The organism is Streptomyces sp. NPDC007856 (assembly GCF_042868225.1).
Lineage (GTDB): Bacteria > Actinomycetota > Actinomycetes > Streptomycetales > Streptomycetaceae > Streptomyces.
Window position 1 is genome coordinate 474,925 of record NZ_JBIAEC010000003.1, and the last position, 42,931, is coordinate 517,855.

Genomic DNA, 42,931 nt, shown 5'->3' on the forward strand with positions numbered 1-42,931 from the left:
ATGGCGCGGGCGAGGGCGTCCTGGTGGCGGATCCACATGCGGTGGGCGTAGTCGCCGAGGGCCGGGGTGGTCTTCACCAGGTTGAGGAAGTCGGCGTAACGGGCGTCGGAGTCGGCCCGGATGCGCACGCGCTTGACGTGCTCGCACAGGGCCTGGGGGACGGTCGTGCCGGGGGCGCGATCGCGGACGGCGGTGACGAGGCCCGGTCGAGGTTCGGCTCCTCTTCCTTCATGTGCGGCATGCGCAGAATCAGGGTGTCGAAGGCACCCGCACCGTGATAGATGAGGGTGACCGTCGGGCTCTCGTCCCCGGTGTACCTTGCCCAGTCCACTCTGGGGTCTCGTCCGGCGGAGTCCGGGAACGTCGGGTGCTGCGGCGCCGGCGGAGGCTGGGGTGGATCGGGGGCGTAGGCCGGGTACGGCGGTATTCCTGTACTGGCCTCTCTGCCCTGCTGGGCCGTGGCTTGTTCCGCGACGCCGCTCGTCACCACAACGGTGACGCCGACGGTGATCAACAGCAGCCCGGGCACGGTCGCGGGCTTGATGCCCTGCCCCATGAACCACCACGCGGCGAGCGCCGCCACGGGGGTCTCCAGCAGGAGCAGGACGCTCATGGTCGTCGCCGATGTCCTGCCGAGGGCGAAGTTCAGTGAGCCGAGTCCCAGGATCTGGGGAAGGACGAGCAGCCCGAGCAGCGACAGTTGAGTGGATCTGTCGAAGCCCGTCAGCGGGATGTGGGCCAGTCGGCAGACGGCGAGGAGTTCCAGACCGCAGACCAGCGAGGTGAACGTCGAGTACAGCGGCGTGCTCACATCCGCGCGCGACCGTTCGCTGAGCGCGGTGTACCCGGCCTGGGCGACGGCCCCGGCGAGGGCGAGCAGGTCCCCCAGGAGTGCCGTACCGCCGGACCTGATGTCGAGACCGCCCGCCGCGGCCGCGCCCAGCGCGGCGAGCGCGAGACCCGCCCAGGTCCGGCGGGATGCCCGGACGCCCTGGCCCGCGGCGATGAGGGCCTGCCAGACGGGCTGGGTGGCGACGAGGGCCGTGGACATGGCGACCGAGGTCAGCCGGGTGCTCGTCATGAAGGCCGCGAAGTGCAGGGCGAGCGCCGTGGCCGCGAGGAAGCCGAAGACCAGGGGCCGCCACTGCTCCCGGCGCAGGATGCCGCGCTCGCCGCGCGCGACGCGTACGACCTCGCGACGGCGCAGTAACAGCAGGAGAGGCCCGAGTACGGCGAAGCCCAGGCAGTTGCGCCAGAAGGCCATGGCGAGCGGCGAGGCGGAGGCGGCGGCGGTGAGCGGGGCGGTGGCCGAGACGGAGACCACGGTGACTGCCATCGCCGCCATGGAGAGCGGATCGAGTCTGGACTTCACGCGTTCGTACCGCCGTCCGCGGTATGTCCGATATTGGTCACTGGGCACGCGGTTTCCGGGAAGTGGGGGCGGCGGCTCAGGGCTTCGCCGGCGGAAGTGAGACGGTTCGGCGCCGACGTGAGCCGAGGTTGCCGGGCGGCCCGACGGGGAGAGTCCTCACCGGCCGAACAGCTCTCGACTGTGGTGGCCAACGGGCCTGGTGGGCACGGCTGCCGCCACCACGCGGCGCCGGCAGCCGCTGAGTTTGTTCGGGGGCGTCGGCCGTCCGAAGTCCCTTAGACGCCATCTCATTTGGCGAGTCTCCGGTAGCAGATGAGGGTACAAGCGATGCTGGTGAAGGCCAGGAAGTGCTCGGCTTTGCGCTCATAGCGGCGGTGCAGTCGGCGGCATCCGGCGAGCCAGGACATCGTGCGTTCTATCGTCCAGCGGTGACGGCCTAGGCGGGTTGAGGACTCGATGCCCTTGCGGGCGATGCGGTGCCTGATGCCGCGTCCGCGTAACCATCGCCGCAGGTGGTCGTAGTCGTATCCCTTGTCGGCATGGAGCTTTCCCGGTCTGCGTCGTCGGGGTCCGCGCCGGGAGCGGATCGGCGGTATCCCCTTCACCAGCGGGATCAGCGCCTGGCTGTCGTGCAGGTTCGCCCCTGAGATTCCGACCGACAGGGGCAGACCGGTCCGTTCGGTGATCAGGTGGATCTTCGAACCGTACTTACCCCGGTCCACAGGATTCGGACCTGTCAGCTCCCCCTTTTCAGGGCCCGCATGTTCACCGAGTCGATCGCGCAGCGGGACCAGTCCAGCTCGCCGCGGGAGCCGAGCTCGTCGAGCACCAGGCGATGAAGCTTGGCCCACACCCTGGCCTTCGACCACTCGGTAAAGCGTCGGTGGGCCGTCGCCCCCGACGGCCCGAACGACGCGGACGGCAACTGCTGCCACGTGCAGCCCGACGTGGCCACGAACACGATCGCAGCCAGCACCTCCCGGTCACCGTGCCGGCGTCGGCCGCCGCCTTGAGGCCGCGTTGGAGCTTCCGGGATGACCCGCTGGAACAGCTCCCACAACTCATCCGGCACCAGCCGCTCAACGATCGAAACCACGACCGACAGACTACCGATCCAAATGAGATGGCGTCTTACTGGACCGTGGCCGTGAGGGTCACCTCGATGTTCCCCCGGGTGGCGTTGGAGTACGGGCACACTTCATGGGTGGCCTTCATCAACTGGTCGGCGGTGGACTGCTCCAGGCCCGGCAGGTGCGCGGTCAGCGACACGGCCAGGGTGAAACCGCCGGCCTCCCGCGCCAGCAGGCTCACCTTCGACTGCACGGTCGAGGCGGACAGTTCGACCCCTTGCCCGCGCGCGATCAGGCGCAGTCCGTTGTGGAAGCAGGCGGCGTATCCCGCGGCAAAAAGCTGCTCCGGGTTGGTCCTGTCGCCGCCGGGGCCGCCCATCTCCTTCGGGACCGCCAGGACTTCGTCCAGGACGCCGTCGAGGGATCGGACTTCGCCATTGCGGCCGTCGCCGGTCGATAGGGCCTCGGTGGTGTACAGCGCGGTCATGTTGTTCCCTTTCATGGGTGTTTCTTCGGACGCGGCCCGGCCGCTACGCCGGACATCGCTTCCGGGACGTGGTGGGCGGGGACGCCGTGTCCAAGTGAGTCGGGCCGAGCCGAAGCCGGCGCCGCGTGGACGGCGAAGCCGCCGTACCGGGTTCCGGGCCGGTGACGCCTGTCGGCCCCCGCCCGTGTTCCGTTCCGGGCCCGACCCTGCGTCCTGCTCGTGGCTCCCGAGTGTGCTGGCGCCGGCCGCTCGCAGCCTGCCCCTGCCAGGGGCAGGCTGCCTGGCGTCCCGGTGATCGATACTCGGCGCATGGACAAGAAGGCGCGGTTGGGGGAGTTCCTCAAGACCCGCCGGTCGCAGTTGCAGCCGGCGGACGTGGGGCTCCCGGATTTCGGAGAGCGCCGTCGCGTGCCGGGTCTGCGCCGCGACGAGTTGGCACAGCTCGCCGGGGTGGGCCTGTCCTACTACACGCGGCTGGAGCAGGGGCTCTCGCTCAACGCCTCACCGGAGGTGCTGGACGCGCTGGCCCGTGCCCTCGGCCTTGACGAGGTGGAGCGCGCCCACCTGCACGACCTGGCCCGCGCCTCACGCCGCACCGGCACCCGGCGCAGGCCCGCGCAGGAGCGGGCGGGTGACACGACCCAGCAGTTGCTCGACGCGTTCGGCGACGCACCCGCGGTTGTGCTCGGCCGCCGCAGCGACGTACTGGCCTGGAACCGCACGGGACACGCACTGTTCGCCGGGCATCTCGACCCGCACATCCCCGATCAGCCCGACCAGCGCCCGAACACGGCCCGGCTGGTCTTCCTGGACGCGCACACCCGGGACCTGTACGACGCCGACTGGCCGAAGAAGGCCAGGGACGTGGTGGGGAAGCTGCGGCTCGCCGTCGGGCAGCATCCGGACGATCCTCGGCTGGCCGCGCTGATCGGTGAACTGGCCATGAAGAGTGCGGAGTTCACCACGATGTGGTCCGAACACCGGGTCAGGAAGTGGGACCTGGCGACGTACCGCATGCACCATCCGCTGGTAGGCCGCATGCAGCTCAACCTCCAGACCCTCAACGTCCCGCAGGAGGAGGGCCAGCGCATCGTCGTGGCGACCGCAGACGCCGGCACCACGTCAGCGGCAGCGCTGTGCCTCCTTGCCCAGGCCGGTGTTCCAACCGCTGCTCCGACCGCGCGGCAGGCGGGACGCACCGCGACTCCGGGATCTCCACGGGACGGCGCGGACAGCCGGAGCTAGGCGCCTGTTGCGGAAGTGTCGACCGCGCCGCACAACGAGACCGGGCCGACAGAGGGAGCGGCCGGTGGCGATTCTGCCGTCTCATTGCAACCCGTTCGGTCACTGCGGCCCCATCGCACGGAGCACGTCGGTGCCTTCGGTGAGTGCGGCCGACACCGGCCCGTCCGGGGCGATCATCGCTTCACCAGGTTCAGGAGCAGTGTGGCGATGTCCTCAGGAGCCTCCTCGGCCATGAAGTGGCCCACCTGGGTGGTGAAGTGCTGAAGGTCCTGGCGATTGTGTCCGGCAGCCCTGGCCTTGTTGACGCTCATCTGGAGAGGGCCGTCGACAAAGCTCACCGCGTGGGTCGAGACCGGTGCCCTCGGGCTATCGCACGCCCTCGGCGCACGCGGAGACCGCTTTCGGCAAGCGGGCGAAGTCGGTCTTCAGCGGGCTGAGGCTCTCGACGAGGCTGGACAGCCTGATGGACCTTTGGGTCGGGCAGCGTTCATCCAAAATATGGGTGGGCAGGACATAGAAGCGAAGGTCCTGAGCGTTGTCCAAGCGCGCACCGCTTGGCGGACGCAGCTGCTGGAAACCCGGTCCTCCAGTGGCAGGCTCCACGGCCGTCCTTTGCGGACCACATCCGCGCCTTCGCGGCGCAGCGCGGCGATCAGCTTGCCGAACTGACGCGGGCTCAGCCCGGTGAACGGGGCTATCCAGGAAGGCTCCGACTCCGTGATCACACCAGCCACCCCAAAATCATCCCCTGTGCAGAGCGGCTCTGCGTGATGTCCCGCGGAATCCGATGGCGCGACGCAGCTCCGGCGTCAAGAATCGCCGGATGCATGAAGTGAAGCTGTCCGACGGGATCATCGCTCTGTCCCCGCTGCGCCTGGACGATGCGGAGGCGCACCTCGCGGGGGAGGATGAGCCGCTGGTGCGCTGGCTCAGCGGCGGTCCCGGCACACGCGAGGGCGTCGAAGACTACATACGGCACTGCCGGGAACAGTGGGACACGGCCGGCCCACTCCGCGCTTTCGGCATCCGGGTAGGCATCGACGAGGCGCTCGCAGGGACGATCGACCTGCGGTTCACAGCAGAGGGCTTGTCTCCCGGACAGGTGAATGTCGCCTACGGCCTCTACCCGTCCTGGAGGGGGCGCGGGCTGGCCACCCGCGCGGTCCTCCTGGTCTCCCGATACGCGGCAAGTGAGGGAGCGAAGGAGGCCGTGATCAGGGTAGAGCCGGAGAATGCCACGTCTTCCGCAGTCGCCCGCCGGGCGGGGTTCACCCCCGGCAAACACACACACGGCGAGGACGGGACACGGCTCGACTGGTACATCCGGGACCTGCGCATCGATACCCAATGACGACCCTCGTGCTCCCAAAGCAGCACGAGGGCGCTTGGCGAGGCATGACCAGCGATAACGGGACAGCCCTTAGACAACAAACAACCCCCGAGTCGATGACCAGGGGGTTCACAGTGGAGCGGGTGACGAGAATCGAACTCGCGCTCTCAGCTTGGGAAGCTGATGTTCTACCATTAAACTACACCCGCGTAAGTACGGACATGATCCCTGCGGATCTGGTGTCCGGACCTTGCTCACTGTACATCATCGCAGACCCCTGGTGCCTAGGCCCGGGGGTCTGTGTCTGCTTCAGGGGGTGGATCCGGCTGCGGGCGGGGCGAGTTGGGGCGTACCGTGGAGGCCTCGCGGAGGGGTCGGGGGAGGCCGGAGTGCCGCCTGGAGAGTCGTGTCTTTGATCCCGTAATGTGGCTTTTGCTGTCAGGGCGTTACGCCCGACGAGGCTCTTGGGGAAGGGACTTAAGGGACTTGATGGAACGCACCGTCGTCCGCTGCGCGGACGGGCACGTCTTCAGCACCGCTTCGTTCCCGATGCAGCAGGCCGAGCGGCTCGGCCCCGGCCGGCTCATGCGGTGTCCCGGGTGCGCACGGCTCCGCAGTGTGGTGCCGGTCGCCCTGGAGAAGCGCTGACAGAGGGACAAGATCCGGCACGGACAGTAGCGGTAACACGGACAAGCGGCCGTAACACAGATCGCAGCCGTAACACAGGCGCGCGGAGTCGTCACGATTGTCGCGGCTCCGCGCGCCTTGCGTATCCTCGCTACGTGCTTCTCTCAGACAAGGACATCCGGGCCGAGATCGACGCCGGGCGGGTACGGATCGATCCCTACGACGAATCCATGGTGCAGCCGTCGAGCGTCGATGTTCGGCTGGACCGTTACTTCCGGGTGTTCGAGAACCACCGGTACCCGCACATCGACCCCTCGGTCGAGCAGCCCGATCTGACCCGGCTGGTCGAGCCGGAGGGCGACGAGCCGTTCATCCTGCACCCCGGGGAGTTCGTGCTCGCCTCCACCTACGAGGTCATCAGCCTGCCCGACGACCTTGCCTCGCGGCTCGAGGGGAAGTCCTCGCTCGGACGGCTCGGGCTGGTCACGCACTCCACCGCCGGGTTCATCGACCCCGGGTTCAGCGGGCACGTCACCCTTGAGCTGTCCAATCTCGCCACCCTGCCGATCAAGCTCTGGCCGGGGATGAAGATCGGCCAGCTGTGCATGTTCCGGCTGAGCTCGCCCGCCGAGTTCCCGTACGGCAGCGAGCGCTACGGCTCCCGGTACCAGGGGCAGCGCGGCCCGACCGCCTCGCGGTCCTATGTCAATTTCCATCGGACCCAGGTGTGAGGGCCACAGCAACATGAGTGACGTGCGGGAGAACCTGACCTACGACGCGTTCGGCGGCGCCATCCGTGAGCTCGCCCAGACCATCGCCGACGACGGGTACGAGCCCGACATCGTGCTCAGCATCGCCCGGGGTGGCGTGTTCGTCGCCGGCGGGCTCGCCTACGCCCTCGACTGCAAGAACATCCACCTCGTGAACGTCGAGTTCTACACCGGGGTGGGGACCACCCTGGAAATGCCGGTCATGCTCGCGCCCGTCCCGAACGTCATCGACTTCTCCGACAAGAAGGTGCTGATCACCGACGACGTCGCCGACACCGGCAAGACGCTGAAGCTCGTACGCGACTTCTGCCTCGACACCGTCGCCGAGGTGCGCTCCGCGGTGATCTATGAGAAGTCCCACTCCCTGGTGAAGTGCGAGTACGTCTGGAAGCGGACGGACGACTGGATCAACTTCCCGTGGAGCGTCGAGCCGCCCGTCGTGCAGCGGGCCGGGCAGGTTCTTGACGCCTGAGGTGCGATCAACCCGTGTCGGTCGGGCGGATGTCGTTCAGGCTGTCGACGATCGTCACGGACGGCGGAGGCGAAGGCGTGGGTACCTGGATGAGGATCGGGACATAGACCACGTCGCCGTGCCGGTACTCGGCCTTCCATGAATACCGGTAGCAGACCGTCGCATTCGGGTTGCGCTGGGTCGCGTAACACCGAAGTTCCGACTTCATCGGTGCGGACTGTGGTTTCTGCGGTGGCAGGGCACCTGCTTCAGCCGTTGCCGCGCCCCATACGCCGAGCGCCGTACAGCAGGAGGCGGCGGCCGCGGCCACGAGGCCGACGCTTCGCAAGGCCGCCTTCCGCATTCTCATCACCCGCGCTCTCGTCACCCGCGCTCGGAATGGTGGAGTTTGCGGGCCGCTTCCTGGCGGGTGTGGACGCCGAGTTTGCTCAGTACCGCGCCCACGTGATGCCCGGCGGTCTTCGGGGTGATGTAGAGACGAGCGGCGATCTCGGCATCCGACAGGCCCTCGTCCAGCAGCTTGAGGACATCCATTTCCCGGATGGTCAGCTCGTACGGATTGGCCCGGGTGGCCGCCCGCGGGCCACGCCGGATCGGGCGGACGCCGAGGGTGCGCATCACCGCGCGGGTGCGCGCCACGGCCGGCCGGGCGCCGAGGGCCTCGAAGGCGGTCAAAGCCTGGTGCAGCGCGGGGGCGTCGCCGGACAGGCGGACCAGTGCGGCGTGGTGCGGGCAACCGAGCCTGTCCCACTCGGCGGCGGCGCCGGCCCAGTCACCGGCCAGCTCCAGCGCGTGGGGTCCGGCCGCGGCCACCTGTGGGGGTGTGCCTCCGACGCGGCGGATCCAGCAGGCCAGAGGACCGGACAGCCAGGGGTGGGTACGGTCCGCCAGCGCGTCCAGACCGCGGTGTGCCTCGGTCCGCACCAGCTCATGGTCACCGGCCAGCCAGGCCGCCTCGACCCGGGCCTCCCACCCCAGGCCCGTGTCCAGCAGGCAGTTCGAGTCGACGAGGCTCGCCGCCTGCTCCAGCAGGGGCCACACCGGGGCCTTGCCCTGGTGGGCGCGCACCAGGCCCAGGACGGTCAGGGCGAGGGCCCGGACGACCGGTGGTGAGCTGGGATGGGACAGGACGTTCTGGGCGGCATCGACGGCCTGGGGCCACAGGCCCCGGTTCAGGAGCCCCCAGCTGCCCCAGACCTTCGTGCACAGCAGGTACGACAGCAGGTCGCGATCGAGGCAATAGGCCTCCGCCCGTTTCACGGCCGCGGTGGTCTGGGCGGTGTCCCGCTGCAGCGCGGTGAACCAGCACATGTTGAACGCCAGGAAACCCGCGTCCTCCGGCAGATCCTGCGCCATCGCGCTGGACACCGCCCGTTCGCAGTCCTCCCAGCCGGACCCCTCGCTCAGCATGCGCGCCGCCGCGGCATGGAAGCGGGCCTGGACGACCACCCCGGCATCGCCGAAGCGCTCGCCCAGATCGATCGCCTTGTCGGCGTAGGCGGCGGCCACCGCCACCCCCTCGTGCTCGTAGCAGGCCAGCTGGCAGAGGTTCAGGTAGGCCCGGCCCAGCTCCCGGCTCGGCGCGAGTCCTTCCAGCACCCGGACCGCGTCCAGGCCGGTCCGTCTGGCCTCGGCGGTCCGCCCGCCCGGCCACAGCCAGCACGACAGCCAGCGCAGATCCTCGCCCTCGCGCAGCCGGTCGCCCTGGGCACGGCGCAGCTTCACCGCCCTGCGGCGAGAGGTGACCCCCTCGTCCAGCCGGCTGGACAGCAGGCAGGCCTGCGAATGGCCCTCCAGCAGGAAGGTGTGCTGGTCGGGCGTCAGGTGGTCGGCATACCGCAGGGCGCGGGCGTACTGGGCGGCCGCCTCCCGGTACGCGCCGAGCGCGGCGGCATGGGCGGCCGCGGCGGGCGCGTACTCCAGTACGGCGGTCGGATCCCCGGCACCTTCGGCGTGATCGGCCAGCAGGGCCAGATCGTCCGCGGCGACCGGGCGGGACCGCATCGCCGTCAGCACCTGCCGGTGCACCCGCAGACGGTAGGGGGCGGGGACGGACTCCAGTACCGCCAGCCGGGTCAGCTCATGGCGGAACTCGGTCACCTGCCCGTCGGTCCGTACGATTCCACAGGCCACGGCCTCGTCGAGCGCCTCCTCCGTGGCCGGCAGCATGCCGGCCAGCAGCGGCAGCGAGACCCGGCGCCCCAGGACGGCCAGCACATCGACGACCCCGCGTGCCGCGGCCGATAGGCCGGCCAGGCGGCCGGCGACGGCCTCGCGCACCGTGGCGGGGATGGACTCGGCGGGGGCGGCCAGGATCTCGGTGACGATGAAGGGGTTGCCGGCGGAGACGTGATACAGCTGCTCGGCGTCGACGGCGTGTCCGGTGGCCAGCCTGGCCACGGCCCGACGGCTCAACGGGGCCAGGTCGTGGCGGTGCACCCAGGGATAGCCGGCCAGAGTGCCGAGGAGAGCGGTCACGTGGTGGGTGCGGCCTATCTCGTCGTCGCGGTAGGTGACCACCACCAGCGCCGGAACGCTCGGCAGCCGCCGGGCCAGGTAACGCAGCAGGTCCATCGTGGCCTCGTCGGCCCAGTGGACGTCCTCCACGATCAGCAGGCTGGGGTAGGAGCTCAGGTCGGCGAGGAGGCAGTCGAAGACCTCGTCGGAACGGCAGGTGCCGGTAAGCGCCCCGGTCAGGGCGGTGCGCGCCGCCCGGCCCAAGTACGGGGCCAGGTCCATCAGCGGGCCCAGGGGGCGAGGGGTGGCCAGCGGGTCACAGGCGCCGGCCAGGACCCGGATATGGGGATCGGCCAGCTGGGCAAGACGGTTGACGACGCTGGTCTTGCCGATGCCGGCTTCGCCGCGCACAAGGGCCATACGCCCAGGGCCGCTCACGGCATCCCGCAGGTGACCGGTGAGGTCCTGGAGCACGGCCTCTCGCTCTAGCAGGTCCATCACCGGTCAGTTTCCCTCTGTGGCGGAAGCTGCGCAAAAGATCCAGACGATCAAGGCAGGCCGGCAGGTGGGGTGTTGCCGGAAATCTGGGGTGCGCGGCGGTTTGTGCCGGGGTGGAACTTGGGGTGTCCACCCGATGTGTCCCCCGGCTGCGGCAGAGCATGCTGACGAAAGAGGCCCGCGCGGTTTCCCGGTTCTCGCGGCTCAAACCGGCCTGAGAGGGCGAAGGAAACAGCAGGTCGCCGTCGTCTGTCAAGTCCCGAGATTTCGGGGAATGACGCGGGCGGAGTGCCGGGGCGTAATTGAGTCATCAGGTCGGACGGATGGCTCCCTCGGAGAACATCCTCCGCAATTGAATTGGGCTCTGATCGGCGCCCAATCCGCACTCATCGAAAAGGGATCACCATGCTGAAGAAGATCGCAAAGCGTACTGCGGTGCTGACCGCGTCGGCCGCGCTGGCCGCGGGAGGCGCCCTGGTACCCACCGCCGCCTTCGCCGCCCCGGCGCCTACGGCCGCTCACGCGATGGTGCCGAGCGACAACGGCGGGAACAACAACAATAACAACAACAACGGCGGCGGAGGCGGGAACAACAACAATAACAACAATAACAACGGCGGAGGCGCGAACAACAACAATAACAACAACAACGGCGGAGGCGGGAACAACAACAACAACAACAATAACAACAACAACGGCAAGAAGAAGGGCCACCGCCACAACAACAACAACAATAACAACAACAACGGCGGAGGCGCGAACAACAACAACAATAACAACAACAACGGCGGAGGCGCGAACAACAACAACAATAACAACAACAACAACGGCGGAGGCGCGAACAACAACAACAATAACAACAACAACAACGGCGGGGGCGCGAACAACAACAACAACAATAACAACAACAACGGCGGGGGCGCGAACAACAACAACAATAACAACAACAACGGCGGGGGCGCGAACAACAACAACAATAACAACAACGGCTGAACTTCACAGTCCGGCGGCCGCTGGTGCACAGGCACCCGGTCGCCGGACTGTTTTACGTGCGCGCCCGTTGCCCGGCCGGCCTGCCCCGCCGGACAACAGGCCGGTAAGTTGAAAAGCGACTTCACGCGATCGACTTTTCGTCGTCCCTGGTGACGAATCTCGGGCTTTAAGGGACGGGATGACAAGGGCAGGCACTCAATGATTTAGAAGAGCCCCCGGCTGTCGTGCCGGGAGCTCTTTTGCGATCAGAGGAGACTGGGACGAGGGACTAGAACGTGCCCAGCTTCACGATCGACAGCAGCGCGATCAGCTGGATCGCCGAGGCCCCCAGCGCCCTCGGCCACGGCAGGTCGTGGGAGCGGGAGACCATCAGGGTCAGCAGGGCGCCCGCGCCGATCCAGGTGGCCCAGCCGAGCAGCTGGACGAAGGTCGCGTCGCCGCCGGCGAACATCGCGACCAGCAGCCGCGGCGCGTCCGTGAGGGCCGTGATCAGCATGGACAGGCCGACCGTCGGCTGCCAGGCGCCGTCGCCGCCGAGCTGACGGGCCAGGGTGTGGGTGACCACGCCCAGGACGAACAGGCCGAGCACCATCACGACCGCCGTGATCAGCACGATCGGCACCGCGTTGGAGAGCGTGGCGCCGATCGCGTCCTTGCGGGCGCCGTCGAAGCCGAAGACGGCCAGCAGGCCGTAGAGGAACGTGGTGATGAGCGCCGGGGCCCACATCGTGTAGTCCCGCATGCGCAGGAAGGTCTGGCCGGGGGAGAGGACGATCCCCTTCAGCAGCTCCTTCCAGTGCAGCGGCGGGCCCAGCGGTGCGGCGGGCGCCGCGGCCGAGCCGGCCTGGTAGGTCGCACCCTGTGTGTAAGCGGCGGCCTCGTCGATCGAGAACGCCTGGGTGTGGCCCGGGCTGTCGGCCGCGTACGGGTCCCGACCGGGAGCGCCGCCGCCCGGGTAGCCGCCGTCGTCCCCGAAGTACTCCGGCCCGTCACCGGCCGGACCCGGGTATCCGTACGACTGGCCCTGCCGGCCGTACGACTGCTGCCTCGGCCGACCCCCCTGCTGCGGGTACGACCGCTGTCCCGGCTGCGGGTACGACCGCTGCGGCGCCTGCGGGTAGCCGTACGCGGGCCCCGCGGGCTGTCCGTACGACGGCCCCGGCTGACCGTGCTGCGGTCCGGGCCGGCCGTACGACGGTCCCTGCGGCGCCTGCTGTCCTTGAGGGGTGCGGTTGTCCCGGCCCCCGCGTCCGATCCTGAATCCAGCCACGTCATCGAACGTACCTGGTCTCAAAGAGTGACGTGCCGGGCCCGGGCGTCCGGGCCCGGCTTTGCGGCCGACCTGTGACATCCCCTAAGGGACCGTCAGGGGACGGTCCAGGGGATTTCCAGGGTTTCCTGTCCCCCACCGGCTCTCAGTGCAACGGCGCTTCGGTCGGCTGAACCGGGGTCGCACGTGTTCGACTGGCGGCGACACCCCGGGGTGGCGGCGGAGCGCGAGGGTGGTGGGTCAGGATGGTGGCATGAGCGTAGTGAAGATCAACGTGCTGACCGTCCCCGCCGAGCAGCGGGAGGTGCTGGAGAAGAGGTTCGCCTCCCGGGCCCACGCGGTGGAGAGTTCCGACGGTTTCGAGTGGTTCGAGCTGCTGCGTCCCGTCGAGGGCACCGACACCTACCTCGTCTACACGCGCTGGCGTGACGAGGAGTCCTTCCAGGCGTGGCTGGAGGGACCGATGAAGGCCGCGCACCAGGGCGGAGAGGGCGCCGAGCGCCCGAAGCCCGCGGCTTCCGGCTCCACCCTGTGGTCCTTCGAGGTGGTGCAGCAGGCGGGGCCCAAGGGGGCGTAGACGATGGGCGGATCTGTTCCAGATGGAGTCGAACCCCGGGTCCGTGACCTGCGCGTTCGGATCGGGCCGGTGGAACGGATCTGCCAATCCCGTCCTGTACGGATGGACGGGGGCGTATCGGTCAGCTTCGCTTGAGCCAGTCCTCGTAGCGGGTGGTCGCGAGGTGCGCGGTGTCGTCGCCGGTGAGGACGTCGGTCATGCCCGCGAACGGGCTCGCGGACTCGTCGGTGACCACTGAACGGCCGTCCGGCCTGGCTGCCAGGGTCAGCTCGCCCAGCCGGTCGAGCCGGTGCACCTCGGGGCCCGCGATGTTCCGGATGCCGTACGACGGTTCGCCCTGCGCCGCGTCGGCGACGTCGGCGGCGACGTCGGCGGAGGCCATCGGGCGCAGCCGGTTGGACGGCAGGTGGACCTGCTTGCCCTCCGTGCACATGTCCATCACCGGGGCGATGAACTCGAAGAACTGGGTGGCGCGCACGAGGCTGTAGGGCACTCCGCTGTCGCGCACGGCCCGCTCCTGGGCGGCCTTGGCCCGGTAGTAGCCGTAGTCGGGTACCTGGTCGACGCCCACGATGGAGAGCGTGACGTGGTGGCGGACCCCCGCCGCCTTCTCGGCCGCGAACAGGTGCTGCGCCGAGCGGGTGAAGAAGTCCAGGGCCGGCTCGGTGTCGAAGGAGGGGGAGCTCGACACGTCAACGACCACGTCGGCGCCCTTGAGCGCATCCGCCAGGCCCTCGCCGGTGTAGGCGTTGACTCCGGTGGAGGGAGTGGCGGGCACGGCCTCGTGACCGCTGTTGCGCAGCAGCGCGAGCACCTACGAGCCGATGAGCCCGGTACCGCCGACAACCACGATCCTCATCACTGTCTCCGGTCGCTGTATTGCTTCCGTACAGCAGCAGGACAGCGCAGCGGCCGGGTTTGTGACAGCCGGGCTCAGCCGCGGGGGTGGAACGACGGCGCCCCCTGCCTGTGCGGGGCAGGGGGCGCCGTACGACCGGGACGGCCGGTGTCACTTCACCGGCTCGGGCTCCGGCTCGTTCTCGCTCTCCGGCTCGCCGGCCGGGTCGACCGGGGTCTTCACCGAGTCGAGGAGCAGCTGGGCCACGTCCACGACCTGGATGGACTCCTTGGCCTTGCCCTCGTTCTTCTTGCCGTTGACCGAGTCCGTGAGCATGACCAGGCAGAACGGGCAGGCCGTCGACACGATGTCGGGGTTCAACGACAGCGCCTCGTCGACGCGCTCGTTGTTGATGCGCTTGCCGATGCGCTCTTCCATCCACATCCGGGCGCCGCCGGCGCCGCAGCAGAAGCCGCGCTCCTTGTGGCGGTGCATCTCCTCGTTGCGCAGGCCCGGGACCTTGCCGATGATCTCGCGCGGGGGCGTGTAGATCTTGTTGTGGCGGCCCAGGTAGCACGGGTCGTGGTAGGTGATGATGCCCTCGACCGGGGTGACCGGGACCAGCTTGCCCTCGTCCACCAGGTGCTGCAGCAGCTGGGTGTGGTGGATGACCTCGTAGTCGCCGCCGAGCTGCGGGTACTCGTTGCCGATCGTGTTGAGGCAGTGCGGGCAGGTGGCGACGATCTTCTTCGCGGACTTCGGCTTCTTGGACTCCGGCGTGACGTTGCCGTCCTCGTCGGTCTCCTCGCCGAAGGCCATGTTCAGCGCGGCCACGTTCTCCATGCCGAGCTCCTGGAACAGGGGCTCGTTGCCGAGGCGGCGGGCGGAGTCACCGGTGCACTTCTCGTCGCCGCCCATGATCGCGAACTTGACGCCCGCGATGTGCAGCAGCTCGGCGAAGGCCTTGGTGGTCTTCTTGGCGCGGTCCTCCAGGGCGCCGGCGCAGCCGACCCAGTACAGGTACTCGACCTCGGTGAGGTCCTCGATGTCCTTGCCGACGACCGGGACCTCGAAGTCGACCTCCTTGGTCCACTCCAGGCGCTGCTTCTTGGCCAGGCCCCAGGGGTTGCCCTTCTTCTCCAGGTTCTTGAGCATCGTGCCCGCCTCGGAGGGGAAGGCGCTCTCGATCATGACCTGGTAGCGGCGCATGTCGACGATGTGGTCGACGTGCTCGATGTCCACCGGGCACTGCTCGACGCAGGCGCCGCAGGTGGTGCAGGACCACAGCACGTCCGGGTCGATGACGCCGTTCTCCTCGGCGGTGCCGATCAGCGGGCGCTCGGCCTCCGCCAGCGCCGCCGCGGGCACCGAAGCGAGCTGCTCCTCGGAGGCCTTCTCCTCGCCCTCCATGGTCTTGCCGCCGCCGGCCAGCAGGTACGGCGCCTTGGCGTGCGCGTGGTCCCGCAGGGACATGATCAGCAGTTTCGGGGAGAGCGGCTTGCCGGTGTTCCAGGCGGGGCACTGCGACTGGCAGCGGCCGCACTCGGTGCAGGTGGAGAAGTCCAGCAGGCCCTTCCAGGAGAACTGCTCGACCTGGGAGACGCCGAAGACGTCGTCCTCGCCGGGGTCGGTGAAGTCGATCGGCTTGCCGCCGGAGGTCATCGGCAGCAGGGCGCCGAGGGAGGTCTCACCGGTGGCGTTGCGCTTGAAGAAGATGTTCGGGAACGCCAGGAAGCGGTGCCAGGCCACACCCATGTCGGTCTTCAGGGCGACCACGATCATCCAGATGAAGGAGGTCGCGATCTTCAGGCCGGCGAAGAAGTAGGTGAGGTTCTGGAGCGTGGAGACGTCCATGCCCTTCAGCCACGACACCACCGGGTACGAGATGAAGAAGGAGGCCTCGTAGCCGTCGACGTGGTGCTGGGCGCCTTCGAGGGCGTGCAGCATGAAGATGCACACGCCGACGATCAGGATGACGGCCTCGACGAAGTACGCCTGGCCGAAGTTGGAGCCCGCGAAGCGGGACTTGCGGCCCGGCGTGCGCGGGTGGCTCAGCTGGCGGATCGCGATCAGGACGAGGATGCCGACGACCGTCATGGTGCCGATGAACTCGACATAGACGTTGTACGGCGCCCACTCGCCGATGACCGGCAGGATCCAGTCCGCCTTGAACAGCTGCCCGATCGCGTTGACGATCGTCAGCAGCAGGGTGAAGAAGCCCACTGCCACGAACCAGTGCGCCACCCCGACGACGCCCCAGCGGTTCATCCGGGTGTGGCCGAGGAACTCCCTGACCACGGTCATGGTGCGCTGTGCGGGGTCGTTGGTCCGCGTTCCGGCAGGAACCGACTGGCCCAGCCGCATGAAGTTGTAGATCTGCAGGAGGGCGCGGCCGAACAGTGCCACGCCGACCACGATCAGGACCAGCGACACGATGATCGCGGCGAGTTGCATTGGGGCTCCTGAGGCGGCCTCGTGTTAACCGAGCTGACATTACTAAGCGGTAACTTATGTAGTCCGTCTGAGACTACCCCCATCTTCCTTCGGGATGCAGCCGCGTGCGGGGTGACGAGCATCATCCCAGGGTCATCAGATCGTGTTATTCATACCGATTTGCTACATTCGCCCCTACCTTAGAGCCGTGCTCTACGGGATCGCCGCCGCAACCGCCGCCCTGCTTCTCGCCGCCGTGCTCTCGGCGCTGCTCAGGGTGCCCGCGCTGCGGGCCGGCATCCTCGACCGGCGCCGGCAGCGGCGGCTGCCGCTGCTCGGCGGGCTCGCCGTGGTGGCCGTCACCTGTCTCGTCGCCTGGGTGGGGCAGCGGACCGCGATCGCGCCGCTCGGGGACGGGGTCGACCGGCTGCTGATCGCCGCCGCCGCGGTCGCCGCGCTGGGCCTGGCCGGTGACGTCTGGCGGATCCGCGCGCGCGTGCTCGTCGCCGGTACGGCCGTGGCGGCGGCCTACGTGGTGCCGTTCCAGGAGACGGGTGTGCCGGTCGGGCTGCTCGCCGTGGGCTGGATCGTCCTCGCCTCCTTCGCCTTCAAGGGGCTCGATCACGCGGACGGTCTCGCGGGGACCGTCGGGGTCGTCACCGCGTTCGGGGCGGGGGCCTGCGCGGCCGCCGAACTGATGGACGGGCTCGCCGCTCTGCTGAGCGTCCTGGCCGCCGCGCTCACCGGCTTCCTGATGCACAACTGGCATCCCGCGCGGATCGGGCTCGGCGCCTGCGGTTCGCTGTTCACCGGGTTCCTGCTGTCGTCGTCCCTCGTCTTCACGCGCGCGGGGTACGGATTCGAGCCGAGCGCGGGGGTGATGTTCTGCCTCGGCGCGCCCGCCCTCGCCGACGCCGTCCTCGTGGTCCTCTCCCGGCGGCTGGCCGGGCGTCCGCTGGTCAGGCGCGGCCCCGACCATCTCGTACACCGGCTGCGGCCGCTCGGTCTCACGCCGCAGGGCTCGGTCGTTCTGCTGGGGGCGGGCTCCTTCGCCTCGGTGCTCGTGGGAGTGCTCGTGCACACCGGGTGGACGGGGGACGGGGCCGTGGCATGGGTGGCCGGAGGGACGGTGCTGATCGTCGGCGTCCTCCTTCGTGTCCCTGTCCAGCAACCCCGGCGGATGCCATCGACGCAGGTCAGCGCCCGGTTGCGTGTAAGGAACGGATAAGACTTGAGTCCTCTCGACTCAGGTCTGTTGACCGGGCGGGGGCCGTCGTGCACACTTGAGTCCGTTCCACTCAAGTCAGCTGGAGGAATCAACCATGGCACGTGCGGTCGGCATCGACCTGGGCACGACTAACTCCGTCGTCAGCGTTCTGGAGGGCGGCGAGCCCACCGTCATCACCAACGCCGAGGGCGCCAGGACCACGCCGTCCGTCGTCGCCTTCGCCAAGAACGGCGAGGTGCTCGTCGGCGAGGTCGCCAAGCGCCAGGCGGTCACGAACGTGGACCGGACCATCCGCTCGGTGAAGCGCCACATGGGCACCGACTGGAAGATCCAGCTCGACGGCAAGGACTTCAACCCGCAGCAGATCTCCGCGTTCATCCTGCAGAAGCTGAAGCGGGACGCCGAGGCCTACCTGGGCGAGAAGGTGACCGACGCGGTCATCACCGTCCCGGCGTACTTCAACGACTCCGAGCGTCAGGCGACCAAGGAGGCCGGTGAGATCGCCGGTCTGAACGTCCTGCGCATCGTCAACGAGCCGACCGCCGCCGCGCTGGCCTACGGCCTCGACAAGGACGACCAGACGATCCTCGTCTTCGACCTCGGTGGCGGCACCTTCGACGTGTCCCTGCTGGAGATCGGCGACGGCGTCGTCGAGGTGAAGGCCACCAACGGTGACAACCACCTCGGTGGTGACGACTGGGACCAGCGCGTCGTCGACTACCTGGTCAAGCAGTTCCAGTCCGGTCACGGCGTGGACCTGTCCAAGGACAAGATGGCCCTGCAGCGCCTCCGTGAGGCCGCCGAGAAGGCCAAGATCGAGCTGTCCTCCTCCACCGAGACCTCGATCAACCTGCCGTACATCACCGCGTCCGCCGAGGGCCCGCTGCACCTGGACGAGAAGCTCACCCGCGCCCAGTTCCAGCAGCTGACGGCCGACCTGCTGGAGCGCTGCAAGACGCCGTTCCACAACGTCATCAAGGACGCCGGCATCTCCATCAACGAGATCGACCACGTCGTCCTCGTCGGTGGCTCCACCCGTATGCCCGCCGTCGCCGAGCTCGTCAAGGAGCTGACCGGCGGCAAGGAGGCCAACAAGGGTGTGAACCCGGACGAGGTCGTCGCCATCGGCGCCTCGCTCCAGGCCGGTGTCCTCAAGGGCGAGGTCAAGGACGTCCTGCTGCTCGACGTCACCCCGCTGTCCCTCGGCATCGAGACCAAGGGCGGCATCATGACCAAGCTGATCGAGCGCAACACCACGATCCCGACCAAGCGCTCCGAGATCTTCACCACGGCCGAGGACAACCAGCCGTCCGTGCAGATCCAGGTCTACCAGGGCGAGCGCGAGATCGCGGCGTACAACAAGAAGCTCGGCATGTTCGAGCTGACCGGTCTGCCGCCGGCGCCGCGTGGCGTCCCGCAGATCGAGGTCTCCTTCGACATCGACGCCAACGGCATCATGCACGTCACGGCGAAGGACCTCGGCACCGGCAAGGAGCAGAAGATGACCGTCACCGGCGGCTCCTCGCTGCCGAAGGACGAGGTCGACCGGATGCGCCAGGAGGCCGAGCAGTACGCGGAGGAGGACCACCGCCGCCGCGAGGCCGCCGAGACCCGCAACCAGGGCGAGCAGCTCGTCTACCAGACCGAGAAGTTCCTCAAGGACAACGAGGACAAGGTCCCCGGCGAGATCAAGACCGAGGTCGAGGCCGCGGTCGGCGAGCTGAAGGAAGCCCTCAAGGGCGAGGACACCGCCGAGATCCGCACCGCCACCGAGAAGGTCGCCGCCGTCTCGCAGAAGCTGGGCCAGGCCATGTACGCCGACGCCCAGGCCGCGGGCGGCCCCGAGGGCGCCGCTCAGGGCGGCAAGGCCGCTGACGACGACGTGGTGGACGCCGAGATCGTGGACGACGAGCGCAAGGACGGTGCCGCGTGACGGAGGAGACCCCGGGCTTCGAGGAGAAGCCCGACGTCCCCTCCGGCGCGACCCCCGACGACGCCGAGCCGAAGGCCGCTCCCAAGGAGGGGGCGGCCCCGGCCGGGGACGGAAACGAGACCGCGGGTCTGGTGGCCCAGCTGGACCAGGTGCGCACGGCGCTGCACGAGCGCACGCTGGACCTCCAGCGCCTCCAGGCCGAGTACCAGAACTACCGCCGCCGGGTCGAGCGGGACCGGATCACGGTCAAGGAGATCGCCATCGCGAACCTCCTGACCGAGCTCCTGCCCGTGCTCGACGACATCGGCCGCGCGCGGGAACACGGCGAACTGGTCGGCGGCTTCAAGTCGGTGGCCGAGTCGCTGGAGACCGTCGCGGCCAAGATGGGCCTGCAGCAGTTCGGCAAGGAGGGCGAGCCCTTCGACCCGACCATCCACGAGGCCCTGATGCACAGCTACGCGCCGGACGTCACCGAGACGACCTGCGTGGCGATCCTGCAGCCCGGGTATCGCATCGGCGAGCGCACCATCCGCCCCGCGCGGGTGGCCGTCGCCGAGCCGCAGCCCGGCGCACAGACCGTCAAGGCCGAGGGCGCCGAGGACAAGGCGTCCGAGGCGAAGCAGGCCGGCGCCGCTGATGGCAAGGAGAACGGTGGCCCGGACGAGGGCTGACGTGAGGACACTCAAGGGGAAGGAGGGACGTCGGGGATGAGCACCAAGGACTTCATCGAGAAGGACTACTACAAGGTCCTCGGCGTCCCCAAGGACGCCACCGAGGCCGAGATCAAGAAGGCGTACCGGAAGCTCGCCCGCGAGTTCCACCCGGACGCCAACAAGGGCAACGCCAAGGCGGAGGAGCGCTTCAAGGAGATCTCCGAGGCGAACGACGTCCTCGGCGACCCCAAGAAGCGCAAGGAGTACGACGAGGCTCGCGCCCTGTTCGGCAACGGCGGCTTCCGCCCCGGGCCGGGCGCCGGCGGCTCCTTCAACTTCGACCTGGGCGACCTCTTCGGAGGCGGCGGGACCACCACCCAGGGCGGCGGCTTCGGGGGCGGACTCGGTGACGTCTTCGGGGGACTGTTCAACCGCGGCGGCACGGGCACGACCCGTACCCAGCCGCGGCGCGGCCAGGACATCGACACCGAGGTCACGCTGAGCTTCACGGAGGCCATCGAGGGCGCCACGGTGCCCCTGCGCATGTCCTCCCAGGCACCCTGCAAGGCCTGTTCGGGCACCGGCGACAAGAACGGCACACCGCGCGTGTGCCCGACCTGTGTCGGCACCGGGCAGGTCGCCCGGGGCTCCGGCGGCGGCTTCTCGCTCACCGACCCCTGCCCCGACTGCAAGGGCCGTGGCCTGATCGCCGAGCACCCCTGCCTGGAGTGCAAGGGCAGCGGCCGCGCCAAGTCCTCGCGCACGATGCAGGTCCGCATCCCGGCCGGCGTCACCGACGGGCAGCGCATCCGGCTGCGCGGCAAGGGCGCGCCCGGCGAGCGCGGCGGACCGGCGGGCGACCTGTACGTGGTGGTGCACGTCGGCGCGCACCCGGTGTTCGGACGCAAGGACGACAACCTCACCGTCACCGTGCCGGTGACGTTCGCCGAGGCGGCCCTCGGCGGCGAGGTCCGGGTACCGACCCTCGGCGGCCCCGCGGTCACCCTGAAACTGCCGCCCGGCACGCCCAACGGCCGCACCATGCGCGCCCGGGGCAAGGGCGCGGTCCGCAAGGACGGCACTCGCGGCGACCTGTTGGTCACCGTCGAGGTGCGTGTTCCCAAGGACCTGTCGGGGAAGGCTCGTGACGCACTGGAGGCGTATCGCGAGGCGACCGCGGGCGAGGACCCGCGGGCGGAGCTGTTCGAGGCCGCGAAGGGAGACTGAGAGTGATGGACGGCCGTCGGCGTAATCCGTACGAACTGACCGAGGAGACCCCGGTCTACGTCATCTCGGTGGCGGCCCAGCTCTCCGGACTCCACCCGCAGACGCTGCGCCAGTACGACCGCCTGGGCCTGGTCTCCCCCGACCGCACCGCCGGCCGGGGCCGCCGCTACTCGGCCCGCGACATCGAACTGCTCCGCCAGGTACAGCAGTTGTCGCAGGACGAGGGCATCAACCTGGCCGGTATCAAGCGCATCATCGAACTGGAGAACCAGGTCGCCGCCCTGCAGTCCCGGGTCGTGGAGCTGGAGGCGGCCCTGGACGGCGCGGCGGCCGCGATGCAGCAGCGGGAGGCGGCCGTCCACGCCTCCTACCGCCGCGACCTGGTCCCGTACCAGGAGGTCCAGCAGACCAGCGCGCTGGTGGTGTGGCGGCCGAAGGGGCGGCAGCAGGACTGAGTGGAACACGGTGAAGGGGCCCGCGGTCTTTCCGCGGGCCCCTTCGGCGTGTCAGGAACCGCTCGGCGGGGTGATGGCGTAGTCGGTCTCGGCGAAGGCCTCGGTGCCGTCCGCCCGGACGAGGGAGATCATGTAGTAGACCGTCGTGCCGGCCGGGGCGTTCGTGTCGGTCCAGAACCAGCCGTCCCGGCTCTTGGCCACCGGGGTCTCGGTCAGCCGGACGAACCGGGCTTCGGCGCGGACCCAGCGGTAGACGTGGAAGCCGGTCACCGAGGAGGTGTCCTCGTACGGACACCACGGCTCCACCCTGATCCCGCTCGCGGTCCTCCAGGTCGTCGTTTGGCAGCCCGCCGTGGCGTCCGGGACAGAGGTGGGCCGCAGGTCGAGCGCGGTCACCGGGACCGAGGCGACGGGCACGCTCCAGTCCTTGACGTCCGGATCGTCCTGGTAGGTCAGGGAGTTGCCGTAGACGTCCACGGCCACGACGAACAGGCGGTACGACTTGCCGTCGGCCGGCCAGGACAGCAGGGTCTGCGTCGTCGACGCGTTCACCTCCCCGAGGTACTCGGGGTCGTAGGACTCGTCCTGTTGCTGGTAGAGGCGGTAGGACGCCAGGTCCGGCGCCGTGCTGGGCTGCCAGGACAGGCGGATGCCGTACTCCAGCGGCTCGGCGGCGACGCCGGTGACGACCGGCGGTGGCGTCTCGTCGCCGGGCCGGGTCGCGGTGACCTCGGCGGAGGGCACGGACCAGCGGCCGGAGGAGTCCTTGCGCAGCACCGTGTAGTGGTACGTGTTGCCGCGGCGGCCGGAGTAGTCCGTGCAGCCGCGCACGGTGTTGCCGTCGGCGTCCGTGCCGCTCGTGGGCGAACCACAGGTGATGGTCTGCCAGGTGCGGGAGCCGTCGGCCGAGGCCTCCGCGCGGCGGACCGTGTAGCCGGTGGTGTCCGCGGGCTCGGTCCAGCCGAGCACCACCTCGCCGCTGCCGGTGCTCGCCGTGACGGCCTGCGGCGGCGTGATGGTCCGGGTGGCGCTCACGACGGCGGACTCGGCGGCGTTGCCGTGCGCGTCGATCGCGCTGACCTTGTAGTCGTAGGCGGTGCGGTACGCCGCCTTGGTGTCCGTGTAGCCGGTGTCCGTGGTGTCGGTGAGCACGGTGAAGGAGGCGTCGCCGGCGGCCTTGCGGGACACCCGGTAGGCGACGGCGTCCTTGACGGCCGTCCAGGACAACCGGTTGGCGTCCTCGGAGCCGGTCGCGGTGAGCTTCGGGGCGGGGGGCGGTGTCAGGTCCCGTGACGGGATCGGGCCCTGGTCGGCGCTTCCGGTGGACTCGTTGCCGGCCCTGTCGTAGGCGCGGACCTCGTAGTAGTACGACTGCCCGGTCTGTGGCGGCCGTTCGCTGAGGCGGGGCACCGTCGTCGTACCGACCCGCGTGTAGGTGCTCGTGCCCGCCACCCGCCGGTACACGCGGTACCCGGCGAGGTCCATCTCCTTGTTCGCCGTCCAGCTGAGCACAGCGTGGATGCCGTCCGGGTCACCGGTGTGGTAGTCCCAGGACAGCCCGGTCGGGGCGAGCGGCCTGACCTTGTCGGCGTCCGGCGAAGTCCGCGGTGTGTAGCCGAACTTGACGCTCGAGGTGCCAGTCCAGTTGACGTGGTCGACGCGCAGGGTGTGCTTGCCGGACGGGACGGTGACGTTGACGGTCTTCGCGCGTGTGCCGGAGGTGTTGGACCACAGGTCCACCTTGCGGACGCCGTCCAGGTAGACCCGGACGCCGTCGGTTCCGGACACGGCGAACGTGAAGGGTCCGCCGGAGCCGAAGTCGCGCGTGACGGTCCAGCGGACGCCGAAGTTGTCCTTCGGCAGCCCGGTGGCGGGCGCACCGGTCCAGTTCTGGTCGACGACGGTGTCGCAGTCCGTCTTCTTCGGAGTGCCGGAGAACGTGGTGTTCGCGTAGAACGTCCGCTTGTAGACCGGCGATGCGCACGTCGTGGCGGCGGAGGCGGGCAGGGTGACCGCGTTGAGCAAAGTACCGGCGGTGGCGAGTGCGAGGGCCGTGGCGGCCCCGCGTCTGGCTGGGTTCATTCGGTCCTCTGGTCGAGTCGGGAAAGCGGCGCACGGCCGCCGGTGATCATGACTCGCGGAGGACCGGGTTGGTTGTACCGATCTTTGCCGACCCATGAACTCTCCTTGAATGGAGGGTCCGTAAAGAGTGTTTGGAGGTGATTCCGTGCCTCCTTCACAGGGTCAGCCGAGCGTGGTGTTGCGGACTCGTTAAGTGGTTCTGCTTGACGCCGGGTGTGGCCTCCGCGTTGTCTTTTCAGACACCTGGGTCGTATAGCAGCCCTACGTCCGGAACGCACATGAAGTGAGCCCTCGAATGCGTCGTATCGCCATATCCGTGGCCGCATCCACGATGACCCTTTCGCTCGCCGGATGCGGCGTGCTGGGAGCGACGGGGGACGGCGCGAGCGCGAGCCCGAGCAAGGGCAACGACATCACCGTGGGCCTGTTGCTGCCGGAGAAGGCGAACACCCGTTACGACAAGTTCGACTACCCCATCATCCAGAACAAGGTGGCCCAGCTCACCCGCAAGCAGGGCAAGGTCGAGTACGCCAACGCCGACGCGGACGCATCCCGGCAGGCCTCGCAGATGCAGAAGATGGTCGACGAGAAGGTCGACATCATCATGCTCGACGCGGTCGACTCGCACGCCATCGCACCCGAGGTGAAGAAGGCCAAGGATGCGGGCATTCCGGTCATCGCCTACGACCGTCTCGCCGAGGGCCCGATCGACGCCTACGTCTCCTTCGACAACGAGCTCGTCGGCGAGGTGCAGGGCCGCACCCTGCTGGAGGGCCTCGGGTCGAGCGCCGACACCTCCAGCAAGATCGTCATGGTGAACGGCTCGCCCACCGACCCCAACGCCAAGCAGTTCAAGCAGGGCGCGCTCTCCGAGCTGACCGGCAAGGTGACGGTCGCGGCGTCGTACGACACCACGGACTGGAAGCCGGAGCTCGCCGAGACCGAGATGGCCAAGGCGATCGCCGTGATCGGCAAGAACAACATCGCCGGCGTCTACGCCGCCAACGACGGCATGGCCGGCGGTGTCATCAAGGCCCTGCAGGCGGCCGGCGTCACGAACCTGCCCCCGATCACGGGCCAGGACGCCGAACTCGACGCGGTCCAGCGGATCGTGGCCGGCGAGCAGTTCATGAGCGTCTACAAGCCCTACCCGGACGAGGCCGAGGCCGCCGCGCAGATGGCCGTCGCCAGGGTCCAGGGTCAGGACATCCAGTTCGACGCGCTCACCCAGGACAAGGTCGACAGCCCCACCGACAAGAACATCCCGTCGAAGCTGATCCAGCCGACGGCCCTGACCAAGAGCAACATCAAGTCCACGGTCATCGCGGACGGCATCTACACGGTGGGCGACATCTGCACGGCCAAGTACAAGGCGGCCTGCGCGACGCTCGGTCTGAAGTAGGGGGCGTTCCCCCGCGCCCCTGAGGGCAGTCCCTAGGGGCGCGGAGCGCCTCGCGCCACCCCCGTGGGCGCGGGGCGCGGCCCCGGCGGGGCGGGGGGTGCCGGGCCAGGGCCGCTCCGGGTGTCCGGTGCTCAGGTGACACCCGGGGGAAGCGGGACCAACGATGCCGTGACGCAGTCCGCCCCACCACCATCAGCTTGTTGCAATGCGAGGGGCGGAGCCTGCCCCATACCCGGACATAACTGCGCTTTAAGGCCGCCCTGTTGCGGAGAGCCGTGTTGCGGACCCGGTCGGCGCCCGCGCATAGTTGCGCTGCGGAAGTGACAGCACACCGGGGGTGAAATGGCCGATGGCCGGGCGCGGGACGGAGCAGCATCCACACGGCGCCGACCGACTGTGCGCGGCCGGCGACCGGATCTATTCCCGGGCCGTACGCCGGGGGCGCGTGCCGCGCACTGACTCCGAGGCGGTGCCCTGTCTGCTGGAACTGGGCCTGCTGCACCCGGACCCCGACGACATGGACTGGCTGGTGCCGACCTCCCCGCAGGAGGTCATGACCAGGCTGCTGCGCGGGGTCTACGACGAGGTCAGCGAGAGCCAGCAACGCGTGGGCTCGGCGGTGGCCGCCTTCGAGTGGTACGCCGGGCTCGGCCGTCAGCTGGGCGCGCTGGCCGCACCGGCCGAGGGCAGCGCGATCCGGGTGCTGGACGGGCTCTCCCGGATCCAGGCCGCGATGGACGAGGCGACCGAGGCCTGCACGACCGAGGTGCTCACCGTGCAGCCGGGCGGCATCCGCCGGGAGGCGGAACTGACGGAGGGCCTGCACCGGGCGCTGGCCCTGCGCGGCCGGGGCGTGCGCATGCGCGACCTCTACACCCATGTGGCCCGCCACGGCCAGGGCCTGCTGAACTACCTGGAGCTGATGGGCGACACGGTGGAGGCCCGGACGCTGGACGAGGTCATCGACCGCCTGATCCTCTTCGACCGCACGGTGGCCTTCATCCCGGCGAACGCCGACCGCACGATGGCCCTGGAGCTGCGCCACCCGGCCCTGGTGGAGTACCTGGTGACGGTCTTCGAGCGTCTCTGGCGCCTGGCCATCCCGCTCACCGCCCCGCTGCCCGACACCGGCATCGAGGGCATCTCGCACCGCGAGCAGTCCATCGCCGCGCTGCTCGCCGAGGGCCATCAGGACGCGGTGATCGCCGAGCGGCTCGGCATCAGCGTGCGCACCTGCCGCGCCCATATCGCCCGGCTGTCGGAGACCCTCGGCGCCGCCAGCCGCACCCAGCTGGGCGTCCGGATCGCCCAGGTGGGCCTGGACGGTCACCGGGGCTCCGGGCTGCCGGCCGCGGCGCTCACGGCTCCTGATCAAGAATCCCCGAGCGTGCGATGAGATAGCCCAGCTGGGCCCGGCTGTCGCTGCCGAGGGTGGCGGCGAGCTTGGCGATGTGCAGCCGGGCGGTGCGGATGTTCATGCCCAGGCGGTCGGCGATGACGGCGTCGGTGTGGCCCTCGACGAGGAGGGCGGCGATGGCCCGCTGGCGGGGTGTCACGCCCTTCACCGACGGGGGCTGCACCGCCTTCGGGAACATCGGCGTGGCGAGCCGCCAGAGCCGGTGGAAGGTCGTCACGAAGTACTTGATGAGCGCCGGGTGGCGGACCTCCAGGGCGAGGGTGCCGTCGTCGTCGGCGGGGAGGAAGGCGACCTTGCGGTCGATGACGATGAGCCGGTCCGGCACCTCGTCGAGGCTGCGCGCCTCCGTGTCCCCGCGCCGGAAGTGCTCCAACGGCCCGTACACCTCCGGCACATGGCGCAGGGTGTGCTGGTAGAGGGTGCGGATCCGGCCGCCGCGGTCCAGCAGCGCCTGATCGCGCCCGAAGGCGGTGTCCCGGGCCGCCTCGCCGCGCGGGCCGGTGAGGCCGGCGTGCGGCTGGATGGTCAGGGACTCCTCGGTGGCGTCCACCATCGCGTCGGAGATCGCCCGGTTGATCTGCTCGGTGCCGCTGAGCAGCCGCAGCATCGCCGGCTCGGTGCCGGTGCCGGGCGTCCTGCGCACCTCCACGCGCAGGAGCGACTCGAACCGCTCCACCAGCCGGTCCTCGCGCCGCCGTTCCTCGGCGACCCGCGCCGCGGAGGCCCGCAGCAGCCGGTGCAGGGCCGCGGCGGGCTCGACCGGTTCGAGCTGTCCGACGTCGTCCAGGACCGGGTGCAGCAGCCCGAAGTCGGTCAGGCAGGGCACGTCGGCGGCGTCGCCGACCGGTATCCGCCCCTCCCGCAGGGCCCGCTCGTACACCTTCTCCCCGGCGGCGCACAACTCCTCGACCCCGTGCTCCCGATGCGTCACCGGTCCACCTCTCCCTGCTGGTCGAGAATCCCGGACTGCCCGATGAGATAGCCGAGTTGAGCCCTGTTCTCGCTGCCGAGGGTGGCGGCGAGCTTGGCGATGTGCAGCCGGGCGGTCCGCACGTTCATGCCGAGCCGCGCGGCTATCGCGGCGTCGGTGTGCCCCTCGATCAGAAGGGCGGCGATGGCGCGCTGGCGGGGTGTGACGCCGTTCAGGGTGGGGGGCTGGGCCGCTTCGGGGTACATGGGGGTGGCCAGGCGCCACAGACGGTCGAAGGTCGTGACGAAGAAGGAGACCAGAGCGGGGTGGCGGACCTCCAGGGCGAGCGACTGGTCCGCGCTCGCGGGTACGAAGGCGACGGCCCGGTCGACGACGATCAGCCGCTCCGTCACCTCGTCCAGGGTGCGCGCCTCGACATCGCCGTCCAGGGCCTCGTAGCGGGCGAGGACCGAGGGGGCGTGGCGCAGCGTGTGCTGGTAGAGGGTGCGGATCCGGCCCCCGCGGTCCAGCAGCGCCTGGTCGCGGGCCAGGGCCATCGCGCGGCGCTCGGCGGAGATGCGGAAGTGGCCGGTGTACGGCTGGATGGCGAGGAGCTCGCCGGAGGTGCCGGCCAGGGCCTGGTCCAGGGCGCCGTTGATGCGCTCCAGCCCGCTGAGGACCCGGAGCGTCGGGGTGTCCGTGGCCGGGCCCCGGGGGTCGCCGATCCGCAGCAGCGACTCGAACGACTCGGCCAGCCGCTCACCGCGCCGCCGTTCCTCCGCGATGCGGTCCTCGGACGCCCGCAGCAGCCGGCGCAGCGCGACGGCGGGCGCGACGGGCTCCAGCCAGGCGAGGTCGTCGACCGTGGGATGCAGCAGCCCGAAATCCACCAGACAAGGAGCCGGTACGGCGTCCTCGGCGCGCACCCGGCCCTCCCGCACCGCCCGCTCGTACAGCGACGCCCCGGCCGCGCACAGGTCCTCCACACCGTGCCCGGGGTGCGGCGGTCCGCTCACCGCGGCGCCGCCCTCTTCCCGCACCACGGTCAGCTCTCACGGTCGAGGATGCCGGACTGGGCTATGAGGAAGCCGAGTTGGGCCCGGCTGCCGCTGCCCAGGGCGGCCGCCAGCTTGGCGATGTGCGCCCGGCAGGTGCGGACGTTCATGCCGAGCCGGCGGGCGATCGCCTCGTCGACATGGCCCTCGATGAGCAGCTTCGCTATGGACCGCTGGACGCCGGTGATGCCCTCGGGGGTGGACTCGTAGGGCACCTCGTCCATCAGCGGGGTGGCCCGCTGCCAGAGCTGTTCGAAGACCCTGATGAGGTACTGCACAAGACCGGGGTGGCGCAGCTCCAGGGCGATCTGCCGGTCGTCCTGGGCGGGGATGAAGGCGACCGACGTGTCACAGATGATCAGCCGCTCGATCAGCTCCTCCAGCGTGCGGATCTCGACCTTGGCGCCGGCCATCTGGTCCATGTACGCGTACGTGCTCTGACTGTGCCGCACGGTGTGCTGGTAGAGCGTGCGCATGGAGATGCCCCGCTCGATCAGGGGCTTGCTGCGCTTGAGCGCCTGGCTGAGGATGTGCTCCGGGCGACTGCCTCCGGGCTGCACGGTCAGGACCTCGGTGCGGGCCTCGGCGATCGCCACGTCGAGCGCCTGGTGGATGCGGTCGATGCCCTCCAGCACGGTGATCGCGTGCGTTGTCGCCGGTTTCTGGGCACTGATGTCCAGGAACGGCTGGAAGGTGTCCGCCAGTTCCAGGGTGGCCCGTCGGCGGTCCTGGATCTCGCGCTCCAGGGGCTGCAGTTGCTGGGCGAGCACGACGGACGGAGGAACCGGGCGCAGCCAGCCCGGGTCGTCCGGATCGGGGTGGAGCAGGGCGAACTCCAGCAGACAGGGCGCGTTCTCGGCCTCGTCCCGGGAGATACGTCCGGAACTGAGGGCACTGGCGTAGAGACGCGAACCGTCGGCACAGAGGTCTGTGATGCCGTGAGGATGTGTCGGTTTTGTGCGCTTAGTTGGCAAATCTCCACCCCCCAGGGTCCTGAACGTGCAGGAACATGATGCATCTCCTGTGTGGCATTGACGTGCCTGAATGAGCCATCGTCTTGTCACACGGGGGAGAGGAAGCCATCAAGTGAGGACGAAGCCGACCATGAAAAAGAGAATGCTTCGCTCGGTGCTTGCCACTGCCTTCGTAGTCGCGCTGGCCAGCGGTGCGGCTGGTCCTCTTGACGTCGGCTGGGGTAGCACGACCAAGACGCAACAGACCACGGCCCAGGACGTCGGCTGGGGCATCGTGGCCGGCGCCGGCCCCACGGATGTCGGCTGGGGCGTCGCGCCCGGCGGCAGCCCGTCGGACGTCGGCTGGTCGACTCCGGCGGACGCGACGGCATGACCACTCCACCCGACGACCGGTCCTTCCGTCGCGAAATGGCCACCGCCTACCGCTCCGGCTGGCACTTCATCGACCTGGTCACCGCCATCCCCCACAGCGGTGACTCGCTGATGGTGACCGTGTTCGGTGAGCCGGTCGTCGTGACGCGGGACGAGGACGAGGACGTGCGGGCGTACCGGTGCCTGCGCAAGCCGCGTGGCGCGCCCCAGCCGGTCCGGTGTGCCGTCCGGTACGGAATGATCTTTGTGAATCTTGACCAGCGGGACCACCGGCTCGCGGAGCCGACGGACCGTGACCTGAGGACCATCTCTGCCACCCCCCGCAGTGCCTGACGCGATTCCCCCGTCGTAAAAGATCGCTCAGGTGCTTCCCCCCGCAGCGGCGTCACCGTGACCTGAACACGGTGACGCCGCTGCAGTTTTCTGGGGATATTCTGTGGAATTTCGCGGTATGCGCGCGCGCCCAGGGTGGCTGAAAGTTTTCGGTCGCCTCAGGCGTTCCCCAGGGCCCGCTCCACCTCGATCTCGATCACCACGCGCGCCGGATTCGGCCCCGGTGTCCGCTCGTAGCGCTCGGCATAGCGCCGTACCGCCTCCGCGACCCGTTCCGGCTCCGTCCGCACCCTCGCCCGCCCCTCCAGCGTGGCCCAGCGCCGGCCGTCCACCTGGCACACCGCGACCCGGGCGCCCTCGGCTCCGGCCGCGCGCACATGCCGTACCTTCGCGCTGGTCCCGTTGGTGATCACCCTGGCCAGGCCGGTCTCCGCGTCGAACGTCACCCCCACCGGCACCACGTGCGGGCTGCCGTCGGGGCGGAGCGTCGTCAAGGTGCACAGATGACGTTCCCGCCAGAACTCCAGGTACTGCTCAGAGTGCTTCGCCATGCCCGCAACCTAGCCCGCGCAGGGCCTTCCGGCTCTACTTGAGCGGAATAGACTCAACTTTGTGTACGCTGGCTAAGTCAGCAGTGCAGAGTGTGGCCGAGGAGGAGAACGGACGAAGTGGACGCCGAGCTGACCAACAGGAGCCGGGACGCGATCAACACGGCCAGCAACCGGGCCGTGACCGAGGGGCACCCGGACCTCACGCCTGCCCACCTGCTGCTGGCGCTGCTCGCCGGGCAGGACAACGAGAACATCACCGACCTGCTCGCCGCCGTCGAGGCGGACCAGGCCGCCGTACGCGCCGGTGCGGAGAAGCTGCTGGCCACGCTGCCCAGCGTGGCCGGGTCCACCGTCGCGCCGCCGCAGCCCAACCGAGAGCTGCTGGCCGTGCTCGCCGACGCCGGAGAGCGCGCCAAGGAACTCGGCGACGAGTACCTCTCGACCGAGCATCTGCTGATCGGGATCGCCGCCAAGGGCGGCCGGGCCGGCGAACTGCTGGAGCAACAGGGTGCGGACGCGAAGAAGCTGCTGGAGGCCTTCAAGAAGGCCAGGGGAGGACGCCGCGTGACCACCGCCGACCCCGAGGGCCAGTACAAGGCCCTGGAGAAGTTCGGAACCGACTTCACCGCCGCCGCCCGCGAGGGCCGGCTCGACCCGGTCATCGGGCGGGACCAGGAGATCCGGCGGGTCGTGCAGGTGCTGAGCCGCCGCACGAAGAACAACCCCGTGCTCATCGGTGAGCCGGGCGTCGGCAAGACCGCCGTGGTCGAGGGGCTCGCCCAGCGGATCGTCAAGGGTGACGTGCCCTCGTCGCTGAAGGACAAGCGGCTCGTCGCGCTCGACCTCGGGGCGATGGTGGCCGGCGCCAAGTACCGCGGCGAGTTCGAGGAGCGGCTGAAGGCCGTCCTCGCCGAGATCAAGGACTCCGACGGGCAGATCATCACCTTCATCGACGAGCTGCACACCGTCGTCGGCGCCGGTGCCGGCGGCGACTCCGCAATGGACGCGGGCAACATGCTCAAGCCCATGCTGGCCCGCGGCGAGCTGCGCATGGTCGGCGCCACCACACTGGACGAGTACCGGGAGCGGATCGAGAAGGACCCGGCGCTGGAGCGGCGCTTCCAGCAGGTGCTGGTCGCCGAGCCGACCGTCGAGGACACCATCGCGATCCTGCGCGGTCTGAAGGGCCGGTACGAGGCCCACCACAAGGTGCAGATCGCCGACAGCGCGCTGGTGGCCGCCGCCACCCTCTCTGACCGCTACATCACCTCCCGCTTCCTCCCCGACAAGGCCATCGACCTCGTCGACGAGGCCGCCTCGCGCCTGCGCATGGAGATCGACTCGTCCCCCGTCGAGATCGACGAACTCCAGCGCGCCGTGGACCGGCTGAAGATGGAGGAGCTGGCGATCGCCAAGGAGACCGACCCGGCCTCCGTCGCCCGCCTGGAGAAGCTGCGCCGCGACCTCGCCGACAAGGAGGAGGAGCTGCGGCACCTGACCGCCCGCTGGGAGAAGGAGAAGCAGTCCCTCAATCGGGTCGGTGAGCTGAAGGAGCGTCTGGACGACCTGCGCGGCCAGGCCGAACGCGCCCAGCGCGACGGCGACTTCGACACCGCCGCCAAGCTGCTGTACGGCGAGATCCCGCAGCTGGAGAAGGAGCTGGAGGCCGCCTCCGAGGCCGAGGAGGAGGCCGCCAAGGACACGATGGTCAAGGAGGAGGTCGGCTCCGACGACATCGCCGACGTCGTCGCCGCCTGGACCGGCATCCCGGCCGGCCGCCTGCTGGAGGGCGAGACGCAGAAGCTGCTGCGCATGGAGGACGAGCTGGGCAAGCGGCTCATCGGCCAGAGCGAGGCCGTACGCGCGGTCAGCGACGCCGTACGGCGCTCGCGCGCGGGCATCGCCGACCCCGACCGCCCCACCGGCTCCTTTCTCTTCCTCGGCCCGACCGGCGTCGGCAAGACCGAACTCGCCAAGGCGCTCGCGGACTTCCTCTTCGACGACGAGCGGGCCATGGTCCGCATCGACATGTCGGAGTACGGCGAGAAGCACAGCGTGGCCCGCCTGGTCGGCGCGCCTCCCGGGTATATCGGCTACGAGGAGGGCGGCCAGCTCACCGAGGCCGTCCGCCGCCGCCCGTACTCCGTCGTGCTCCTGGACGAGGTGGAGAAGGCCCACCCCGAGGTCTTCGACATCCTGCTCCAGGTGCTGGACGACGGCCGCCTGACGGACGGTCAGGGTCGCACGGTCGACTTCCGCAACACCATCCTGGTGCTCACCTCCAACCTGGGCAGCCAGTTCCTGGTCGACCCGGTCACCGGCGAGGAGGAGAAGAAGCAGCAGGTCCTGGAGGTCGTCCGGGCCTCCTTCAAGCCGGAGTTCCTCAACCGGCTGGACGACCTGGTGGTCTTCTCGGCGCTGACCAACCCCGAGCTGGAGCGGATCGCACGGCTGCAGATCGACCGCCTGGGCAGGCGGCTGGCCGAACGCCGGCTCGCCCTGGAGGTCACCCCCGAGGCGCTGGCCTGGCTCGCGGAGGAGGGCCTGGACCCGGCCTACGGCGCCCGCCCGCTGCGCCGCCTCGTGCAGACCGCCATCGGCGACCGCCTCGCCAAGGAGATCCTCGCCGGCGAGATCAAGGACGGCGACACGGTCCGCGTCGACCGCTTCGGCGAGGGCCTGCTGGTGGGGCCGGCGACCGGGAAGACGCTGTGACGCCCACCCGGTGACCGGGGTGAACCGTACGAGGGCCCGCCCCAGGTCCTCGTACGGCACGTCCACCGTGACGGCGTCCGGCGCCGGCCGGGGGGCCGTCATTCACCGGCCGTCCACCCGACCAGCTGGATCATGTCAGCCCACGGCGGACAGGCGGGCGTCGGGGCTTGCCTCCCCCCTCCCCCCGTGGGGGAGGATGGCGGAATCCGCACGAAGGGAAAAACACGGTGAGCATCGACCCGTCCTCGATTCCGAACTTCGGGGGCCAGCCCGAACCGCAGCCCCAAGGACCGGCGGGCCCCGTCGTCCCGGATCAGGATCTTGTGAAGCAGCTCCTCGACCAGATGGAGCTGAAGTACGTCGTCGACGAGGAGGGTGACCTCGCGGCGCCGTGGGAGCAGTTCCGCACCTACTTCATGTTCCGCGGGGAGGCCGAGCAGGCCGTCTTCTCGGTGCGGACGTTCTACGACCGCCCCCACAAGATCGACGAGAAGCCGCAGCTGCTGGAGTCCGTCGACGACTGGAACCGCCGCACCCTGTGGCCCAAGGTGTACACCCACACCCACGACGACGGCACCGTCCGGCTGATCGGCGAGGCCCAGATGCTGATCGGCACGGGCGTCGACATCAACCACTTCGTCTCCTCGACCGTCAGCTGGGTGCGGGCCGCGATCGAGTTCGACCGGTGGCTCGTCGAGCAGCTCGGTCTGGAGCAGGAGGTCAACGAGGCGGACGAGCCCGAGAACCCCGAGGACGACGGCGAGTAGGCCCCGTCCCGCCGCCTACAGCGGTGCCTGCGCGTACACCACGAGGTACGCGCCGTAGACATAGCTGAGCCCGGCCAGGGTCGCGATCACTACGGTCGCGTGCCAGGGCCGGGCTTTCGCCGTCCGCGCCAGCGGCTGGGCCAGCGGCAGCAGCAGCGGGAACGCCGGCAGCAGGAACCGCGGCTTGGACTCGAAGAAGCCCGACCCGCCGAGCGCGATCAGCAGCAGCATCCCGCTGAACACCAGCAGCGGCAGCGGAGCGCGGTCGAGGAGCAGCAGCGCGTACAGCACCGTCGCCGCCGCGACCAGGACCAGCGCCATCGGGAACACGAACTGGCTGCCGTGCAGCAGCATCGCGCGCAGGAACCGCAGCGAGCCGCGTCCGAAGTCGAACGTCGACCCCCAGCGCCGCTGCACCTCGAAGTAGCCGCCGAGCAGATCACCCTTGCGCCGCCCGACCCACAGCACATACGCGGTCCAGCCCAGCGGGGCGAGCGCCGCGCCCGTCCACAGCCTGTGGGAAACCTTGCCGCGGCGCCGCCACACCTCGGCCCCGGCCGTGGCCAGCACCGCGGCGGCCACCGCGGACCCGTTCGGCCGGGCCAGCCCCGCGCCGGCGGCCAGTGCGCCCGCCCACAGCCAGTCCCCGGCCAGCAGGGCGTACAGCGCCCAGGCCGCGAACGCGGTCAGCACCGGCTCGGTGTACGCCATCGACAGCACCACCGCGTGCGGCAGCAGCCCCCACAGCAGCACCAGCGCGACACCGGTGGCCGGCCCGTGCAGCCGGGAGCCGACCGCGTGCATCCCGGCGGCGGCCACGGCGGCCGCGGTCCACGAGATCAGCAGCCCGGCGGTGCCGCCGCCGACCGGGGCCAGCGCGGTCACCGCCCGCAGCAGCGCCGGGTACAGCGGGAAGAACGCGAGGTCGCTGTGCGGGCCCGGGTCGTGGGAGGGCAGGTCGTGACCGTAGCCGTGGACGGCGATGCCCAGGTACCAGACGGAGTCCCAGGACCGCCCGAGCACGGCCAGGGGATGCCGCCCGGCGATGTGCGCGACGAGGGCGAGCACGGCCACCCCGGTGAGTCGGACGCCGATGAAGAGCCCCACGGCGATCCCGCTCGCTCGTACGCGGGACGGCCGGGTGCGGTCGCGCTGCGCCGGCTTCGGCGCGGCTACGGGCAGGGCGAGGGTGGTGCTGGCGCGAGTCACATCTGAGCACCCTGCAAGGGCTTGGCCGCCGAAGCGAGCAGGTGGCCGCCGAGTGCGGGGTGGGTTCACCTGTGTCGAGTACGCCGGCACACCGAGGGGAAGGTGCCGGCCCCTGATCCCGGTGACCCACCACAGCGCGTGCTGGAGTGCACCAGGGGGCCGACCTGGGCCGTGGCCGGCCGGTCCCGATCTCGCCGAAGAACACCACCGACACGAGCCCCAGGCCGAGCACGTCACCGGCGCCGGCTCGGCCCCCGTTGAAGGTCATGGAGGCCGCACTTGACGCGGGACCGCGGCGTCACGGCGGCCATGACACGCCTCAGGCTCGCCGCATCGTGGTCAGCCGCTGTGCCGCCTCCCGCAACACCTCCTCCCGCTTGCAGAACGCGAACCGCACGAACGGCGCCCCCGCCTCCCGGTCGTCGTAGAAGACGGCGTTGGGGATGGCCACGACGCCGGCCCGCTCCGGCAGGGCACGGCAGAAGGCGAAGCCGTCCTTCTTGCCGAGGGGGCGGATGTCGGTGGTGATGAAGTACGTGCCGGCCGGGACGAAGACCTCGAAGCCCGCCTCCGTCAGGCCCTGCGCGAGGATGTCGCGGCGGGCCAGCATGGACCGGCGGAACTCCGCGAAGTAGGAGTCGGGCAGGGCCAGCGCCTCGGCGACCGCGTACTGGAAGGGGCCCGAGGAGACGTACGTCAGGAACTGCTTCACCGCGCGGACCGCGCTCACCAGCTCCGGCGCGGCCGTCACCCAGCCGACCTTCCAGCCGGTGAAGGAGAACGTCTTGCCGGCCGAGCCGATCGTGACCGTGCGCTCGCGCATCCCGGGGAAGGACGCCAGCGGCAGATGCCCGGTGTCGCCGAAGACCAGGTGCTCGTACACCTCGTCCGTGACCACCAGCAGGTCCCGCTCGACCGCCAGCTCGGCGATCGCGGCCAGCTCCGCGCGGGTGAGGACCGTACCGGTCGGATTGTGCGGGGTGTTGATCAGCAGCAGCCGGGTGCGGTCGGTGACGGCGGCCCGCAGTTCGTCCAGGTCCAGGCGGAAGGACGCCCCCTGCTCGACGTGTGGCCGCAGCGTCACCGGTACGCGCGTGCCGCCCGCCATGGCGATGCTCGCCGCGTAGGAGTCGTAGTACGGCTCCAGGGCCACGACCTCGTCACCGGGCTCCACCAGCGCCAGCAGCGCGGCCGCGATCGCCTCCGTCGCGCCCGCCGTGACCAGCACCTCGGTGTCCGGGTCGTAGCTCAGCCCGTAGCGGCGCAGCTGGTGCGCGGCGATCGCGGTGCGCAGCTCCGGGATGCCCGGCCCCGGCGGGTACTGGTTGCCCCGGCCGTCGCGCAGCGCCCGTACGGCCGCCTCCCTGACCTCCTCCGGGCCGTCGGTGTCGGGAAAACCCTGGCCCAGATTGATCGACCCGGTCGCCACGGCGAGCGCGGACATCTCGGCGAAGATCGTCGTACCGAACTCGGCGAGCCGGCGATTGAGGTGGGGGCGTGCGCTGGAGGTCATGGCGGCCATCCTGCGCCCAAGCTCTGGAGTTCCTCAACACTGCTTCGGTGATGGGCGCCTGCGCCGATACCCAACCCACCATCGCTCACCAGGGGAGGGGATGTCCTCGGCTGTCGTCATCTGTCGTCGTCGGCCGCCCCCCGGACGGCCCACAGACGGCCTCAGAGATACCCCGGGGCCGCTAGTGGTTCGCGTTGCCTGGCCCCCTCGATGCGAACTATGGGCACGGAGGCCGCTGAGGTCTGGTGGGCTGGTCAGACTGGCTACTGGGGGCGTGTGCGGTTGGCCCCGGTCGGCATGGTTGCTGTACTTCGCTGCTGCACCGCACAGGCATCTGCGATCATCATCAGCGTGACCGATGACGAGGTGCTGGCGGCCGTCAAGGCCCGCGTTCAGGCGGGGCGCCCAACGGAATGGCGCGACAGTCTGCTCACGCCGGCACCCGCATCTGCGGAGGCACTGGCGGAGGCAGAGCGCATCATCGGTTACCCACTCCCGCCGCTGCTCCGCCGCCTCTACACGGAGGTAGCCAACGGCGGTTTCGGTCCCTGTGGCGGCATCGAAGGCCTCCGCGACGGACACACGAGCGACGGGCCAAGCATGCTGGAGGTGTATCTCCAGTACGACGAGCCCGATCCGGATCCGGAAGCGCCACCTGCCCCGCCTCATGGGGTGCTGTTGTTCTGCGACCACGGCTGTGCCACGTGGTCCATGCTCGACTGCCGCCACCCGGAGGGGCAGATGTGGCGGTGGGACCAGGGAGAGCGGCACAAGTGCGACCTGATGCTCCGTGAATGGCTGAGCATGTGGCTCGAAGGGAAGCTTGAGGACGGCATCCCGGGCGACCTCGCGCTGGAGGACGACGAGTCTTGGCACTGGCCCGAGACCGACAGCCACTGAGTCCATTGCCACGATGGGTCTCGCGGCAACCTCGGCGGGGTCCTCAATGACGCAGTCAAGCGCCGCTGTCCGAGTCTTGGAGCACCAGTTTTGGAAGATCGCGTATGCGGATGCGCGGTGACCTTGCGAGATGCTGACCTGCGCGGTTCTGGGCTGGTTGCCGTGACTCCCCGTTGTTCCCCGTGCGATACCCGCTCATCGGGCACGCAGGGGGACGCATGGCTCTCTGCCGTGTTCTCAGCCTTCCAGTGCCCCGCATGCTGTCCCGGGCCCTGTTCGGCTCTCATGTAGTGCTCTGAGCCGTCCCGGCGCCCAGGCTTTGAGGACGAGCCTCATCCTTATCAGGTCGATCACGTACCCTGCGGAAGTGGGAGGGGTCCTGTGCCGGCCACGATGCGGTGACCGCCGTAAGCCGCTCTTGTCCGGCCCTGTTCACGGCTGTTGGTGTCAGCCGTTGGTGTCAGATGTCGGCGCTGTTCTTGACAGGCCTGTCCCCTCCTGGCGATAGACGGTGGAGTGCCGGACTCGGAAGCCAAGACGTTCATACAGCCGGTTCGCAGCCCCGCGATCTGGGCGTGAAGTGAGATCCACTGTCCGGGCACCAGCCTTCTCGGCGATCGACAGGGCTTGCTGGATGAGAAGGCTGGCAACGCCCTGCCCGCGCGCGGCGCTGTCGACAACGACGTCTTCGACCCGGCCCCGCAGCCCCGATGGCAAGGGCAGCAACACCAGAGTCAGGGTGCCAACGATGCCATCGGCCGTCCGGGCCACAAGCAGAGTGTTGGAGTCGCAGGTCACCATCTGACTGATCGCCTCATGGTCGAGCGGCTTGGCTGTCGATGACAGCTGCGGCAGCAGCCGACCGAAGGCGTGGACCAGTTCCTGACTTGCTTCCCGAGCAGTCTCTACACGGACGTCCATGATCGGAGCCTATCCGCCGTCCCTGGAACGGCAACACTCACGAAGTTGGCGGTGTGAGCGGCGTCTAGCTGCCCTGGAGGGTGCTCAGTAGCCGAAGAACCGATGGCACGTCAGACGGGCGTGGTCGGAGGGCCGAAGACCGCAAGGAACTTCGGCCCTCCGGTTGGGTCTAGCGGTCGTGCCGGCTACGGCGACGGGAGGCGGTGGGTGTGGGCCTCCGCGTCACGACACGGCCTCCAGGACGGGCTAGCGGTCCCAGTCCCGGTCGTGGTGCCAGCCGCGGTCGTGGCGCCAGTCCCGGTCGTGGTGCCAGCCCCAGTGGTGGTGCCAGCCGCGGTCGTGGTCCCGGTCGTGGTCCCGGCCCCAGCGCCAGTCCCGATCCCGGTCCCAGCCCCAGCCCCGGTCGTGGTCGCGGTCCCAGTCGCCGAAGCGGCCGTCGTCGTCGTGGTCGATCCTGTGGCCGAGCGAGTAGCCCCTTCCGTAGTCACGGTCCTGGCCGCCGCTGGCGGCCAGGGCCGGCATGGCGGCCGCGCCGACGAGGGCGCCCGTAGCCACACACGTGGCGAGCAGGCGGGCCGTCGTACGAGAAACAGACATGAATCTGTCACCTCACGTTCGTGCACACCATCCCTGGCGGGGATGGGTGTGCAAATCCGGAAATTCCCGGCTCTGTGCCGAGGACCCACACTGTGGACCTTCGCCGCGACACCGGACGAGGGAACGGTTCCGCGTTACAAGGCGCAGATATATCTGTTGCTCTCGCTTGTATGGGCCATTCATGCCGGGGATGGGTCCGGGTGCCGGCCCCGTCCTGGTTCGGAAGCACGCCGGGAGCAGGGAAAAGTGCGGTTGTCGGCTCGCGACGCTCTTGGCCGTCTCGCGGCCTCGACTCCTTCGAACGGCCCAATGGGTTCTGTAACAATGCAGGGCCTCCGTTCGGGCGACCCGTCACGGTTCGCGGCGATCCGGCCGACCGTGTCCCAGGGGCGGACAACGGCGATGTCGGCAGGGCCGCGTTGTCCCAGATCTTCTCGGCGCTCGCCCTCGGACATGCCGACCGCCTACAAGGCGACCGGCAAGAGCTACGCGGCGGTCATCGCCTGGATCCTCCAGGGTGCTGCCCGACTCGGCCTCGCCGAAGTGCACCGCTCGGCCGCGTACGCCTACGGCTACCGGCTGCTCTGGCTGGCCGACCTGACCACGCGGGAGCAGGACCAGGCCCAGCAGAGCCGGTTCCCTAGCGGGCGGCGCTGGGACCGGCCGAACGGCTCGCCTCCGCCTTCACGGTCTGGGGGCCCTGCCGCATGACACAGGCCGCCAAGGATCGAGCAGGCCGCCCGCAGGTCGAGGGCGCCTGCCGCTGCGGTGGTTCCGGCTGGATCACCGAGTGCCTCGACCCGGACGACCCGACCACACGCACGGCGCGCAACTGCCCCGGCCACAACCCCAACGGTTCGATGCGCTCTGGGCAGGTGACCGCATGAGCCTGTTCCCCTCCTGCCTCGACCTGCTGGACCGTCCGAAGCGAAGCCCGGCGTGAGCGCTTCCTACACCCGGAACATCTTCGCGGACGTTCAGTCGGTCCTGTCTGCTGCCGTGGACGACTCGCTGCTGTCGCGTAACCCGTGCAGCGCGCGGACCGTGCGACGGCCCAAGCCAGACGCGCACCCGGTAGTCCCGTGGGTACCCGCTCAGGTGTTCGCCGTACGGGCGGCCCTCCCGGAGCGGTATCGAGCGATGGTCGACGTCGGCGCCGGATGCGGACTCCGCCAGGGGGAAGTCTTCGGCCTGGCCGAGGACGCCATCGACGTGGACGGGCGCACCCTCCACGTGGTGCGACAGAGCACGTGGAGGGTCACCCCGTCTTCGCCCTCCCCAAGGGCGGCAAGAAGCGGGCCGTACCGCTGCCCAGCTCCGTGGCGGAAGCCGTCCGGGCGCACATGGACGCCTTCAAGCCCGCAGAGATCACGTTGCCGTGGGACGTGCCCGAAGGGCCGAAGGTGTCCGCCCGGCTGATCTTCACGGCTGAGCAGGGGGGAATGGTGTGGCGCAGCAACTTCAACGGCAAGGAATGGAAGCCCGCTCTCGCTGCTGCAGGTCTCATCCCAGAGGCAAATGACGAAGGCAAGTACGAGTCGGCGCGCGAGCACGGCATGCACGCCCTGCGGCACTTCTATGCGTCCGCGTTGTTGGACGCGGGCGAGAACGTCAAGCCGTCAGCGAGTACATGGGACATGCTGATCCGGCGCTGACGCTGCGGGTGTACGCCCACCTGATGCCCGACAGCAGAGAACGCGCCCGCCGCGCGATCGACTCCGTGTTCCAGCACAAGTCTGAGGAAGGGCACGGCCCACAGACCACCCAGTGAGCCACAGGCGGCCCCTGAACTGCTGTGTGCCCTTCGCGACACCTGCGGCAATCCCCTGTTGGCGAAGCGGGTTGCAGTCGCGGTGCCGGAGGATTGCGGCCATCCTGTTAGTTTGCCGGGATCATGCTGATGGTCAGCGGGCCCCTCAGCATCCTGATGGGCGCAGCCGGAATCGCGCACGACACCCTGTTCGCCGCGTCCCGGTACGCCTACCGGTTCGACCTGACGTCCTGGGGCTGGATCCACCTCGTGATGGGAGTGGCCCTCGTCATTGCCGGCCTGGGAGTCCTGGCAGGCCGGAGCTGGGGTCGCGGGGCCGGTGCATCAGTGGCAGCGATCAGCCTGATCACCCAGTTCATGTTCGTTCCGTACTACCCGTTGTGGGCCATCCCCGTGATGACACTCGACCTCCTGATCCTGTTCGCGCTGACGAGGGTCCATATCGAGACCCGCGGCGGTCGATGAACCTCGCCGCCTTGCAGCGTGCCCGAGAGGAAGATCACGGCCCACAGACGGCCCAGTGAGAGCTCGAAGGCCCCTGACCTGCCCGTCTGTGCAGGTCAGGGGCCTTTTCCGTGCGTTGACCCTCAGAAGTTCCTCAACTCTGCTTTGCGCCCGGGGACGGCCGGGCATCTGCCGGGCACCGCGGTCCACGGGGGGCCGCATCGGGGGAACGGAAGGAGGGTGACGCCATGGTCGTGGGCATCATCTTCATCCTGGTCGTGGCCGCGTTCGTGACCGTCACGGCGCTGGCGGGCGCGCGGACCAGGAACCGGCAGCGCAAGGTGTCGCTCGGCAAGAGTGGCCGCGGCAGGTCGCGGTCGTACCGCTCATCGTCCTCGTCCTCGGCGTACGACGACAGCCGTAGCTGGTGGGCGGGCAGCGCCGACTCCGGCTCGTCGGGCGGGCACCACGGGGGCCACCACGGCGGTCACTCCTGCGGTGGCGGTCACTCCTGCGGGGGCCACTCCTCCTGCGGCGGCTCGTCCTGCGGCGGGGGTTCGTCGTGCGGCGGCGGATGCGGGGGAGGCAGCTGACACGGGGCGGCCGACTCCCGGGGGAACCGCATTCGGCCCGCCCCCGAGCGCCCGCCGACCGAAACAGCCGACGGGCGCCAGCCGTTGACGTCTCCCGCGCCAGGCGCCCGCCGGGCGAACCAGCCCGCCCGGCGCCCGTGGCGCGTGTCTCCGCGCCCGGCATCCGCCGTTGACGTGTCGTGCGTTCGGCGTCCGTCGTTGATGTCTCCGTGCCCGGCATCCGTCGTTGACGCGTCGTGCGTCCGGTGTCCGCTGTTGACGTCTCCCGCGCCAGGCGCCCGCCGGGCGAACCAGCTGCCCGGCGCCCGCGGTGCACGTCTCCGCGTCCGCCATTCGCCGTTGATGTCTCCGCGTCCGGTCTCCGCCGTTGATGTGTCGTGCGTCCGGTGTCCGCTGTTGACGTCTCCCGCGCCAGGCGCCCGCCGGGCGAACCAGCTGCCCGGCGCCCGCGGTGCACGTCTCCGCGTCCG

The 42,931-nt window shown here is 69.6% G+C and carries 42 protein-coding genes, 1 tRNA gene and 2 pseudogenes (1 of these 45 cut by a window edge); 24 read left to right on the forward strand and 21 right to left on the reverse strand.

Annotation, left to right across the window (positions count from 1 at the left end):
• The 4 genes from ACFYOH_RS10195 to ACFYOH_RS10210 all read right to left on the reverse strand — a co-directional run.
• Positions 1–128, reverse strand: partial view of a hypothetical protein gene (locus ACFYOH_RS10195; protein WP_388623251.1) — the beginning only. Its footprint begins 184 nt before the window's first position; 128 of the gene's 312 nt are visible here — the first part of the coding sequence; it begins with the start codon at positions 126–128; its stop codon lies beyond the left edge, outside the window.
• Positions 74–1,372, reverse strand: a complete 1,299-nt coding sequence (locus ACFYOH_RS10200; RefSeq protein WP_388623254.1) for a DMT family transporter — start codon at positions 1,370–1,372, stop codon at positions 74–76. Before ACFYOH_RS10200 ends, ACFYOH_RS10195 begins: the two co-directional genes overlap by 55 nt.
• Before the next feature lie 287 nt (positions 1,373–1,659).
• A protein-coding gene (locus ACFYOH_RS10205) for an IS5 family transposase (protein ID WP_388623876.1) occupies positions 1,660–2,459 on the reverse strand; the annotation gives its coding sequence in 2 pieces (ribosomal slippage) (positions 1,660–2,111 and positions 2,111–2,459; 801 coding nt in all).
• Positions 2,460–2,503: 44 nt separating this feature from the next.
• Positions 2,504–2,929, reverse strand: a complete 426-nt coding sequence (locus ACFYOH_RS10210) for an organic hydroperoxide resistance protein (protein WP_388623879.1) — start codon at positions 2,927–2,929, stop codon at positions 2,504–2,506.
• Between the two features lie 309 nt (positions 2,930–3,238).
• Here ACFYOH_RS10210 and ACFYOH_RS10215 point away from each other — a divergent pair, with 309 nt between their 5' ends.
• Complete coding sequence (locus ACFYOH_RS10215) at positions 3,239–4,174, forward strand: helix-turn-helix transcriptional regulator (protein WP_388623257.1); 936 nt, start codon at positions 3,239–3,241, stop codon at positions 4,172–4,174.
• Between the two features lie 173 nt (positions 4,175–4,347).
• Here ACFYOH_RS10215 and ACFYOH_RS10220 read toward each other — a convergent pair whose 3' ends face one another.
• Positions 4,348–4,485, reverse strand: coding sequence for a hypothetical protein (locus tag ACFYOH_RS10220; RefSeq protein WP_388623260.1), 138 nt, complete (start codon positions 4,483–4,485; stop codon positions 4,348–4,350).
• Between the two features lie 267 nt (positions 4,486–4,752).
• Positions 4,753–4,908 (reverse strand): annotated as a pseudogene (locus tag ACFYOH_RS10225) (IS5/IS1182 family transposase); the annotation flags it as partial.
• An 89-nt stretch (positions 4,909–4,997) separates the two neighbouring features.
• Between ACFYOH_RS10225 and ACFYOH_RS10230 the strand changes: the two are divergent.
• Positions 4,998–5,525 (forward strand): GNAT family N-acetyltransferase, encoded by a 528-nt coding sequence (locus tag ACFYOH_RS10230; protein ID WP_388623263.1) that lies wholly within the window; start codon positions 4,998–5,000, stop codon positions 5,523–5,525.
• Between the two features lie 114 nt (positions 5,526–5,639).
• Here ACFYOH_RS10230 and ACFYOH_RS10235 read toward each other — a convergent pair.
• Positions 5,640–5,713: transfer RNA gene (locus tag ACFYOH_RS10235), tRNA-Gly, on the reverse strand.
• Between the two features lie 280 nt (positions 5,714–5,993).
• Between ACFYOH_RS10235 and ACFYOH_RS10240 the strand changes: the two genes are divergently transcribed.
• The 3 genes from ACFYOH_RS10240 (at position 5,994) to ACFYOH_RS10250 (ending at position 7,373) form a co-directional block, all read left to right on the forward strand.
• Complete coding sequence (locus ACFYOH_RS10240) at positions 5,994–6,152, forward strand: hypothetical protein (protein ID WP_199840720.1); 159 nt, start codon at positions 5,994–5,996, stop codon at positions 6,150–6,152.
• Positions 6,153–6,286: 134 nt separating this feature from the next.
• Positions 6,287–6,862, forward strand: a complete 576-nt coding sequence (dcd, locus tag ACFYOH_RS10245; protein WP_055705140.1) for a dCTP deaminase — start codon at positions 6,287–6,289, stop codon at positions 6,860–6,862.
• Between the two features lie 13 nt (positions 6,863–6,875).
• Positions 6,876–7,373 carry a phosphoribosyltransferase gene (locus ACFYOH_RS10250; RefSeq protein ID WP_388623267.1) on the forward strand — a complete coding sequence of 166 codons (498 nt, stop codon included), beginning with the start codon at positions 6,876–6,878 and terminating at the stop codon, positions 7,371–7,373.
• 7 nt (positions 7,374–7,380) lie between these two features.
• On the opposite strand, the gene ACFYOH_RS10255 is transcribed toward ACFYOH_RS10250, so the two are convergent.
• Entirely contained in the window at positions 7,381–7,716 is a 336-nt protein-coding gene (locus tag ACFYOH_RS10255) for a hypothetical protein (protein ID WP_388623270.1), read from the reverse strand.
• Positions 7,717–7,736: 20 nt separating this feature from the next.
• Positions 7,737–10,328 carry an ATP-binding protein gene (locus tag ACFYOH_RS10260; RefSeq protein WP_388623273.1) on the reverse strand — a complete coding sequence of 864 codons (2,592 nt, stop codon included), beginning with the start codon at positions 10,326–10,328 and terminating at the stop codon, positions 7,737–7,739.
• Positions 10,329–10,733: 405 nt separating this feature from the next.
• On the opposite strand from ACFYOH_RS10260, the gene ACFYOH_RS10265 reads away from it, so the two are divergent.
• Positions 10,734–11,321 (forward strand): hypothetical protein, encoded by a 588-nt coding sequence (locus ACFYOH_RS10265; protein WP_388623275.1) that lies wholly within the window; start codon positions 10,734–10,736, stop codon positions 11,319–11,321.
• A gap of 268 nt (positions 11,322–11,589) precedes the next feature.
• On the opposite strand, the gene ACFYOH_RS10270 is transcribed toward ACFYOH_RS10265, so the two are convergent.
• Complete coding sequence (locus ACFYOH_RS10270; protein WP_388623278.1) at positions 11,590–12,672, reverse strand: YIP1 family protein; 1,083 nt, start codon at positions 12,670–12,672, stop codon at positions 11,590–11,592.
• A gap of 172 nt (positions 12,673–12,844) precedes the next feature.
• Between ACFYOH_RS10270 and ACFYOH_RS10275 the strand changes: the two genes are divergently transcribed.
• Complete coding sequence (locus ACFYOH_RS10275; protein ID WP_388623281.1) at positions 12,845–13,168, forward strand: antibiotic biosynthesis monooxygenase family protein; 324 nt, start codon at positions 12,845–12,847, stop codon at positions 13,166–13,168.
• Positions 13,169–13,289: 121 nt separating this feature from the next.
• Here ACFYOH_RS10275 and ACFYOH_RS10280 read toward each other — a convergent pair whose 3' ends face one another.
• Complete coding sequence (locus tag ACFYOH_RS10280) at positions 13,290–13,982, reverse strand: SDR family oxidoreductase (RefSeq protein ID WP_388623284.1); 693 nt, start codon at positions 13,980–13,982, stop codon at positions 13,290–13,292.
• Positions 13,983–14,177: 195 nt separating this feature from the next.
• Positions 14,178–16,460: a (Fe-S)-binding protein gene (locus ACFYOH_RS10285; protein ID WP_388623287.1), complete on the reverse strand. Its 2,283-nt coding sequence runs from the start codon at positions 16,458–16,460 to the stop codon at positions 14,178–14,180.
• Between the two features lie 187 nt (positions 16,461–16,647).
• On the opposite strand from ACFYOH_RS10285, the gene ACFYOH_RS10290 reads away from it, so the two are divergent.
• The 5 genes from ACFYOH_RS10290 to ACFYOH_RS10310 all read left to right on the forward strand — a co-directional run bounded on the left by ACFYOH_RS10290 (position 16,648) and on the right by ACFYOH_RS10310 (position 21,935).
• Positions 16,648–17,667 carry an undecaprenyl/decaprenyl-phosphate alpha-N-acetylglucosaminyl 1-phosphate transferase gene (locus ACFYOH_RS10290; RefSeq protein ID WP_388623290.1) on the forward strand — a complete coding sequence of 340 codons (1,020 nt, stop codon included), beginning with the start codon at positions 16,648–16,650 and terminating at the stop codon, positions 17,665–17,667.
• A gap of 94 nt (positions 17,668–17,761) precedes the next feature.
• A complete protein-coding gene (gene dnaK, locus ACFYOH_RS10295) occupies positions 17,762–19,600 on the forward strand; it encodes a molecular chaperone DnaK (RefSeq protein ID WP_388623293.1) in 1,839 nt (612 codons plus the stop codon).
• Complete coding sequence (grpE, locus tag ACFYOH_RS10300; RefSeq protein ID WP_388623295.1) at positions 19,597–20,271, forward strand: nucleotide exchange factor GrpE; 675 nt, start codon at positions 19,597–19,599, stop codon at positions 20,269–20,271. Before dnaK ends, grpE begins: the two co-directional genes overlap by 4 nt.
• 36 nt (positions 20,272–20,307) lie before the next feature.
• Entirely contained in the window at positions 20,308–21,480 is a 1,173-nt protein-coding gene (dnaJ, locus tag ACFYOH_RS10305; protein WP_388623298.1) for a molecular chaperone DnaJ, read from the forward strand.
• Between the two features lie 5 nt (positions 21,481–21,485).
• Complete coding sequence (locus ACFYOH_RS10310; protein ID WP_388623301.1) at positions 21,486–21,935, forward strand: heat shock protein transcriptional repressor HspR; 450 nt, start codon at positions 21,486–21,488, stop codon at positions 21,933–21,935.
• Positions 21,936–21,986: 51 nt separating this feature from the next.
• Here the strand turns inward: ACFYOH_RS10310 and ACFYOH_RS10315 are convergent, their stop codons facing one another.
• Positions 21,987–24,017 carry a PA14 domain-containing protein gene (locus ACFYOH_RS10315; protein WP_388623303.1) on the reverse strand — a complete coding sequence of 677 codons (2,031 nt, stop codon included), beginning with the start codon at positions 24,015–24,017 and terminating at the stop codon, positions 21,987–21,989.
• A 295-nt stretch (positions 24,018–24,312) separates the two neighbouring features.
• Here ACFYOH_RS10315 and ACFYOH_RS10320 point away from each other — a divergent pair, with 295 nt between their 5' ends.
• Both ACFYOH_RS10320 and ACFYOH_RS10325 read left to right on the forward strand, forming a co-directional pair.
• The gene (locus ACFYOH_RS10320; RefSeq protein WP_388623306.1) at positions 24,313–25,419 is read left to right on the forward strand and encodes a sugar ABC transporter substrate-binding protein; all 1,107 of its coding nucleotides are present in this window, start codon (positions 24,313–24,315) and stop codon (positions 25,417–25,419) included.
• 349 nt (positions 25,420–25,768) lie between these two features.
• Positions 25,769–26,815: a LuxR C-terminal-related transcriptional regulator gene (locus ACFYOH_RS10325; protein ID WP_388623309.1), complete on the forward strand. Its 1,047-nt coding sequence runs from the start codon at positions 25,769–25,771 to the stop codon at positions 26,813–26,815.
• Here ACFYOH_RS10325 and ACFYOH_RS10330 read toward each other — a convergent pair.
• Genes ACFYOH_RS10330 through ACFYOH_RS10340 form a run of 3 tightly spaced genes read right to left on the reverse strand, consistent with a single transcriptional unit; the run spans position 26,778 to position 29,775 of the window.
• Positions 26,778–27,767 (reverse strand): helix-turn-helix transcriptional regulator, encoded by a 990-nt coding sequence (locus ACFYOH_RS10330; RefSeq protein ID WP_388623312.1) that lies wholly within the window; start codon positions 27,765–27,767, stop codon positions 26,778–26,780. The genes ACFYOH_RS10325 and ACFYOH_RS10330 overlap by 38 nt on opposite strands.
• Positions 27,764–28,762, reverse strand: coding sequence for a helix-turn-helix transcriptional regulator (locus ACFYOH_RS10335; RefSeq protein WP_388623881.1), 999 nt, complete (start codon positions 28,760–28,762; stop codon positions 27,764–27,766). The genes ACFYOH_RS10330 and ACFYOH_RS10335 overlap by 4 nt, the downstream gene beginning before the upstream one ends.
• Before the next feature lie 29 nt (positions 28,763–28,791).
• Positions 28,792–29,775, reverse strand: a complete 984-nt coding sequence (locus tag ACFYOH_RS10340; RefSeq protein ID WP_388623315.1) for a helix-turn-helix transcriptional regulator — start codon at positions 29,773–29,775, stop codon at positions 28,792–28,794.
• Between the two features lie 154 nt (positions 29,776–29,929).
• Between ACFYOH_RS10340 and ACFYOH_RS10345 the strand changes: the two genes are divergently transcribed.
• Positions 29,930–30,148, forward strand: a complete 219-nt coding sequence (locus ACFYOH_RS10345; protein WP_388623318.1) for a 5'-nucleotidase — start codon at positions 29,930–29,932, stop codon at positions 30,146–30,148.
• Positions 30,145–30,480 (forward strand): hypothetical protein, encoded by a 336-nt coding sequence (locus tag ACFYOH_RS10350; protein ID WP_388623321.1) that lies wholly within the window; start codon positions 30,145–30,147, stop codon positions 30,478–30,480. The genes ACFYOH_RS10345 and ACFYOH_RS10350 overlap by 4 nt, the downstream gene beginning before the upstream one ends.
• 158 nt (positions 30,481–30,638) lie before the next feature.
• Here the strand turns inward: ACFYOH_RS10350 and ACFYOH_RS10355 are convergent, their stop codons facing one another.
• Entirely contained in the window at positions 30,639–31,031 is a 393-nt protein-coding gene (locus ACFYOH_RS10355; protein WP_388623324.1) for a pyridoxamine 5'-phosphate oxidase family protein, read from the reverse strand.
• 117 nt (positions 31,032–31,148) lie between these two features.
• Between ACFYOH_RS10355 and clpB the strand changes: the two genes are divergently transcribed.
• Positions 31,149–33,746 carry an ATP-dependent chaperone ClpB gene (gene clpB / locus ACFYOH_RS10360; RefSeq protein ID WP_388623325.1) on the forward strand — a complete coding sequence of 866 codons (2,598 nt, stop codon included), beginning with the start codon at positions 31,149–31,151 and terminating at the stop codon, positions 33,744–33,746.
• A gap of 227 nt (positions 33,747–33,973) precedes the next feature.
• Entirely contained in the window at positions 33,974–34,513 is a 540-nt protein-coding gene (locus tag ACFYOH_RS10365) for a YbjN domain-containing protein (RefSeq protein ID WP_365723782.1), read from the forward strand.
• A gap of 15 nt (positions 34,514–34,528) precedes the next feature.
• Here the strand turns inward: ACFYOH_RS10365 and ACFYOH_RS10370 are convergent, their stop codons facing one another.
• Together ACFYOH_RS10370 and ACFYOH_RS10375 are read right to left on the reverse strand one after the other, a co-directional pair.
• Positions 34,529–35,722 carry a hypothetical protein gene (locus ACFYOH_RS10370; RefSeq protein WP_388623328.1) on the reverse strand — a complete coding sequence of 398 codons (1,194 nt, stop codon included), beginning with the start codon at positions 35,720–35,722 and terminating at the stop codon, positions 34,529–34,531.
• Positions 35,723–36,041: 319 nt separating this feature from the next.
• Positions 36,042–37,244 carry a pyridoxal phosphate-dependent aminotransferase gene (locus tag ACFYOH_RS10375; protein WP_388623331.1) on the reverse strand — a complete coding sequence of 401 codons (1,203 nt, stop codon included), beginning with the start codon at positions 37,242–37,244 and terminating at the stop codon, positions 36,042–36,044.
• 342 nt (positions 37,245–37,586) lie between these two features.
• On the opposite strand from ACFYOH_RS10375, the gene ACFYOH_RS10380 reads away from it, so the two are divergent.
• The gene (locus ACFYOH_RS10380; protein WP_388623333.1) at positions 37,587–38,135 is read left to right on the forward strand and encodes an SMI1/KNR4 family protein; all 549 of its coding nucleotides are present in this window, start codon (positions 37,587–37,589) and stop codon (positions 38,133–38,135) included.
• Between the two features lie 447 nt (positions 38,136–38,582).
• On the opposite strand, the gene ACFYOH_RS10385 is transcribed toward ACFYOH_RS10380, so the two are convergent.
• Together ACFYOH_RS10385 and ACFYOH_RS10390 are read right to left on the reverse strand one after the other, a co-directional pair.
• Positions 38,583–39,056, reverse strand: a complete 474-nt coding sequence (locus tag ACFYOH_RS10385) for a GNAT family N-acetyltransferase (RefSeq protein ID WP_388623336.1) — start codon at positions 39,054–39,056, stop codon at positions 38,583–38,585.
• 246 nt (positions 39,057–39,302) lie between these two features.
• Positions 39,303–39,653: a hypothetical protein gene (locus tag ACFYOH_RS10390; RefSeq protein WP_388623339.1), complete on the reverse strand. Its 351-nt coding sequence runs from the start codon at positions 39,651–39,653 to the stop codon at positions 39,303–39,305.
• Positions 39,654–40,106: 453 nt separating this feature from the next.
• Between ACFYOH_RS10390 and ACFYOH_RS10395 the strand changes: the two genes are divergently transcribed.
• The 5 genes and pseudogenes from ACFYOH_RS10395 to ACFYOH_RS10415 all read left to right on the forward strand — a co-directional run bounded on the left by ACFYOH_RS10395 (position 40,107) and on the right by ACFYOH_RS10415 (position 42,461).
• Positions 40,107–40,364 (forward strand): hypothetical protein, encoded by a 258-nt coding sequence (locus ACFYOH_RS10395; RefSeq protein WP_388623341.1) that lies wholly within the window; start codon positions 40,107–40,109, stop codon positions 40,362–40,364.
• Positions 40,361–40,540 (forward strand): hypothetical protein, encoded by a 180-nt coding sequence (locus ACFYOH_RS10400; protein WP_388623344.1) that lies wholly within the window; start codon positions 40,361–40,363, stop codon positions 40,538–40,540. The genes ACFYOH_RS10395 and ACFYOH_RS10400 overlap by 4 nt, the downstream gene beginning before the upstream one ends.
• A 49-nt stretch (positions 40,541–40,589) precedes the next feature.
• Positions 40,590–41,424, forward strand: a pseudogene (locus tag ACFYOH_RS10405) (tyrosine-type recombinase/integrase); the annotation flags it as partial.
• Positions 41,425–41,553: 129 nt separating this feature from the next.
• On the forward strand, positions 41,554–41,889 hold the full coding sequence (locus ACFYOH_RS10410; protein WP_388623347.1) for a hypothetical protein: 336 nt from the start codon (positions 41,554–41,556) through the stop codon (positions 41,887–41,889).
• A gap of 227 nt (positions 41,890–42,116) precedes the next feature.
• Positions 42,117–42,461, forward strand: coding sequence for a hypothetical protein (locus tag ACFYOH_RS10415; RefSeq protein WP_388623349.1), 345 nt, complete (start codon positions 42,117–42,119; stop codon positions 42,459–42,461).
• Positions 42,462–42,931 lie beyond the last annotated feature (470 nt).

Excerpts from the sequence above, each read along its gene's own strand:
- ACFYOH_RS10210 (WP_388623879.1), bottom strand. The coding sequence starts at position 2,929 with ATGACCGCGCTGTACACCACCGAGGCCCTATCGACCGGCGACGGCCGC.
- ACFYOH_RS10215 (WP_388623257.1), top strand. The coding sequence starts at position 3,239 with ATGGACAAGAAGGCGCGGTTGGGGGAGTTCCTCAAGACCCGCCGGTCG.
- ACFYOH_RS10220 (WP_388623260.1), bottom strand. The coding sequence starts at position 4,485 with ATGAGCGTCAACAAGGCCAGGGCTGCCGGACACAATCGCCAGGACCTT.
- ACFYOH_RS10230 (WP_388623263.1), top strand. The coding sequence starts at position 4,998 with ATGCATGAAGTGAAGCTGTCCGACGGGATCATCGCTCTGTCCCCGCTG.
- ACFYOH_RS10240 (WP_199840720.1), top strand. The coding sequence starts at position 5,994 with ATGGAACGCACCGTCGTCCGCTGCGCGGACGGGCACGTCTTCAGCACC.
- ACFYOH_RS10250 (WP_388623267.1), top strand. The coding sequence starts at position 6,876 with ATGAGTGACGTGCGGGAGAACCTGACCTACGACGCGTTCGGCGGCGCC.
- ACFYOH_RS10255 (WP_388623270.1), bottom strand. The coding sequence starts at position 7,716 with ATGCGGAAGGCGGCCTTGCGAAGCGTCGGCCTCGTGGCCGCGGCCGCC.
- ACFYOH_RS10260 (WP_388623273.1), bottom strand. The coding sequence starts at position 10,328 with ATGGACCTGCTAGAGCGAGAGGCCGTGCTCCAGGACCTCACCGGTCAC.
- ACFYOH_RS10265 (WP_388623275.1), top strand. The coding sequence starts at position 10,734 with ATGCTGAAGAAGATCGCAAAGCGTACTGCGGTGCTGACCGCGTCGGCC.
- ACFYOH_RS10270 (WP_388623278.1), bottom strand. The coding sequence starts at position 12,672 with ATGTCACAGGTCGGCCGCAAAGCCGGGCCCGGACGCCCGGGCCCGGCA.
- ACFYOH_RS10275 (WP_388623281.1), top strand. The coding sequence starts at position 12,845 with ATGAGCGTAGTGAAGATCAACGTGCTGACCGTCCCCGCCGAGCAGCGG.
- ACFYOH_RS10285 (WP_388623287.1), bottom strand. The coding sequence starts at position 16,460 with ATGCAACTCGCCGCGATCATCGTGTCGCTGGTCCTGATCGTGGTCGGC.
- dnaK (WP_388623293.1), top strand. The coding sequence starts at position 17,762 with ATGGCACGTGCGGTCGGCATCGACCTGGGCACGACTAACTCCGTCGTC.
- dnaJ (WP_388623298.1), top strand. The coding sequence starts at position 20,308 with ATGAGCACCAAGGACTTCATCGAGAAGGACTACTACAAGGTCCTCGGC.
- ACFYOH_RS10310 (WP_388623301.1), top strand. The coding sequence starts at position 21,486 with ATGGACGGCCGTCGGCGTAATCCGTACGAACTGACCGAGGAGACCCCG.
- ACFYOH_RS10315 (WP_388623303.1), bottom strand. The coding sequence starts at position 24,017 with ATGAACCCAGCCAGACGCGGGGCCGCCACGGCCCTCGCACTCGCCACC.
- ACFYOH_RS10320 (WP_388623306.1), top strand. The coding sequence starts at position 24,313 with ATGCGTCGTATCGCCATATCCGTGGCCGCATCCACGATGACCCTTTCG.
- ACFYOH_RS10325 (WP_388623309.1), top strand. The coding sequence starts at position 25,769 with ATGGCCGGGCGCGGGACGGAGCAGCATCCACACGGCGCCGACCGACTG.
- ACFYOH_RS10350 (WP_388623321.1), top strand. The coding sequence starts at position 30,145 with ATGACCACTCCACCCGACGACCGGTCCTTCCGTCGCGAAATGGCCACC.
- ACFYOH_RS10355 (WP_388623324.1), bottom strand. The coding sequence starts at position 31,031 with ATGGCGAAGCACTCTGAGCAGTACCTGGAGTTCTGGCGGGAACGTCAT.
- ACFYOH_RS10375 (WP_388623331.1), bottom strand. The coding sequence starts at position 37,244 with ATGGCCGCCATGACCTCCAGCGCACGCCCCCACCTCAATCGCCGGCTC.
- ACFYOH_RS10385 (WP_388623336.1), bottom strand. The coding sequence starts at position 39,056 with ATGGACGTCCGTGTAGAGACTGCTCGGGAAGCAAGTCAGGAACTGGTC.
- ACFYOH_RS10390 (WP_388623339.1), bottom strand. The coding sequence starts at position 39,653 with ATGTCTGTTTCTCGTACGACGGCCCGCCTGCTCGCCACGTGTGTGGCT.
- ACFYOH_RS10395 (WP_388623341.1), top strand. The coding sequence starts at position 40,107 with ATGCCGACCGCCTACAAGGCGACCGGCAAGAGCTACGCGGCGGTCATC.
- ACFYOH_RS10400 (WP_388623344.1), top strand. The coding sequence starts at position 40,361 with ATGACACAGGCCGCCAAGGATCGAGCAGGCCGCCCGCAGGTCGAGGGC.
- ACFYOH_RS10410 (WP_388623347.1), top strand. The coding sequence starts at position 41,554 with ATGGTCAGCGGGCCCCTCAGCATCCTGATGGGCGCAGCCGGAATCGCG.
- ACFYOH_RS10415 (WP_388623349.1), top strand. The coding sequence starts at position 42,117 with ATGGTCGTGGGCATCATCTTCATCCTGGTCGTGGCCGCGTTCGTGACC.